The following is a 56,626-nucleotide window of genomic DNA, read 5'->3' on the forward strand; positions in this document are numbered from 1 at the left end:
GAATGACCTGCCCCCCGCTGAGTGGCCCAGAGACTATGATAGTCTGGACCACGAAAGGGACGATGAATGCCGAGCAAGAAGCACAAGCCGGAAGAGATTATCGGCAAGCTGCGTGAAGTTGAGATTGTGCTGGCGCAGGGAGCGAGCACGGCTGAAGCCTGCCGCCGGATCGCGGTCAGCGAGCAAACCTATTATCGCTGGCGGAAGGAATATGGCGGCCTGAAGACGGACCAGGCGCGGCGTATGAAGGATCTGGAGAAAGAGAACCAGCGTCTTCGCCGGGCGATTTCGGACCTGACGCTGGACAAGCTGATCCTGCAGGAGGCTGCCAAGGGAAACTTCTGAGCCCTGCGCGGCGGCGGCGCTGCATCGATCATGTACGACGAGAGCTTCCGGTGTCCGAGCGACGGATATGCCGGGTGCTGGGTCAGCATCGATCGACACAACGCAAGGTGCCGCGCGGGGCGGATGACGAACAGGCGCTGACAGAGGATATCATCGCTTTGGCGAAGCAATATGGCCGTTATGGCTATCGCCGGGTGACGGCATTGCTGTGCCATGCGGGATGGACGGTGAACCATAAACGGGTTGAGCGGATCTGGCGGCGTGAGGGGCTGAAGGTTCCGCTGCGTCAGCCAAAGCGGGGACGCCTGTGGCTCAATGACGGTTCATGCATCCGCCTGCGGCCCGAATATCCGGGACATGTCTGGGCCTACGATTTCGTCGAGGGGCGGACGCATGATGGCCGCAAGTTCCGCATCCTCACGATCATCGACGAGGCCAGCAGGGAATGCCTGGCGCTCATCGTTGCACGGCAGCTCAAGCATGAGGATGTTCTGGCGGCCCTGGCCGACCTGTTCATCTCGCGCGGTCCGCCTGCACATATACGGTCCGATAATGGCAGCGAATTTATCGCGACCGCCGTCCAGAAATGGCTGGGCCAGATCGGCGTGAAGACACTCTACATCACACCGGGATCACCATGGGAGAATGGCTATAACGAAAGCTTCAACGGGTCGCTTCGCGACGAACTGCTCAACGGCGAGATCTTCTACAGCCTCGCGGAGGCCAAGGTACTGATCGAGGCATGGCGGCGGCATTACAACACCGTTCGCCCTCACAGCAGCCTGGGCTACCGACCGCCGGCACCAGAAACGGCGACACCGCCATATCCGGCCTCCGGTTCCGCTTCGCTCCACCTCCGTCCGGATATGGCGGTGATGAGCTTAATGCACTAACAAACCAATCGGTCCACTCGGTGGGGGCAGATCAACCGTCGTCAGCATTTGTGCTGTTTCGTAAGGCTTGGGAATCATGATGCTTTTGGGAACACTATAGAGTGGCCATTCTGCGGCACTATCTCCCGACACATAGATCACAGGAATATCTGGCTGCAGTTCGCGGGCCCGCCACGATACCTCCCATCCATTGGGCCCCAACCCGAGCCTCACATCGGTAATCACCCCTGCAATTTCATGATGGCGGCCATCGAGAATGGTAATCGCCTCTGATCCAGAAAACGCGGGGAGGACGGCATATCCGCCGATTTCCAGCATCTCCTGGACTGTCCAGAGGATCAGCGGTTCGTCCTCCACCACCAGCAGTAATGAGCCGTCTGACACGACATCGCCGCTCCCTGCTAACCCCTGTTCCCACTTGCGGCAGGGAATTATGTCGTGATGCGAACGAAATTGCTGGCGATTAGTTCCCAAAGGCGTCGGCAGCGGGTTCGACGCGCTGCTGATCCTAGCTTGGGTTCTGGGCTGGGTATGACCGGGACTTGGTGCCAACATGGCGTGAACGACCGAGTTCGGCATGACGGTTCGCGCTGCGGGTTTTGAGCAGATCCTGGCGCGAGAGAATGCCGAGCACGCGCCGGGTTTCAGGCTCGATGATCGGAATGCGGCCGATCCCGGATTCGACGATGAGATCGGCGACTACCCCGGTCGGCGTGTCGGGATAGGCAACGGGCTGCGCCGCATCTGAGATTGCATCGACGAGCGGCGTTTGATCGTTGTCGCGGTCGCCCTGCCAGCGCAGGGCATCGGTGCGGGAGACGAGACCCAGCAACCTGCCTTGCGGATCGATCACCGGATAGCTGCGATGCTCGGCTTCGGTTGCGAAGAAGGATACCGCCGCCTCCACGGTCATCGTCCCCGGTAGCGTCGCCGGATCGCGCGTCATGATCTGAGACGCCTGGATGAGGTCAAGGGGATCGACCGTATATTCCTGGAGGATATGCCGGCCGCGCCGCGCGATCTTTTCGGTGAGGATCGATCGCCGCATCAGCAGCACGCTGACGGTATAGGCGCCGCCCGCAGCCGCGATCGTGCATGGGATGGCACTGAAATGTCCGGTGAGTTCGACCGCGAAGATTGCGCCAGTCATTGGCGCACGCATCGCGCCGCTCATAATCCCCGCCATGCCGATCATGGCCCAGAACCCGGGATCGCCGGGTAGAAACTGCCCAAGCAGAAAGCCGGCGGCGCCGCCCAGGATGAGGAGCGGCGCCAGCACGCCGCCTGATGTGCCCGACCCCAAGGCGACCAGCCAGACGATGGCCTTCACGACGAGGAGCGCGGCAACGACCCGGAGCGATAGCGAGGCGTTGAGGAGGGCCTCGATGCTCGCATATCCTGCACCCAGCACATGAGCATCGATGAGACCGCCCAGTCCGACGACGACCGCGCCGATTGCCGGCCACCACATCCAATGAAATGGCAGGCGATGGAAGAGATCCTCGATGCGGTAGAGGGATGTCGACAACAGCGCGGCTTCTAGACCGACGATGAGACCGATCCCACCCGAAGCGAGCAGAGCCCAGCTTGCTTGCGGGGCGATCGCCGTCATGGGGAACATCGGTCCTGATCCGAGCAGCAGGGGGCGCCAGGCAAAGGAAATGAGCGCCGCGACGAGCACGGGGACGAAGCTGCGCGGTTTCCATTCGAACAGGAGCACTTCGACGGCCAGCAATATCGCGGCGAGCGGCGTACCGAAGATCGCGGTCATGCCGGCCGCCGCGCCGGCCACGAGCAGCGTCTTGCGTTCTGCTGCGCTGAGGTGGAAGCATTGAGCGAAAAGGGAGCCAATGGCACCGCCCGTCATGATGATCGGCCCTTCCGCGCCGAATGGACCGCCGCTGCCGATCGAGATCGCCGAGGACAAGGGTTTGAGCAGCGCGACCTTGAGCGACAGTCGGCTCTCGCCGAACAGGATCGTCTCGATCGCCTCGGGAATGCCATGGCCGCGGATCTTGTCCGACCCGAACCGCGCCATCAGACCCACGACAAGGCTGCCGACGACGGGGATCACCACCACCAGCCAGCCCACCGATGCATCGGTGATCACCGAATGATCAGCAGAAAGACGACCGAACCAGAAGAGATTGGTGGCGATCGCAATGAGTTTGACCAGCACCCACGCGCCAAAGGCGCCGCCCGTTCCGACCACGATGGCCATGATCGCCAGCATGACCATGCGGCGGTCGACACTATGGTCGGCGAGTTGATGGCCTTCGACGGCGCGCGGAGGTGTCAGCGACATGAATCGACATTATCCTGTAAAAATGAGTACGCGCCCACTATATCGCATTGCGATACAGTTCAACCAGTGAGGATCATTTGAGGCAAAAGGATAAATTGTTGGGAGATGCCGACTATGCGGCGCTGGCCTCGTTTCGCCACGCCATTCGCCGCTTCCAGGCGTTCAGCGAGGAAAGGGCCATTGAAGTCGGATTGACGCCGCAGCAGCACCAGGCGCTGCTCGCGATCCGGGGCTGTCCGCCGGAAGAAGCCACCGTCGGGCATGTCGCGGAACGTCTGATATTAAAGCCGCACAGCGCCACGGGTCTGATCAATCGCCTCGAGGCGTTGGAGCTGATTACGCGTGAAGCGGCCGCCACTGATCGCAGGCGGGCGCTGCTGCGCCTCACCTCCAAGGCCTATGCCCTGCTCGACTCCCTGTCCGCCGTCCATCGTGAGGAAATCCAGCGCCTGCGGCCGGTCTTCACCGGCATCTTCGAACAGCTGGGGCGAACAAGCACGATTTAATCCAAATTTCATGTTCTAAAATATGAATAACATTCATTAGTCTTATGGTAATTTACCCGGCACAGTCCGATTTCCAGAGTGAAGACGCTTCACGACAACAGCGCCCGGAGAGGATCCCGCGAAAGCAGGCCGGAGCGCGGGAACGGAGACGGCAGCCGAGGACAAGTGTATGATGCGGAGTGAGCATCCAGGGGAGTCCCTGGCCCTGGAGCAATGGCGATCGGCTCAGGATCTGACCGCATCGCTGACGACAGCGCAGGCGTCTTGGTCTAGCGGCTACTTCACCAGGTTAGACGCCGGCGCGCGGCCCCCCTACCGCAGCCGGCGTCTTTCCGAAGTTCGGTCAGGCCGGTCACTTACTAAATTATTCGGCACGAGAACGGGCAATTTGGCCGAGCCCGCATCGTGCGCGAAGTAACCGAGGTACACCTCTTCAATGACTGAATCCAAGGATCAGGTGCCTTGCGCCCAGACGATCGCCGCCGCGCACGGCGTTGCCAGCGATGCTGCCTTTGGAGCGGTCGCCCCACCGCTTTATCTTTCGAGCACCTATGAGTTTGCTGGCTACGATCAACCGCGTTCCTACGATTACGGCCGGGCAGGCAATCCGACCCGCGACCTTCTTGCCGAGGCGCTTGCAAGGTTGGAGGGCGGGGCCGGGGCGATCATGACATCGAGCGGTATGGCAGCTCTCGACCTTCTTGTCGGACGATTGGGGCCAGGCGATCTCATCCTCGCGCCGCATGATTGCTACGGCGGTACGATGCGTCTGTTGAAGGCGCGCGCGAACCGGGGGCATTGCGTTGTCCGGTTCGTTGATCAGGGTAACGAGAGCGCCTTTGCCGCAGCGCTGGAGGACGTTCCGGCGCTGGTTCTCATCGAGACGCCGAGCAATCCCCTGATGCGGGTTGTCGATATCGCGGAGCTCGCCGCGAAATCGCGCGCGGCAGGGGCAACAGTTGCCGTCGACAATACCTTCCTCTCGCCAGCCATCCAGCAGCCGATCGCGCTGGGCGCCGACTATGTCATCCATTCGACGACCAAATATCTCAACGGCCATTCCGATGTAATCGGCGGCGCGGTGGTCGCGGCCGATCCGGGGCAAGCTGAGGAACTGCGCTATTGGGCAAATGTCGTTGGGAGCACCGGCGCGCCGTTCGATGCCTGGCTCACCCTGCGCGGCCTTCGTACGCTGTTTGCCCGGATGGAGCATCAACAGCGCAATGCGATGATTGTTGCGCAATATCTCGAACGGCATCCGGCAGTATCTCAAGTCCACTATCCAGGTCTTGCTGCCCATCCAGGCCATCGGATCGCCTCACGCCAGCAGCGCGGTTTTGGCGCGATGCTGAGCTTTGAACTCGCGGGGGGAACGGAAGCAGTTCGGGGGTTTGTCGCTGCGGTCCGCTATTTTACGCTCGCGGAATCGCTGGGTGGGATTGAGAGCTTGGTCGCACATCCGGCGACCATGACCCATGCCGACATGGGCGAGGAGGCGCGCGCAAGAGCGGGCATCAGTGACAGCCTGCTGCGGCTTTCGGTCGGCCTCGAAGCAGAGCAGGATCTGATCGTCGGGCTCGAACAGGGATTGGCAGCATGCGCAGCATGAGTGCGGGCAAGAGTTCTGGCACCTACAGGAGGAAAACGTGCCTGGATATGTATGGACCGTAGATGCCTTTGGGCTGCTTCTTGCGCTGCTCGGCTTCAACATGGCGTTTCGACAGGTCAGTTTCAGACGCGCTATCGGACGCCCGAAACCGCCGGCGAGCTCGCTGCGAGCGGGAAATGAGGATGAGGATCCGCTCACCTATATTCTGCGGATCGCCGGGGTCATGATGATGGTTTTCGGCATCGCGATTGGCGGAATGCTGACGCTATTCAATATGGCGTAGCCGGGACCGAAGAGGAAGGCGGAGGTGCCCCACGGGCAAGGTTCAATCTCAAATCGCTCCCGACTGGCATGTCGCTCAATGGTTTGATGCCGATTAAGGGTCGGCGCTCCCCGACCTCCAAGGCCGGGTGATCTCGTTGTACGCCTTCCAGATGCTTTGTTCGGGGTTGTTCCAGCGAGCCATAGGCTCGCCATGGTCCAGTCCTACAAACCATGGTAGCCTACGCCATGCAAGGAACGCCATCGTCGGCCCTGATCGATCAATGCGGTCGCCTACGCAAACACAGCTTCGGAATTGAAGACGACATGCGTGTGGATGCCGATATGGCTCTTCTCTTGGCGGAACCGGAGCGGATTGATGACGCATGAATATGATGATCCGATCGATCCCGAGGGAGTAGCAGAAGCCGTTCGTTACATCGCCGAACGTCACCGTGCTGAAGATCGACCTCTTGAGCAGCTTGTCGAAGAGGTCATGCTCGAACGCTTCTGCGGTTGCGTAACGTCGGCGAACGAAAGTCGCAGCACTCCGATTCTGGCCGGCCTCAAGCTGGAGATCGCGCGCCAAGTGCGTGTGCTCGTCGCAAGCGGCGAGCTCATCGACGAGATCGATGAAGCTTCGATCGCATCTTTCCCGGCAAGCGATCCTCCGGCCTGGGTTGGACATAAACCTGGCAAAGACAGTTGATGGGTAAGATACAGATCAAGCGGATCTATACGCCTCTCGCACCAGGCGATGGCTGCCGCGTGCTTGTCGATCGGCTGTGGCCGAGAGGCGTCTCCCGCCAGACCGCAGCACTCGATCTGTGGCTCAAGGACATCGCACCCAGTCCAGATCTGCGAGGATGGTTCGGCCACGATCCCGCACGTTTCGACGTCTTTCGGCAAAAATACCGGGATGAGTTGTCCCATAACACCGAAGTGGTTGAGCTACTGCTCGGTCTCGCGAAAAAGCAGGATGTCACGCTGCTTTACGCAGCACGCGATCCTGTGGTGAACCATGCCGCCGTCCTCGCGGAGTTTCTGGCAGATCGTCAATGACCTAAAAATCCGCGAATTTGGACGCTTGGTATACACTTGCCCAATAGCGGTGTGATGGACGGATAGACGTTAACCGGTGCGAGCAGCCTGTCCGGAAAGGCCTGCATGCACGGGCAGAAGCCAAACTCTTGCGGGGCGCGCAGAGCGGCCGCCCGCCAGAGCCGGTGTAATGTTCATCGATCCTGAGATCGGCGCCATGACTGGTGAGGTCGTCGCGAATGATAGGCGACGGTGCGTGCTGACTAACACGGCCAGTGCCGCGCGCTAGCTGGCGTCGCAAATATAAGCGCCATCGGCCCACAGGAGTTGATCGCGCATCACGTCTTGCCTCAATGTCCCCATATCGTTGCCGTGCGATACGCTTTATCTGAGGGCATAGGTAAGCGTATGGCCTCTGGAGTGTTGCGGCGGATTGGATTCGGCGTTGATTGACCTTCGTTAAGGAGTCCCTTTCTGGACTCCAGAAGGAGGCTAAGTGAAGGATCGGGTAGCTCACCGTTACAAGATGCAGCGGAGCCGCGGATAAGCGTTCGTTCATTGTTCGCCCTGGCCTGCTGCCGGCTTGATGGACTCCGAGATAAGGTGTTTTCATCAACCGGAGAGCGAGGATGCACAAATGCCTGCACAGATTGAAATCCCTCTGCTGGATGACCAACAAGGGATGATGGTCAGGGAAATGCCGCAGGACGCCTTGGCGATAAACGCCGTTTTCGAGATCGACACCCTGATCTTTCCACCCGCATCATGTGACGACCAAGCGTCGATCAAGGACAGAAGCATGATCCTCAAGCCAATCTATCATGCACCTGACACCCAATGACAGAAGGTGCACATAATGCTGGTTGCCACGAACGGCATTGTCTCCATTTCAATGCGGAATATTCTGGTTATGATGTAAATTTATTTCATTTGTCGTGTGCTCCAGTTCGCGCGAGTGCGGTTTTCATCAAGGATGAGGAGGGCTCCGATCCTGCCCCAGTATCTTGATGATCAGGGAAACTGCATTGGAATTTGATGAGGCAAAAGTGCGACAGAAACTTCAGGTGTCCTTCGGTCCCGATTTTCGAATTGCTCCGGATCCAGCAAAGAGGTGGATAAAATTCACGCCGGAGACGAGCCATTATGTTTCCGTGCCGGCCCTACTGAACGAGCTACCGATACGGGCAGTTCTGGACACTGGGGCCACCCGAAGCGTCATCAGTCCCACAACCTTGTCAGTTCTCGGCCTTAAGTCTGTCGGTGCAATCAATGCGATGTTCTTCACGACGAGCGTGAAGATGCCCATATATCGCTTGCGGAGCCTTAGAGTAGGGGGAGTCGCTGCCCTCAACCTGGAGGTCGGCTGTCACAAGTTGGCGATGCTCGAGCATGCCTTCCCTGGTGAGCATGCCATGCTTGTAGGCCGGGACTTTCTGGCGCAAGCTGTTCTTGAATGTCAGTTCCCCCGGCATCGGGCCCGCATCACCAGCACACCTGCTATCGAGAGCGACTCATCCTATCGCAGACTGGAACTTTCTCACAGTTTGTGCGGTCTTCCGGTCGTGCCGACAATTGTAGAAGAAAGGTTTCCGGAACAGACATTGATTGACTTGGGCAGCAACGCGACCTGCACAATCTCGGCTGAATATGCGCAGCAGGCTGGCCTCCTGGATCGTACGGTATCAACTACGCTCAGCGCCGGGCTTGAAGGCGACGTTGTCGGGCGGCAGATAACACTTCGCTCCCTCGAGATCGGAGGGTACGAGCTACGCGAGGTGCCCGCATGCATCATCGGCGACTGGAAGTTCGATGCGCCGATAAATCTGGGCTGGCCTGCTTTTATCGGGTTCGATCTGGCTTTCCTGTTCGGCCGTGAACTGCGCATCCGTGGGTATGAGGATGAGCTTTCCAGACCATTGGCTCGGGATCGCTCCGGTATCGGCGCCCAGCGGTTCACCGATCATCTGCTGGTGCGGCATGTGTCGCGTAATAGTCCCGCTGAAGCGGAAGGCCTGATTGCAGGGCACCGGATCGTGGCAATCGATGGCCGCGGCATCGATCTGGACTATCCCGTAAGAGGCCAGCGTCTGGGTGGGAAGCCTGCTGGCAGTCGGATTCAACTGACGCTGGACGGTGGTCGCCTTATCAACTTGGAGCTTCGGGACTATTTTTGAAGCTGGCCACTGAACCGCACCGAGATTGCCGGAGGCCAGTTTTCTTAAATTAGGCAGCCAGTGGGACGTCGTCTGTTCTGCCCCCACCGAGTGGACCGATTGGTTTGTTAGTGGATTAAGCCCATCGCCGCCATATTCGGACGGAGGTGGAGCGAAGCGGAACCGGAGGCCGGATATGGCGGTGTCGCCGTTTCCGGTGCCGGCGGTCGGTAGCCCAAGCTGCTGTGAGGGCGAACGGTGTTGTAATGCCGCCGCCATGCCTCGATCAGCACCTTGGCCTCAGCAAGGCTGTAGAAGATCTCGCCGTTGAGCAGTTCGTCGCGAAGCGATCCATTGAAGCTTTCGTTATAGCCATTCTCCCATGGTGATCCCGGCGTGATGTAGAGCGTCGTCACGCCGATCTGCCCCAGCCATTTCTGGACGGCGGTCGCGATAAATTCGCTTCCGTTGTCGGACCGTATATGTACCGGAGGACCGCGAGAAATGAACAGGTCAGCCAGCGCCGCCAGCACATCCTCGTGTTTGAGCTGCCGGGCAACGATGAGTGCCAGGCACTCCCTGCTGGCCTCATCGATGATGGTCAGGATCCGGAACTTGCGGCCATCGTGCGTGCGCCCTTCGACGAAGTCGTAGGCCCACACATGCCCGGGATACTCAGGCCGTAGGCGGATACATGATCCGTCGTTGAGCCACAGGCGTCCCCGTTTGGGCTGGCGCAGCGGGACCTTCAGTCCTTCGCGTCGCCATATCCGCTCGACCCGTTTGTGGTTCACCGTCCACCCAGCATGGCACAGCAACGCCGTCACCCGGCGGTAGCCATAGCGACCATATTGCTTCGCCAACGCGACGATGTCCTCCGTGAGCGCCTGTTCGTCATCCGCCCCACGCGGCACCTTGCGCTGTGTCGATCGATGCTGCCCTAGCACCCGGCATATCCGTCGCTCGGACACCCGGATCGGCAAATCTTGTCGCAACTGATCGATGCAGCGCCGCCGCCGCGCGGGGCTTAGAAGTTTCCCTTGGCAGCTTCCTGCAAGATCAGCTTGTCCAACGTCAGATCCGAAATCGCCCGGCGTAGCCGCTGGTTCTCTTTCTCCAGATCCTTCATCCGCCGCGCTTGGTCGGTCTTCAGGCCGCCATATTCCTTGCGCCAGCGATAGTATGTCTGCTCGCTGACTGCGATCCGGCGGCACGCCTCTGCTGTCGAGGCTCCCTGCGCCAGCACAATCTCAGCTTCACGCAGCTTGCCGATAATCTCTTCCGGCTTGTGCTTCTTGCTCGGCATTCATCGTCCCTTTCGTGGTCCAGACTATCATAGTCTCTGGGCCACTCAGCGGGGGGCAGATCACATAACGTCAGGATGATAACACAAATTATGTAAATCGATTGAATCGAAAGTCGGAAGAGAGCAAATACGATCCGAAGGCAGGCCACGCTCAACAGTCGGCATAAACAATGGTGGGAATGCCGGATATGAAGCGTGGCAGTTGAATGCCGGAGCGCTTTGCGGGCGTTTTCAAAAAATTAATTCTGTGTCCGCCGTTTTGAGCGATATGGTATTATTGGTCGAGGCGGCGATCCAAACTCAATAACGTTGAGAGCGTTTTGCGTCCCATCAGGTGACAGTGGAAGCTGATATCAAACTCGATGGCGTCGCCGAGCGGTCTGGAATTGTCCGGGTGGCTGAGACGTATGTTCAGGTCTTGCTGTGACTAAAGGTCTTGGCCCGTGCCTCAAGGCATCGGTAACCCTCACGCCCGGCATTTTTCTTCAATTCTGCCGCTTGCGTTGGTGCGCGCCATACTTAAGATCGCAAATGCGCCTACAGAGGGCGTGAAGGCGAACCAACTGCCTTCCAGGAAAAATTGCTCGGTGCATGCATCCGGGCCGCTGGCGTGAATGTCCAGGCCTCAGGCTAAAGACGCCGGTAATCGATTCCAAGTGTTGGCCCCGCTCGGCGTTCGTCGTGCGGTCTCCCGTTGGAGATATGCCCGTGGTTTTGGGCAAGAGCAACGCGCCTTTCGTGCGCGTATTCGAAACCTGCTTCATTGCAGGCGGGGCGGTCTCATGCGCCTGAACATCGATGAAGATTGTCCGGCAAGGCTCGGTGAGGGCGACCCTCTACCACCTGAAGATCGGGTCCAAGCCCCCAAAGGGAACTGGATCGACCGGCTCTACCGCTCGCATCGCGCCAAGCTTATTCGCTTTGCTATGCGGCATACGCAGCCGGACCGTGCACCCGATGTCGTTCAACAGCTGTTCGTCCGGCTCGCGGCCAGGGGACAGGCAGATCCATTGGAAGTGGAAGCGCCGGATGCATATTTACGCCAGGCAACGATCAATCTGATCCGAAGCGAAGCGCGGTACGACCGCCGCCGCTGCGCCAGCCTCCACGTCTGTTCGGACGATGTCCCCATTGCCGATGTTGATGGTGTCGCGTCATCCGAGGCCCGCGATATGCTTGCCCGGCTTGAGGCGATCATGGCCGAACTGGCGCCGCGCACGCGCGAGATCTTCCTCGCACACCGATTCGATGGCTTTACCTACGGAGAGATTGCTGCGCGGACGGGGCTGAGCGTAAAGACCGTCGAGAAGCACATGAGCCGGGCGATCGGGCATGTCACTCAGCGGCTTGAGCCATGAAAGCGGCGAGAAAAGTAGGCGATAGAGCGATGAAAATGGAATGAGCCTCGAGCAGGATGCCGATGACTGGTTCATTAGGATGCGGCGGTCGGACGCAGAGAGCATCCGCGCCGAGTTCAATGAATGGCGTGCCGACCCTGAGCACGCAGAAGCGTATGAGCGCAGGGTGCGGTCATTCGACACGATGATGTTTCTCGCCAGCACAGGCACTGTCCGAAACAGGGATCTCGGTGCCGCAAAACCCTGGCTGTTGCGACCTTCGTTCCGGAAGTACGCGGCTACCGCGGCCGGCCTCATACTGCTTGGGGTTTTCGTTCCCATTCTCATCCACCGTGGTTGGGACGTGCCGGAAGTGGTCTCACGGATGGAAGTGGCTTCACTTGAGGAAGCGCCGCGCCGGATATCGCTACCGGACGGCTCGACGGTCATCCTCGATAGGGGATCGCGGATGCAGATTTCCTTTGATGGGCGGCAGCGGCGGCTGCGGTTGCTCGCCGGGCGCGCGCGTTTTGCCGTGGCACATGAGAAGACAAGGCCCTTCATCGTCGAGGCAGGGGCGGGCAGGGTGATCGCGCACGGCACGATCTTTGACGTGGAACTGGCGCAGGCGATTGTGAGGGTTGCTCTGCTGCAAGGCGCCGTCGAAGTGCGCGATGCCAGCGGCGGGCATGGTCGCAAGCGACAGGAGCTCGCAGCAGGCCAGAGGGTGGGGATCGAAAGAGGCTCCGTCGGCAAGCCCACGCCGATCGTCGCTGCCGATAGCCAGTGGCCCAATGACATGCTGGTCCTTGACGGTGTGGATATCGGGGAGGCCGTCACTGCATTCAACCGCACTGCTCCCATGCCTGTCCTTTACGAGGCATCGCCGAGCCGGTCCATGAAAGTCACTGGAGCCTTCAGACGATCGGATCCGGAAAGCTTCGCGCGGCAAGTGGCGAGGACGTTCGGTCTTGGTTTCGAAGCGCGCGAAGACGGCAGCTTTGCGATCGTGGATAGTTGAGGTCGCGCCTTCCTAAAAAATATTACGCCTTTGCGTAGGGTGTTTTTTCAAGGACGGAGATCCTCCTCTGAAGGGTTCTGCTGAGAGCAGACCTCGGGGACGGAGGTTCACAAGTGCGTTATCACCTACTGGCGTGCTGCAGCATGGCTGCGGCCGCGACAATGATCTGTGCGCCGGCTTCAGCGAAGGCCGATGTTCGGACAGAAGTCCACCTGCCGGCGCAGCCGGTTTCGGCAACGCTACAGGACATTGGACGTATCTTCGGGCGCAACGTTGGCGCCGATGATGTCGTGGTTCGGGACCGGATGGCATCGCCGGTCGATGGTAATCTGACGTTCGAAGAGGCCGTCAGCACGGCTTTGTCCGGCACCGGGCTTAAATTCAGCCCATCTGCGGGCGGCGTGATCGTCAGCAAGCGGTCCGAAAACGATGGCGATGAGGGCGGCATTGTCGTGACTGGGTCGCGCATTCGCGGCGCGCCGGTTACCTCGGTACAGTTGACCTATGGCCGGGAGGAGATGCGCAATGCCGGACAGGCAAGCGCGGCAGACGTGATCCGTGCGATCCCGCAGAACTTCTCCGGAGGTCAGAATCCTGGCGTCGGTGCCAATGTCACGGGCGGCAAGAGTGTGGACATGGGGGGCGGATCGTCCATCAATCTTCGCGGGCTGGGGAGCGATGCGACGCTGACGTTGCTCGACGGTCGCCGTCTGAGCTTCGATGCGGCCATCCAGAGCGTCGATGTTTCGGCGATACCGTTCGGCGCTATCGAACGCCTCGATGTGGTGCCGGACGGTTCCTCCGCATTGTTCGGTTCGGATGCAGTAGCGGGCGTTGCCAACATCATCCTGCGCCGCAATTTCGATGGGCTCGAGACCACGGTACGGATCGGGAGTTCGACCGATGGCGGCAATTTCCAGCAGCAGTACGGCGCGACGCTTGGTCAGGTCTGGTCCTCCGGCAGCGCGATGATTTCCGCGGAATACGGCAGCAATTCCGGAATCTGGTCGAGCCAGCGCACCTATCTTCAAAGCCGCTCCCCGGGGCTCGAGGTCTATCCGGCTCTGCGCCACCATAATGCCGCGATCACTGTGCGGCAGGAACTGGCGCCTGGGCTGACGTTCGATCTCGACGGCATCTACAACAAGCGGCGGCGAGAGCAGACGATGCCGCTCAATGCCGCAGGCAACCTGTCGGTGAGCCGGTACGACTTGCTGCAGAAGACCGAGTTCTGGGCGGTCGCTCCCTCGCTTCGGCTTGAGCTTCCCGCCGACTGGGAAATCTCGCTGGCAGGGAGCTACGGCTGGAACAAGGTCTACTACGAGGGGACTTTTACCTATGGCACCGTGGCCTCGAGCGCCGGGTACGGGTTCTATCGCAATGAGACCGGCAACATCGAACTGAGCGGCAATGGCAAGATTGTCGAGCTTCCTGCCGGTGCTGTCAAAATCGCGCTGGGCGGCGGCTTCAGGCAGGACAAGTTCCTTCGCAATACCTTTCGCGGCCTCACCGAGCATGTCGACGAGACTCGGGACAGCTATTATGCCTTCGGTGAACTGAGCGTTCCTGTCATTGCGCCGGACCAGCAATCGGCATTGGGCAAGAGCCTCGATCTGAGCCTTGCTGCGCGTTACGAGCATTATTCCAGTGTGGGTTCGGTCACGACGCCGAAGCTCGGCCTCATTTACGCGCCGCTATCCGATGTCACGCTCAAGGCGAGCTGGGGCAAGTCCTTCCGCGCGCCGACATTCTACGAGCAGTATATGCCGATGCCCGGCTACCTTTATAACGCCACCACCTACGGCGGCACATCGGGCACCGTCATCTATGTGGTCGGCGGCAATCCCGACCTCAAGCCCGAGCGCTCGACCAACTGGTCGGCGACCTTGGCCTTGCATCCGGCGGCTCTGGACGGTGCGGAACTCGAGGTCAGCTATTTCAACATTCGCTATCGGAACCGCATCGTTACGCCGATGGCCTATCCCCGGCAGGCACTGACCAATCCGGCCTACGCGGACTACGTCACGCTCAATCCCGATGAGGCGACGCAAAGTTCAGTCATCGATCGGATGGTGACGTTCACCAATTATTCGAGCGGGGCCTACGATCCGGCCAATGTGGTCGCGATCATCGACAATTCCAACATCAATGCGGGGCGTCAGAACATCTACGGGATCGATGTCCTTGGGCGCTACGCCTTCGATCTCGCCGATGGCCGCGTGAGCGCAGCGATCAACGGCAGCTATCTTCACAGCGAACAACAGAATCAGGCAGGACAGGCGTTTACCCAGCTTGCGGGTACGCTGTTCAATCCGCCGCATTTCCGAGGGCGAGGGGAGCTCGGCTGGGCGAAGGGCGGCGTCACGCTCACCGCCGCTGTCAACTACATCGGCTCGGTCGAGGACAGGCGTACGGCAACACCGGCGAAAGTCGCGAGCATGGTGCCGGTCGATTTCACTATTCGGTATCGGATCGGGGAGGAACGGGGCCTGCTTGCGGGCATCGATGTGATCTTCTCGCTGCAGAACGCCTTTAACGACAAGCCCGATACGATCGCCACGAGCGCCTACACCGATACGCCCTACGACAGCACGAACTATTCGCCCTTCGGCCGGGTCGTCAGCCTTTCGGTGACCAAGAAATGGTAAGGGCGATAACCAGTCTGCTCGCGATTGCGATCGCGAGCCTTTCCGCCGGCTCAGCTCAAGCCGCGTGCGATGACATATTGCCGGGCCGTGCCGTCACGGGGGAGCGACGCGACATCGAGCCGGCAGACCTCGTTCGGCTGCGGGATGTCGGGTACAGCGATGTGATACCCGGGCCGGGCAGTCCTTTCGCACTGTCTCCCGACGGACGGCTCCTTGCCTTTGTCGTCAAGCGTGCAGATCCGGCCGCAAACACGACCTGCAGCGCACTCGTGGTGGTGCCGGTCGGCGAGGCTGCGGGCGGCCGAACGGCCAAAGGCGGGACGGACAATGCTCGGATCCTGGATAGGGGCGGCGCCCTGCCTCTGGTGGCGGGTGTCTACCGGGGGCTGTTTATCACTTCCGGCTTTTCTCAGCAGATCACGCCGGTATGGTCGCCCGACGGCAAGTCGCTGGCCTATCGCAAGAAGGTCGACGGCGTGGTCCAGATCTATCGGGCGCCCCTCGATGGCAGCGGAGCAAGCCCGATTACCCATTCGGATATCGATGTCGAAGATTTCTCCTGGTCGCCCGACGGGTCGCAGATAACTTACCTCGCCAGACCAGGGCAGCTCGAATCGAAGCGCCGGACGGAGGCCGCAGGCCTGACCGGATGGCTCTACGATTCGAGCGTACTTCCCCATGAATCCTGGAACCCGCGACCCTGGGTTCGAACCATCCCCCTGGTCGCCTTCACTACTGACCTTGCAACAGGCAAGACGAGGCCGGCGACCGAGGACGAGCGTAGGCGTGTTTTGCCGGAAACACCGCCGGGCACCGCTTACGACCTCATGGCGAAGTCCCCAGTCGGCGCCATGGCATGGACTGAGCGGGCCGGGCCCAATCCCGATGCCGAGCAACGGCTCTGGGGGATGCTCGCAGGTGGCAAGAAGCAAGCCTGCGCGCATGCCGAATGTGCAGGACGCATTGTACAGGCATGGTGGGACACACGAGGGACTTCGGTGCTCTTCCTGCGCCGCCAGGGGTGGAACCGGGAGGAGTGGGCGCTCTATCGCTGGACTCCCGCATCGCAGAGATTGGTCTCGATCACCCGCACCCTGGATGCACTGACGGGGTGCCTCCCGGCGGGTACAGATCTGATTTGCGGCCGAGAGAATGCGGTCATGCCCCGGCGCGTAGTTGCGATCGATACGAGATCGGGCAAGAGCCGCACAATCTTCGATCCCAATCCGGAATTCGGGCAATTCAGGCTGGGCAAGGTACAGCGGCTGCGTTGGACGAACAACCTCGGTCTTCGTGCTTGGGGGGATCTCGCTTTGCCTCCCGGCTACGATGGCAAGACGCGGCTGCCGTTGGTGATCGTCCAGTACCATAGCTTCGGGTTTTTGCGTGGCGGAACCGGTGACGACTATCCGATCCTGCCTCTCGCAGCCAAAGGCTTCGCCGTGCTGAGCTTCGACCGGCCACCGACTGTGTCATCAATCGATCCCGGCGTGAAAAATTGGGACGACGCCCTTGCCGTGCAGTTCAAAGGCTGGGCAGACCGGCGGAGCATTTTCTCGTCGCTGGACCGCGGCATCGACAAGGCTATCGCGACAGGCGTTGTCGATCCCGGGCGGATCGGCATCACCGGACTTAGCGACGGGGCATCGACTATCGAGTTTGCCCTCGTCAATTCGCACCGCTTCGCTGCCGCAGCCATGAGTACGTGCTGCGATGACATGCTCAGTTCGCTGGTGCTGGGCGGGTTTGCCTGGGGCGAGAACAACATCAAGCTTGGGCTTCCGCCCTCGGTGGACAACGATCGGGAGTACTGGCGCCCGGTTTCTCTCTCGGTCAACGCGCGCAAGATCGACACGCCGCTCCTCATGCAATTGGCGGATCGGGAAAGTTTACTTGCACTGCCTGCGCTGGGTGCGCTTCGGGAGGCCGGCAAGCCCGTCGAAATGTTTGTCTACCCCGATGAGTATCACAACAAGTGGCAGTCGGCGCACCGGCTCGCCACTTACGAGCGTGCGATCAACTGGTTCGCCTATTGGCTGAGAGGCGAGCGCGATCCCGACCCGGCAAAGCAGGAGCAATATGCCCGGTGGGACAGGCTTCGCACGCTGCGGGACGAGGCAGTGAACGGTTCTGTGGGGCAGGGCAGTGCCCGCTAGTTCGCTATGATCCCGCGCGCCCAGGATTCCGCGTCCACCAATTGCAGGATTCGGCCATAAGTTGTCCCCTTGAGGCGCTCCGTGTCCCTGAGTGCCTTGGCGAGCGCGGCTGTGTCGATCACGCCCGCGCTCGCCAGAACGCCGTCGAGAAGGTGGGAGGTCATCGCGTCCCTGTTGCGCTCCAGCAGTGCAAACAGGAAGCTCTCCGGCGTCCCTTTGCCATTCCTCCAGGCGATCCCAGGCGGCAGAAGGTCCTCGTAGCCCTTGCGAGCGGCGGCGCGATTGTTGCCGCGTGCAAACCAGCGCCAGCTGGGAATCGCGAGGCAGTGTTCGATCAGCGGCTGGGTGACCAGCGGAGATATGCAGTTCTGCTTGGTGCCGTAAGGTCCGTCCTCCACATAGCCTTGGGCTGCAATAAGGATCGCGATATGGGCCCCTCGGCCTGGCAGTTCGGCTTCGCCCGGAGCCAGCCATGGGTGCGAGGCAGCGGTGCTTGCCAATGCCTGGATATCCCGCGTCAGCAAGCGGCGATCGACCGGCCATGGATAGGGGCGTGCTCTCGACCACGACCGCCGAATGGCTTTCCAGCGCACCTTCCACTGGGAGGTCTGGGCCAGATGTCCAATGTCTTCGCAGACCCGGCGGAAATGGCGGATGCCTCCCGGATCGAGCAGGCAATCTGCGGCGGGGGATACCGATCGCAGTGAGCAGAACACGTTGTCCCCGCCCCCGCCGTCGACGATGCCATCGCAACCAAGCTCATCCGCCACGCTTGCGGCGGCAGCGTAAATCAGTTGCTCGTACCCCCTCGTGACCGGACGCGGCAGTCGGACGGCGCCGGTTCTTGCAAAGTCGTATTCGCCGATCGTCATGGATCTCATTTCAAGATGGCAACCCAGGTGCCGGGCAACGAGACCGGCATATTCGCGCTCGTCTCCGGCCCGGTCCCGGGTGGCGAGGTTGAGGCAGGCAAAGTTCCTGCCCTGCGCGCTGAGGCTGGCTGCGACAATGGAGGAATCGAGGCCGCCGGAAAGCAGGAGCAGCGGGTTTTCGAGCTCCGCCGTTCGGCTTGCGATCGAGACCATGCACTGGTGCCGAAGGCGGCGCGATGCGTCCTCGAGATCATCGATGCAGCGGTCGGGGCCGACGAAACGCCAGGGGGACCAAATTCCTTCTGGTGGCCTCCAAGACGTGCCGATGGAAAGCCGGGATCCACCCTGTACTTCCTCAATTCCGCAAAGCGATGTGGTAGGATGGCGCATGTCGCCTGCCAGCAACTGCCGTCCGATCGCTTCGGGATCGAGGGCCAGTGGCTCACCGCTGGCTGCCCGCAGGAGATCGATATCCGAAGCGGCTATAACCCCGCTTCCCTTTCGCCGGTATAGGCATGGCAGTCGCCCGAAGGGTGCGCGAAGGAGTACAGCGCCTTCTGCAGTCCTTATGACCGAAACCCATGCTCCCCAGAATGCCTCGAACAACCTGACGCCGCCCGATTTCAGGACGGTGGCGCGCGCTTCAGCGGTAAGTTCCTCGAGCGCTGCGCGGGAGCCGGATTGATGGAGCGGGCCGATGAGTATGCCGGCGTCTCCGAGATGGATGATCCTGGCTGAGGGGCTGCAAGCCACGACGATCTCGCAGGTGTCCAGCACCACTTCGAGCCCCGCCGCTGTCGCGGCGACGAGCAGCCTGCTGCGATCGGTATCGCTGATCGCGATGCCGGCAAGGTAGGAGGCCTGCATCATACGACGAGGATCGGCGTGAACATGCGGGTCGTCTCCAGCCGCTCGACCACGACGGTTCTGTCGACCTGAACCCAGGCATGCGCCTTGAATGGCGTGAGGCGAACGCCGAGAAACAGAAGCGGGCTCACCCCGACCGACACCAGTCGGTGCGCGATTGCGAGCGACCAGGGCAGGCACCGTCCGTGAGCGCTCATCCACCGAGCGCATGCCGCAAACGAGCTCGCGACACCACATGTGTAGATGGCTTCAGCGTCAATCGCCGCGCGGGCTGGGAGTGCCGACTTACGTGTGGCGAGGTGCTGGATGGCTGACGCAAGGTTCCCGGTTTTCAGCGCCAGATGAGATCTCGCCAGCCAGCCCGCTGCTGCGAGTGTGTCGGATGCAGTGGTGGAGCGCTGGCTGTCTCCAGTTAGCGCCTCGATGGCCTCAGGTGCGGGGCAAGCGCTTATGCCTCCACTCGTGTCTGCCGGGTCGAGCAGGCACGCTGCCAGAAAGGGCGGGAGGCGGGCCGGTTCGGTTTCGCCGCCATTCGCCACGTGCAGGAAGGCCGCCTCCAGCGTCGGCGACAGGCCGAAATACCGGTCCGCGAACAGATCGAGAAACACTGGCCTTTCTTCGACCATACAGAACGATATTCCGCTGCGCAGCGCGTAGGGCATATGCAGGCCTCCATGTGCCGTGACGAAAATGGGCGCGCGACCGGCGGGATCGCGCGCCCTTCAGGCTCAGTCTTCAGCGAGGCCGGCGTCGATCTGGCCCAGGCCGACATCCGGATTGTTGCCGACAGGGCCCTGCGTTTCCACGCTGGCAGCGCCCAGTTCGATCACGTCGTCATTTCGTTCCATTTTAATTACTCCTCGTTTACTCGCCGCAGGAGTGCGGCAACGAGAAGTTTATGGTCTCTGCCTGAATATATGAAATATATATCGCGAATATATTCCGAATGTTATCTGAGGCTGGAGCTATTTTGAAAAATATGGCTTATTAATCTTGGAATGATCGAAATTCTCGATCGGTGATACTCTTGTATGAGGTTTTTGGTGGATTTTGAGCTCTGCAACAGGGCGGTATTGATGGCTCGGATTTCGTCTAAACTGTTAGCGACGATGTTCGATTCGATCTGGCGGATGTAGGCGAGCCGGTCATTGGCCAATGCGACTTGAGTGACGATCTCGGCGCTGCGCGATCTCGCCGCAATGAATGCGAAGAGGTCGGCGGCGTCGACCGGCTCTACCAGGGGACCGGCCTGCCGGCAGGGTTCCTGGCTCACGCGCAAAGCTGTCCGCACGAGTTCGTCGTTCCACCGGTAAAGATCGCGCAGCCCGATTTCGGTGACGGCCGGGACGTGAAACCCGTCGCTCGCTCGCGTTTCGACGAGACGTTCTCCAGCGAGCCGATGCAGTGCATCGCGGATTGGCGTCGGGCTGCTGTTGAACTCCTGGGCAAGCCGAGCAGGCTCCAGCCGCGCTCCGGGGCTGAGGGAGCCGCATGCCATCTCGCGTTTAAGCCTGTCGTAGACGCGCTCCGCCGTGGTGCCTGCGTTCATGAGGGGAGCCTCCGGCTGGAGGAATGCGCGCCGCCGGGGAAGAGGGGGATTTCGCCCAAATCGAATTGGGCGGTTCTGCGCGGATCGAGCACGACCGACGGACATTCCCCCTCGAAATTTCCGAGGTTGGCGAAGTGCCTGCGATAGCCGACCAGCGCAGCGAGGTCGGGCGAGAAGCCCCGTGCCACGTCAGGCGGGTAAGCGAGCCACTGGTTCTCGGTCGGTTTGAGCCAGCCCAGGCAATATCCGATCTGAATGGACCTGCTAACATGGTCGGAGCGATTGGCGCCGCTGTTGTATAGCGTCGAACCCAGATAAAGCAGGGCATCGCCAGGCTTCAATTCCATGGGGACGCCCGCCGAGGTTATGGCGGGCTCCAGGTCATGGCTGCCATGACTTCCCGGCCATATACGGATCGCACCGGTCTCCGCACTGCTCGGCGTTAGCGGCCACACGACGTTTACGAGATATTCGAACCTGTTGTCCGCGCCGCGCCACATGAGCTCGTCTCGAAACGGAATACCCGGCCGATCGCACGGGTGGCGGGCAATACCTTCGGCCAGATTGAGTTGTAGCGTGTCGGATCCATGGACAAGAATGTCCTCGACGGCTTTCAATACGATGCGATGGCAGATCAGTTGTTCGCTCGCAGGCGCACGCAAGAGCATCCGTCCAATCCGCTGGACCTTGTTAACTCCAAGCTCGCAGCTTTCGAAAGGTGCGGCGGCGAAGTGGGGGGCGAGTTCATGGTCGATTGCCGTGATGGCTCCAGCCGGAACCGCGCCTTGCAGCACGGCGTAGCCGTTGGCTGTCAATTCTGTCGAAATCCGGCCCGCTTCACGGCACAAGGGCTCAGTGAACATGGCGGGCCTCCTTGTGGGCGGTGTTCGCCGGCACAGGGGCGCTGATCCCTGCGCGTTCGAGCAGGGTGGGCGTGTCCTCGTCGATCTCGATGAGCATCGCGCCCAGCGTTTTGCTGTCCACGATTTTGGGCACGCCGAGCGGACGGCATCGCCAGCCGAACGTCAGGATCTGGCGCAGCCAGGGAAGGTCGGCGACCCCGGTGTAGCGCTCGATACCGTTGGCGAGGGCAAAGGCCACGAGCGCATGCACGAGTTCGTTTCTTGCCTCTCGTCTCTCGGCCGCCGGCAAACGGCGCTCGAGACAGAAACGGGTGATCTCCATCGTCGTGGGACCCTGTGGGATCGCCTCGTCACACAGGGCGGGAAACAGGCTATCGAGGATATGCGACTGCGTGGTCGGCAGTAGCCGTGCCGACGCGCGGTGCGCACCGTGCTTGTCGGACAGCACGACATACATGGCCGCCTCATTGTCGAATTGGTCGAGCTCGAACCGGCCGGCAAGGACTGGCAGGTCCCAGCGCAAGAGATCGATGAAGACGCGCTTGCGAGCCTCGAACATGTTTCGAAGGACGGCGTGTTCTCTCAGCCCAGGCGAATGGGCGGGAACGTTGGACAGGCAATGGATCATGGCGAACCTCCTTTGAAAAGGTTCGCAAATCTGCCCTCGGAAATTGGCCCGGCGTTATACCCGGTTCCGGGTATAGGAGCCGAACGGCACCTCGGGGTAACTGATCACTCCGCTCCGACACGCGAGGAAAGCCAGCAATGGTCTGCTCTGCGCTCCCAGCCGTTTCCCGGCGTCGCTGATATGGCGCCGCACGGTCTCTTCGGCGATGCCGAGGATTATCCCGGTCTCCCAATCGGTCTTGCCGGCCATCATCCAAAGCAGACACTCGCGTTGCCGCGCGGTCAGCAGCGGGGAATTGATGCATGCCATCACTTCAGTGAGGCCCACCAGTCGGCGCGCAGCAGCAAAGACTTCGGGCGCGATGAGCCTGGCAAGGATGAGCCCATCTTCATCCAGAGGGTGACCCGGTGCCGTCGCGAAAGTGCACGATCCGAGGAATTCGCCGGGGACATTCGAGGGAACCGTAAATCCGTCGTAGATGCCGTGCCGCCTGGCAAGATCGAGGAAGCGCTCGTCGTAGGTGCTGTATTCGATGAGTTCTGCCGCCTCGCGCCACAGGAAGGGGTTCTGCGTGCGGCCGGACGCTCTGTGCACGAAATCGCGGCCAACGAAACCATTGCGGTCGTAGAAGTCGATCCATGGCTCCGGATAGTTGATCAGCCGGAACGCTTGCGGCAGGCCGGATCCCCAGTCGATATGGTGGCTGACCGCGTAGTAGTCGCAGCCGACATCCTGGGTGATCCTGCAAAGAGCGCAGTCGAGACTGTCCAGGTCCTCGGCTTTCCGGACGAGCTCCTGGTATTTTCGGAATGCTGTAGTGACGCCCATGCGCTGATACGGCTCTTCGCGGCGTCTCAAGCCGCCAGGACGCGTCGAGCCGTCCTTTCCGCTTCGGGGCGAAACCGTCTTGGGCCCTCATTCCCTCGACGATCCGCGGTTCTACGTAGCAGGCAACTTAAGGTTGTGTTGCGGCGCCACGATGTGATTTGCGTCACACCGCTGTCATGTGAGGCACGGGCGGGCAGCCCGGTCTTATGAACGGGCATGGCCGGAACGAGCGGAACTGGCGTGACGCTTCGGTATACCGCGCACTTGCTGAGCTCGATCGTGCGGCGCTCATGTGGGAATGGCTGCGCCGCGATCCCGAATATATCGAGTGGTATGCCTGCGCGACCGCGGCCACGCGTGAGGGAGCCGATGGGGAGGTGACCCGAAAATGGGGACTTCACTTTCGCCGAAAACCCCGCAGTCGGTGCCTGCGGGGCAAAGCTCATCTGGAGCGCAGAGCTGGACCCCGGTACAATCCCGGTCGAGGCGAGGATTGCAATTCCCGACGATCCCGACGCCGTCGATCCGCTCTGGTTCCGTTCCTGGCTCAGCCTGATTGCGGGCCCGGGCGGGAGCGAGCACATTGTTCTGGTAGATGGAAGATGCCGGATACGGCTCGATGTACTTGCTGGAACGCTCCGGAACGGCCCTGTCGTGTTACAGTACAGGCTGGCGGGGGTGCATTCGCTGCGCCCCCGCATCCTCCCGCTCAGGCGGCTGCTGGCTTTGTGCAATCACAGGCGCTTCGTGAGTTCGCTCTTCCCACCGGACCCCCGGATGGAGCGTTTCGCGGACGTATTGCGCGTGCACGATGCGCGCGCCGATGGTGCAAGCGTCAAACAGATAGTGGACGCTTTTTACGGGCCGTGCCGTGCCGGGCAAGACGGCCGATCGGACTCTCTCACGTCGCGGATCCGCCGCCTCGTCCGCGAGGCGCGGGCGATGGCGGCGGGAGGATACCGGTCGCTGATGGACAGGGACATGCGCTGAGCGGTGCTGTCCAGTGGCTGTCTTCTCGCGGCTGGTTGTCAGCCGGCCTTGATGCCGAGCTTGCGTTTGGTCTTGGTCTTGACCTCAGTCGGTGCCTGCTCTTCGGCATTTGCCTCGCTTGTCCTGGGCGCGTCGGCGTTCTTTTTCCGTCCACCTTTGCTGCCGAGGCCAAAGCTATGTGCCATTTGCGAGCGCTTGGCTGCGTAGTCGGGAGCAACCATGGGGTAATCGGAGGCAAGCTTCCAACGCGCCCGGTATTCCTCCGGCGATAGGCCGTGCTGCGTCAAGAGATGCCGCTTCAGCGTCTTCTGTTTGGCCCCGCATTCCAGGCAGGTAATGGTATCGGCCTTTACCGACGACCGGATCGTGACTGCTGGCGTGCGTTCTTCCTCGATCGGCGCGGTAGGTTGGCCGAGTTTGTCGAGCGAACCGTAAACCGCGGCGACGAGCTGCGGCAGCTGATCGGCGGAAATCACATTGTTCGTGACATGCGCAGCGACGATGTCGCTGGTGAGTTCGAGTAGAGCCTCTTTCATCATTTTAATTTGCCACCCGCGTTAAGATATGAACCGCACCGGTGCGGTGGCAACCATCATCCAGATACAAGTGCAAGCTCGAATTGCATTTTCGGGTCATTTTTCAGCGCCTCAGGGGCCGCGCCGTTGATGTATTCAACGTTTGTCATTTTCTTTTTCCGGGCTGACAGCCCCCGCCTTCGCCATGATGACGCGCAATCGGGATTTGGGTGTAATTATCGCTGTGATGGAACCGGACCGGTCAGTCTGGGAACGCGATGTCGGGGACGGCAGTCCCGCTCTGCTCGGTCCAGATCAGTTTGGACAAGTCGAAACCCATGGCGGTAGCTGTCTTGAGCATCCCCTGAACGGTTTCGGGGTTGGGGAGGGGCGTTCGCGACAGGATCCAGAGGTGATGGCGGTCGGGCGTGCCGACGAGCGCCGTCTCGTAATCGGGCGTGATCGCAAGCACCCAGTAATCACCCTTGGTGAAGGGTATCCATCGCAGATACCCGGGCAGGAAGCTGACCTTGAGTTTTGCCTTGCTCGAGTCGACGGCCTGGGCCTGGCCGATGGCCCTGTCGGGTTTTCCATTCTCGTCGAGGAGCCGGTTCTCTACCCGGATCGTGCCATCCTCGTTCAGCGAATAATGGGCCGTGATATCACTTGCCGCGGCATCCTCGTATTTGAGGGGAAGGCGGCAGATTTCGAACCAGGTGCCGAGATATCGGTCGAGGTCGAGTTCAGCGACGGCGCGGACTTCGGTATTTTGCTCGGACATGGAAAACACCTCCCGCTCACCAACCGGTCAATGGGGGGAAGGTTCCAAGCGTGGCTTGGTGCCGAGGCCGGGACGGATGTGATCGGCTGCCATTCAGTAAGGGACGGCGGCGGCTCGGGGGTCGGATGAGCGGCCGCCGTTGCTGGGTTCGGGTCGCACCTTCTAGCCCCCTTCTCCCGGTGTGGGAGAAGGCAACTATGGACGAGCGGTGCCGACGCGCAACCACCAAAAAGGGTACCTGGTCTTTGATTTGTGGGCAGTTCCTGCCGATCGGCGCGAATTGGATGCGGGGGCGGTTTTGGGTGCCGTCGTGAGCCAGGGAAGGTGCATTATTGGGTCGGAGACGAGGCAGGGGTCAATAGACGCAGATCTTCCGATCGCTGCCCTGGACCCAGCAGGCGGGATCGCGCTTGCTGCGCGTGAAAGAGCCTTGCGGAACCATCCTGGCTCCATTGTCGTAATCGACGATGATCTCGCTCGGCGAGACCTTGTCGGCATAATAGGCCATTCCCTCCACATCGATGGCAAAGCTGCCGTCTCCATTGCGCGGGTAGAACGTGCAGACTTGCGGTGCATCGCTGTCCAGTACGCATTTGGCCGGGCGGCCGGCGCTGATCGTACCGCCATCGTAGTCCGGGGCCGGTTTGGCGGGCAGGCCGACACGCAGGGCATTGCCGTGGCTGTCCTTCACCTGCGCCGAGGCGGGCGAAATCGCGAGGCCAAACGAGGCGAGGGCGGCAATATGAATGAGGCGCATGGGACGATTTCTCGCAGGTCTGGAGGTTTTTGGGAGTGGGGGGTAAGTGGGCAGGCGTGCGAGATCCTATGTGGGCACACTGTCGGGTGTCAGATCACCGGCCAGCCAGCGGCTGATTTCCTGGGCGCGCGCCAGCGATGCCTCGAATTGGCTGAATTTTTCCAGCGCGTCCTCGTCGAGGATGGCACCCAGATTGCGGATGACGACGGCCGTTCCCTGCATGTTGACCGTGGCCGCATTGTTGGCGGTCGTGCCGTAATCGACATCGACGCCGATGATGCAGTTGGCGCCCATCGCCACTGCCTTGGTGACCAGGATCGAGCGGGCAGTGGCTTCGCCGCTGTTGACCTTCAGCGCCATGCCCGAGTTCACATTGGTCGCGCCGAACATGTCGGAAAAGCCCTGGCTGAGCTCGCTGAACATGCCCGTCCCGACGGTCACGTTCGCGGTCACCATGGATTTGATCCTGCAATCGGCGCCGGGCGGGATCTGCGAGATCGTCATCATCGGAAAATTGACGACATTCGCTGTCATGTAGTCCTGGCACTTCTGGCGTTCGCCCTTCAGGCTCAGGATTGCCGTCTCGTATTCACCCTTGCCGCACTTCTCGCAGATTTCCGTGTACCGGGTGCCGGAGACAAAGTTCAGGATCTGGGTCTGCTGGTCGCTGTACCGGCGGTTGGGACCCTTGATGATTCCGCCGCTGGTGATTTCCGCGCCGCAATTCCCGCATGTGTCGCTCATGTAACCCCCTGATTTTACCAGAAGTGCTCATGTCGCCTGGGGTGATGGCGCGCAAGGGGACTTGTGCTTCGTTCTTTATTTGTTCTAACCTCGTGTCATGGAGAGACTCGACCCACAGCAGCTATCGGAGGCTATCCTCACCGCGCCGGCCTGGGCGCGGGTCGGGATCACCATGCGCGATGAGCGCATGCGGCTTAAAGCCGCGGCGGAACTGGCACAGTCGATCGTCGAGCGTCTTTCCGACTATCCTGCCATTCCGGATCCCGATCAGCTCAAGCTGTTCCCTTGATGAATGATGGGGCTGGGCGTGCGTGCGGTCGTGGGCCTGACGCATGACTGGCTTTTAGCCGGGCACCCGGTGCCTGGGCTGTGCGGAAAGTACCGAGAGCGCAAGGTCTGCCTGGGCGATCTGGGTCAGCAGCGACCACGACAATACGGGTGGCTCCAGCAGAAACTGCACATCGCGGTAAAGCTGCCTGGTCGATGCCATCGAAAGGCGGCGGAATTTGCCGGGCGCATGCGGTGCGGCGACGATCCTTGCTCTTGCGATGAGTTCCATCAGATAGTCACGAACGCGCGGTTCGATCCCGGCCATGGCGACGGCCCCCGCAATTGCCTCGATTGTTTTGCACTGGCGATCCAGTGCCTCGCGCCTGTTAATCATGAGGTCCCCGCCTGTCCTGGGGGATTTATAGAAGGGAGGCGGCCAGGACTGACCGACTATAAGGGCGATCAGACTCTTGGATGAGACACTGGCTATTGGTTGCCGGCTTGGGTTTGGTGGATATGCCGACGTCTGGGGCGGTTTGGGCCTTTGATGGGTGGAAACTGCCAATGTGGGGCTGTTTTGTCCGTGCGATTGGGCTGCTGCGTGCAGATGGCGGCGTCCTAATCGTTGTGGGCGATCATGATCGGCCGCCAGTCGCCCGCCTCTTCATAAGCCTCGCCGGCCCATCCTTCCGTGAGAAAGCCGTCGCTGAAATGGGGCAGATCGTGATCGGCGCGTTCGTCGACCTCGTGAAGCGCCACCGTGCCTCCGAAAATGAAGCCGCCCGCCGGCAGAGGCTTGAACTCGCAGGCGCCCGGGTCGCAGGCTTCATCCACCAGGAGTGGCAATTCGTAGAGCGAACATGCGAAGATGCCGACCGAAACCTTGTTGTGCTTCACGCGAACCATCCATGTTCCGTTAGCCAATCGCCTGCTCCATCTGCATCCGGTTATCTCGGCGTGAATGTCAGATGCCTCCATGGAAGGCGATTGCAAAGTTGCAGCCTGGCCATGTGGCGCGGGTTCCGAAGCAAGCGAACCGTAATGGCTAAGCAATCGGTAACGATGGGCGGCTTACAGCATCGCTTCGTTTCCCGTGACCTGCCCCCCGCTGAGTGGCCCAGAGACTATGATAGTCTGGACCACGAAAGGGACGATGAATGCCGAGCAAGAAGCACAAGCCGGAAGAGATTATCGGCAAGCTGCGTGAAGTTGAGATTGTGCTGGCGCAGGGAGCGAGCACGGCTGAAGCCTGCCGCCGGATCGCGGTCAGCGAGCAAACCTATTATCGCTGGCGGAAGGAATATGGCGGCCTGAAGACGGACCAGGCGCGGCGTATGAAGGATCTGGAGAAAGAGAACCAGCGTCTTCGCCGGGCGATTTCGGACCTGACGCTGGACAAGCTGATCCTGCAGGAGGCTGCCAAGGGAAACTTCTGAGCCCTGCGCGGCGGCGGCGCTGCATCGATCATGTACGACGAGAGCTTCCGGTGTCCGAGCGACGGATATGCCGGGTGCTGGGTCAGCATCGATCGACACAACGCAAGGTGCCGCGCGGGGCGGATGACGAACAGGCGCTGACAGAGGATATCATCGCTTTGGCGAAGCAATATGGCCGTTATGGCTATCGCCGGGTGACGGCATTGCTGTGCCATGCGGGATGGACGGTGAACCATAAACGGGTTGAGCGGATCTGGCGGCGTGAGGGGCTGAAGGTTCCGCTGCGTCAGCCAAAGCGGGGACGCCTGTGGCTCAATGACGGTTCATGCATCCGCCTGCGGCCCGAATATCCGGGACATGTCTGGGCCTACGATTTCGTCGAGGGGCGGACGCATGATGGCCGCAAGTTCCGCATCCTCACGATCATCGACGAGGCCAGCAGGGAATGCCTGGCGCTCATCGTTGCACGGCAGCTCAAGCATGAGGATGTTCTGGCGGCCCTGGCCGACCTGTTCATCTCGCGCGGTCCGCCTGCACATATACGGTCCGATAATGGCAGCGAATTTATCGCGACCGCCGTCCAGAAATGGCTGGGCCAGATCGGCGTGAAGACACTCTACATCACACCGGGATCACCATGGGAGAATGGCTATAACGAAAGCTTCAACGGGTCGCTTCGCGACGAACTGCTCAACGGCGAGATCTTCTACAGCCTCGCGGAGGCCAAGGTACTGATCGAGGCATGGCGGCGGCATTACAACACCGTTCGCCCTCACAGCAGCCTGGGCTACCGACCGCCGGCACCAGAAACGGCGACACCGCCATATCCGGCCTCCGGTTCCGCTTCGCTCCACCTCCGTCCGGATATGGCGGTGATGAGCTTAATGCACTAACAAACCAATCGGTCCACTCGGTGGGGGCAGATCAAGGGCGCGAAGGCGTCACTTCCTACAACGTGAGTGGCCTGCTCAGCGCAAAACTGAATCAGGTCAACCGCATCGATCTGGAAGGCGCCTGGAGCCGGCAGGGCAATAGTTTTGTTGGCGGCCAGCCCAGCGGCGTAGTCAATCCTGATGGCACGTCCGTCATCGACCAGCTTGCCCAGTCGAACGCGGAAACCAGCAGGCTGACCCGGACTACCGTGTCTCTCACTCACAAGGGTGATTACGCGTTCGGTACGGCAAACAGCTACGTACAATGGGAGCACACGCTCAATCGGCGTCTGACCGAAAGCAATAGCGGCGGCGGTGAAGCAATTTTCAACAGCGCGACGGCGTACAGTGATACGACCCTCGACAACGTGTCGGCGAAGTCGGAATGGAGCATTCCGTTCAATTTCGTGCTCGCTCAAAACATGACGCTTGGTGCTGATTTTCGCGGCGAGCACCTTGAGGCTCCGATCAGCCTGACGGCGGGTACGACGCAGAAGGACAGCGCTTATCTGTTCGGCCTCTACGCCGAGGACAATATCTCGGTGACGGACAGTCTGACGCTGACGCCTGGGCTCCGCTTCGATCACCACAACAAGTTTGGCGGCAATCTCAGCCCCAGCCTTAATGGCTTCCTTGCGGTCACGTCGACCGTGACCATCAAGGCCGGCATTGCTCGCGCTTTCAAGGCGCCGAACCTCTACCAGCTCAGTCCCGATTACTTCTACTCGAGCCGGGGCAACGGCTGCCCCGCCTGGTACTCGGGCCAGTGCTACATCAAGGGAAATCCGGATCTGAAGCCGGAAATCTCCATCAACAAGGAAATCGGCGTCGCTTACGCCGACAAGAAGGGGATCGCTGCGAGCGTCACGTACTACCACAACGCCTACAAGAACAAGATCACGACGGGAGAAGAGTTGAGCACGACCCTTTCGGGGATCAACTACTTCAACTGGGAGAACAGTGGTCCGGCGACGATCTCGGGCATCGAAGGCAATTTCACGATCCCGTTCGGGAAGCTGGTCAGTTGGAACACCAACTTCACCAAGGTGCTCAAGTCTGAACGCGAGACCTACGGTCAATTGGCCGACGGAACCACCGGCGCGCTCAAGACGGCCGTCTCGCTCGTTCCCAAGTACACGATCAACAATACGCTGCGCATTTCTCCGACCGACAACTTCGGCATCAATCTGCGGTCAACCCACTACGGCCGCATCGATCCGGCGGACGTGAATGTTAAGGGTGTCGAAATTCCCAAGGCGAACCAGATTCCCCGCAAGCCGTACATGCTGGTGAACTTCGGTGTCGACTACAAGACCGGCGGTATCAAGCTTGCTGCCGGTATCGACAACGTTCTCAAGAAGAAGATCAATGCCACGTATAACACCACCGGGACGGCGACCGCCGGGACGGTGGCTGCAACGGCCAAGACGTTCAATGAGCCGGGTCGTACGTTCTGGCTTTCGCTGACCAACTCGTTCTAATCTGTTTCCTGGGTGGCAAGATATCGTCTTTTGCTACCCAGGATATCTTCGGTCTTGCCCTAGGCATTAACGGACGAACCCGTCAGATTGTTGAGGTCCATTGCATTATGCTGAGCGCTCGCGGGCGCGGGGTGGGCCTTATGGCGGCCTCGCATTTCCCGCGGATTGACCTCGCGCACTGCCGCCACCATCCCGGCGCGCGCACATGATTCCTCATCTACCCCCGCGGAGAGAGGCCTTCGAACAGGAGATCGACCCTGTCGAGGACATGCTCACGAATTTCGCTGTCTGACGACAGCCTGGCAATTCCGAACAACTTGCGCGCAACCGCGCTGATGATGATCTCATCCATGACCATCGTCGACACGAGTTCCGGCGCGGACGCGGCGATCAAGCCGCTGTGCGACCAGCGCTCCACGTTCCGAGCAATGACCTCTTGAATCGGCGTCATGGCGAGTGACGGGAAAATATGCCTGAGATCCGGAAAGCTTCCGCCCTCTGCGATTGCCGTGCGTCCGATGAACATCGGTTCGTCTGAGAGCAGCCATCCCAGCACCCTTGCACAATACTCCGCTAGCCACTCTCGAGGTGTGGTGACCGCGATGTGTTCAAAATCGACTGTCTGTTCCCAGCGCCGTGCAATGCGCTCAATCACGGCGGCAAAAAGCTCGCGCTTGCTGGGGAAATGGCGAAAAACCGTCGCTTTTGAACCGCCAAAATCCTTCAACATCCGGTCGATGTTCGCGCGTTCGAACCCAGAGGCCATGAATTCGACCTGAGCTGCGTCAAGGATTCGCGGGACGACAACGTCTGCCTTGCGAGAACGCACTTCCTTCTGACCTGCTTGCATGTTATCCGAACTCATGAGTTTCGTTAATCGGCTGCCCAATGAGGTTTGCCGTATGGGAGAGCGAGATGTTCGACAAGTACCTCATCGATACACATGGGTTTCGCACATACCGGGAAGGCGGCGTTGCCCGCGGCTTTGAATTCGGCATGCGCATCGCCTATTACCGCGGGGTCGCGCTCACGATCATCGCAGGACTGAAGATCCGCATCGATGGCGATGATGTGGACGGCGCATCGATTCGCCTGGTCGTTGCCGGGCGGGTATTCACGCTCGAAGAGGCCGCCCGTGAAGAAGATGTCCGCTGGGAGTTCGACACGGCCATTATCGTGCGTGTTCTGCGCGAGGGTGGTCTGCCGGCCGGGGCGCACGACATCGCCGTCGAGCAGCGGATCAAGCCTGCATACATGCCGCCTGCCGTGAACTTTGTCGGTAATGCTGCGAAACGCATTACGCTGGTGGACTCAGCGGACGGCGGCAGCGGGCAGATCATGCTCGGGGTAAGTCTCTACAGCTATCAGGAAGAGTTCTACACGCGCTCGCTTTCCCTGGAGGATTGCCTGGGCGAGGTCGCATCGATCGGAGCGCAAGGCGTCCAGCTGATCGGCGAGCAGATGATGCGGGGCTACCCCGCGCTCAGCACGAACTGGGTCGAGGCATGGCACAAGGGAGTTGAACGCTTCGGCCTGACGCCGACGGTTCTCGATACCTTTGTCGATGTCGATTGCGGCGGACACCGCCGATTGTCGCTTGAGGAAGGCGTGGCGAAGCTCGTCGAACAGATGCAGCTCGCCAAGTTGCTCGGTTTTCCTTTCATCCGGCCGACGACAGGTCCGGTCGAAGATGCCGCTCCCGAGCTCATTGAAAGGGCGCTCGAGCACGCCGAGCGACTGGGCGTCGCCATCGCGCCCGAGATTCATGCTCCGATCGAGCTTACCGGCAAATATATCGAATCCTATCTGGACCTCATATCGCGGACGGGCACTACGAAGCTCGGGTTCACGCTCGATCTCGGCATCTTCTGCCGCGAAATTCCACTCGCAGCGCGTGAACAAGCCCTCCGGCACGGGGCTCAGGCGGATCTTGTTGCCTATATTCACGGCGCGTTCCGCAATGGGGTGCCGCAGGGCGAGGTTGTCGAAACCGTCCGATCGCGAGGAGGCAGCGACGCTGCCGTTCGTCTCGCCATGCACTACAAGGCCTTCGGACCCGCCAGCAACCGCGTCGAGGATTTGGCTCGCATCGTCCCTCATATCTGCAACGTTCACGGCAAGTTTTACGTCATGACCCCCGATGCGGACGAACCGACCATCCCCTATCGCGAGGTTATCGCGGCACTGGCCTCGGGTGGGTATCGAGGTTCGATCGATAGCGAGTACGAAGGTCAGCGCCTCACTCAGGATGCTTTCCAGACCGACAGCTGCGAACAGGTACGCCGCCATCATCTCATGGTGCGCCGGATGATCGCAGAAGCCGGCGCCGCCGCCGAAATCGCTACCGAACAAAGCGTAGCGGGCTGAGGAGGGTTAGCGATGCTGATGGAGAAAGCGCCCGTATTCGACGGGGATATTTTCGACGACCTTATGCTGGTCGACACCGTGCCGCTCTACCGCCGGTTGCAGGAACTCGGGCCGGTCGTCTGGCTGGACAAGCACAATGTCTACGCGGTCACAAGGTATGATGAGTGCCGCAAGGTTCTGCGCTCCCCGGAGGTCTTCATCTCCGGGCAAGGGGTGGGGCTTAACGATGGATGCAACGCCCTGACCCAAGGCAGCGTCCTTGGCAGCGACAAGCCGCTCCATCCAAAGCTCAAACAGGTTCTGCTCAAGCGTTTTGCACCCAATACACTCAAGCCGCTCGAAGCAAAGATGCGCGGGCAGGCGGGAGATCTCATCAAAAGCGTCATGGACATAGGCGCATTCGATGCGGTGCCGAGCCTGACGCAGGCCTATCCGCTCTCGATCGTCTGCGACATCATCGGCATTCCACATGAAGACAGGGACAAGCTGCTGACCTGGGCGGCAGCGACTTTCGACTTCTTCGGACCGGAAAACGAACGCTGCCAGGTTGCCGGACCGATCAGCAAGCAGGCTTTCGGCTACGCCTTTAGACCGGACCTTCCGCAGCGCCTGTTGAAAGACAGCGCCGGCGCGGAGATATTCGCGGCCGTGGAGCGTGGGGATCTTACGCCGCAGCAGGGGCCGATCCTGATGATGGCCTATCTCTCTGCAGCGCTCGACACCACCATCACTTCGCTCCAGCACGCACTGAAGCTGTTCGCCGAAAATCCTGCCCAGTGGGATCTGCTCAAGCACGATCCTTCGCTGATTGGCGGCGCCTACGAGGAAATACTGCGCCTTTGTTCACCGGTCCGGGGCTTTGCCCGGGTCGCGGCACGAGACACTGAACTCGGTGGGATCGAACTGTCCGCGGGACAAAGAGTGTTCGTACTCTATGCCGCAGCCAATCGCGATCCGTGCCGCTGGGAGAGTCCCGATAGGTTCGACATCACGCGCGATTCCTCGGGCCATTTCGCTTTCGGGCACGGCGTGCACCTTTGTGCAGGCGCAGCCCTTGCGAGGTTGGAAGTTACGACCTTCCTGCGCGAACTGGCCGCTCGCGTCGATCGTATCGAGCTCCTCGGTTTCGAAGCGGAGCCCAACAACCTGATCCAGGGACTCCGGCATTTGGAACTTGCGTTCTCGAGCAAGTAGCAGCGTTAGATCCGGCTTGGCTAAATGCGTCGAGCCGGAAAGGAAAAACAACGCAGCGGCAAGGGGTTAGTTCGCCCTTTGTCGCTGCGTTTGGTATATGGAGGGACCGCAAGGAAGTGAAGCGATACGTGAAGCTCGCCTCATGGATCCATGTACTTTCGACCCGCATGGTAGCCCGCGTCATTTCTGTAAGTGATGACGGTAATATAGCCCGCGATGTTGGATCGGGCCGGGCAGCGGATTAGCAGATTATCAGAACGGGAGGCCGGAAGAGCAAAAAGCGCTCCCGTGGCCAACTCAATAATTCGGGTTCGATAGCGAACCACGAGGGGAGAGATACTGAAAATGCAACGTCGTATTGGTTCGGCTTGGATCGCTCTGTGCGCGGCACAGATTTGGGCATGTGGTCCGGCTTTCGCGCAGGATGCAACTCCGCCGGCGAACGAGCCCGATCAGGGATCGTCTGCTCCCGGCGAAATCATCGTCATGGCGCAGCGCCGCGCCGAGAACATCCAGAACGTTCCACTCAGTGTGACCGCAGTCAGCGCCGATACGCTCAAAGCACGCGGCGTCAACGACCTCGCCCAGCTCGCAGTAGCCGCGCCGAGCCTTCAGGTCGGCAAGGACGCAAACTACTCCGTCCGCGGTATCGGTACGCTCGCCTTTTCGACGACGCTCGACACCAGCGTTGCAACAGCCATTGACGACGTAAACCTGGGCAAGCCGCTTCTGAGCGTCGTGCCGTTCTACGACGTCGCGCAGGTCGAAGTCCTGAACGGTCCGCAAGGCCTCCTCTTCGGCAAGAACGCTTCGGCCGGCCTGCTTAACATCACGACGGTTCGCCCCAAGATCGGCGAATTCGGAGCCAGCTTCGACGCTGAGGGAACCTCGCGCGAGCGTCCGGGCAGCAACGCTCAGGGCCTGATTGCCCGTGCAAACATCAATATCCCGGTCACGAGCAATTCGGCGCTGCGCCTGAACGCGCTCTACAATTACCAGCAGCCGGTCACCCGCTTCGTCGGCCCGCGGGCTCCGGGTACCGATCTCGATCTTCGCCAATATGCCTTCCGGGCCAAGTACCTCTGGGAGCCGACCTCGTCGACCTCGATCTATCTGATCGGCGACTATGCGCGCTCGACCGGTGTCGCCGGGCAGTTCGACTACACCTATCGCAGCCTGGCCGAAGGAAGTGTCAACACCGACCCGCTGGCGTCGGTCGGCATCACGGCCGGCACACACAACTTCTATGTCGCAGGAAATGCGCCCTACTTCCGGAATCTCAGCAGCGGCGGCGTGCAGGGCACGATCAGCCATACCTTCGACAACGACATCACGATCAGCAACATCGCGGCCTGGAAGTTCTACAAGCTGAACCAGCAGCTCGACGGTGACAATACGCCGGTAAACGGCGTCGACATCAACCGCAACCGCACGAACTTCAACCAGTATTCCGATGAGCTTCGCCTCACGCTGCCCACGCAGAACAGGCTTACGGGTCAGCTCGGTCTCTTCTATTATCAGTCGAAGACCAAGACCGATGCCCAGATCGCCGGCAACAACTACTTCCCCGATTTCCTCCTGCCGACTTATCCGTTCTGCGTCGGTGCAACGGTTACCGCCGGCGGGCCGCCCAACTGTGCGGTGAGCAATGACGCCTTCCTCGGGCTCGACAAGAATTATGTGCTCGATTCAAAGAGCTATGCCGCATTCGGTCAGCTCTCCTATGAGATCGTTGATGGCCTGAAGCTCATCGCTGGCGGCCGCGTCACGCATGATGAGATCTCGATCGATCTCGACCAGAACGTCAATCCCTACTTTGTTGTCCTCGGCGTTCCGGCCCATTACGACCAGTCGTACAGCAACACGAACTTCAGCTGGAAGGTTGGCCCACAGTTCCAGGCGACGCGGGACATCATGCTCTATGCTAACTACGGTCAGGGCTACAAGGGACCCGGCTTCAACGACAACGGCGCGACGGCCGATGCGGATCTCACGGTGCTGCCGGAAACCACCAACAGCTTCGAGGCCGGCGTCAAGTCGCAGTTCTTCGACCGCCGCCTTACTTTCAACCTTTCGGTCTTCCACACGAAGTTCAAGAACTACCAGGCCCAGTCGTTCGATAACGACCTGCGCTCCTTCGTTATCGAGAACGCAGCCAGCCTGACCAGCAAGGGCGTCGAGGTGACGGTCAATGCTTCGCCGTTCGAGGGCTTCTCGATCGGCGGCTCGATGACCTTCCTCGATACCAAGTTCGACGATTTCGCCGGCGCGGAATGCTATCCGGGCCAAGCCGATGCCAGCTGCGCTGTCGACGGTACCTTCAATGCGGGCGGGCTGCGCGCTCCTCTGGCGCCCAAGTTCACCGCCTCTGCCCAGGCTTCCTACGAGCACAAGCTCAACGACAGCCTCTCGCTGGTCCTCGATGCCAACCTCTACCACCGTTCTTCGGTCTACTTCCTCAGCAATCATGCTCCGGGCTCCTACGGCCAGGGCATCGACATTCTGGGCGGAAGCGTGGGCATCAAGGGCGATCACTGGCGGGCATCGATCTTCTGCAAGAACTGCACGAACAAGGTCTATCCGGTCAGCGTCAGCCTTGAAGCGACTGACCAGCACAACGCTCTTGCGACCTACACGCAGCTGTTCAGCTTCGACTCCGTCCGCACGATCGGCCTGAGGTTCGGTTACGACTTCTGACGCGAATCCACCTGAATTCTAGGTGTGTTGGGGGCGACAGGTGTATCGAGTTCTGCTCGGTCACCTGTCGTTTCGTCGTACTGGTAAGAGTGTATCGAGGCTGGAGCAGGAGACGAAATATAACGAGTGCTGTGTCTCGACGTTAGCTGGCAATAGACGGAAGCCCCAGCATCTGACGCGCGCAATCGACGAAAACCTCGCGCAGTTCGGGCGGTAACGGCTCCAGCACGCGGCGGCGGACTTCGAGCAGTTCGGGCACCATGTCTTCCAGCATTGCAAGGCCGGCCGGCGTCAGGTGGATGCGGTAGAGGCGCGCATCGCGTTCGTCGCGGCGGCGTTCGATGAGGCTCTGTTCCTGCAGGCGGGCCAGCATTCCCGCCATCGTGTTGCGATCCCATCCGGTGACTTCGGACAGGCGCTGCTGGCTGGCTTCCGGGTTGTCGCGGATGGCCCAGAGAACGACGAACTGCTGGCGCGTCACCGTAATCTTCTCGGCGAGCACTTCGTGGAAGATGTCATGGGCGCGCTGGGTGCAACGGCGCAGCAGATGGCCGGGGGACTGCCAGTAGTCGAAATCGCTGAGGACGGGTGGGCTCACGGTCTCGGTGGATACCGCGCGTGCCGCTTCCTCGTCGCCCGAAGTGCAGAACTGCCAGATCCGGCCGACCGCGCGTTCGTCAGGTTCCTCCACATCGGCGGGGGCGATTTGCGTGCCAGGCAGGGCAAGGCGCGCAGCCTCTTCCCATTGCCACAGCCGTGCGAGAGCGGCGTCTATACTGCGTCCGGCCGCAAGCACACCGTGCTTGCCGAGGAGCGCGAGCATGCCCGCGTCCAAATGCTCCAGCACCGCGGCGGGCTCATCGAGCGACGGGGAGGGCGCGGCGGGCGTACTGGCATGGGGCGGCATGGCGCGCAGGATCGCGCCAGTTTCGGGCCGGGCAAGATAGATCGCGCGGTGCAGTTCCGCGTGGACCGGGGCCTCTGCGGGGATCGGCCCGGCGAACGGCACGGCCACCAGCTGCGTGCGCGTGGTTAGCAGGCCCAGCGGCATGTCTGGGGTCATCAGGAAAGTGCCGGCATCCAGCCGCGCGCTGCATTCGCCTTCGGCGCGGACCATGCCGTGCCGTGCCAGTGCGCGGGCGGCGATCCGCAGGCGGCGGGCCAGCCCTTCAGTTCCCGAAGGGGCATCGATCGGTAGTCCTGCATCGATGTCGGCCATCGGCAGACTGGCCACGTGTTCCGCCATCGTCATCCTGCTTCCCCAACTTTTCCGCTGCGCATCCATTGCCCTGCGGTGGCTGCCAGCGCAATCGCCGCGCAGGCCGTGATGTAATAGGCGGGCATCATGCGGTCATCGAACATGCGTGTCGTCCAGGCCAGCGTGAAAGGCGCGAGGCCGCCGAACAGCAATACGCCCAGATTGTAGCAGAGCGAGATGCCCGTCGAACGCATCCGCATCGGGTAGAGCGCCGCCAGCAGCCCCGGCGTCGGCCCCCAGACAAGACTGATCGCCAGCGTACCGATGGCCTGCGCGGCCAGCAGACGCTCCAGTTCTGGCCGGGCAATGACCCAGGCGAGCAGGGGCCATGCCAGCAGGCCGAAGGCCATGGCGCCTGCCACGAACAGCCGCCAGGGCCCCCAGCGGTCCGCCAGCATTCCGGTGAGCAGCGTCAGCAGGACCAGCAGCAGCCCGCACAGAGCACTGCCCGTCATCGCGGCCGAGACGTTCAGTCCGAGTTGCCCGGTCACGAAAACCGGCAGGTAGACGAACCAGACGTACTGGGAGGTCGTGCCGATAACCACGATGCCCAGCCCCGCCACAACCCGGCGTCGGTGCAGGGTGATGAGTTCCGAAAGCGGCTGGGCGCCAGTCATCCCTTGCGGAGCGGGCGGGCGGAACGCAGGCGATTCGCTTACCGAACGGCGCAGATAGAAACCCACCGGGCCGACCAGCGCGCCGAGCAGGAAGGGCACGCGCCAGCCCCAGCGCGCCATGTCCTCCGGCGCCAGTGATGACGAGAGCGCGGCCACGGTCCCGGCGGCCATCGCCATGGCCAGAGACTGCGTGCACATCTGCAAGCTGCCATAGCGCATGCGCTGGCGAGGCGGCGCCCATTCGGTGAGCATGGCGGTGGCCGTCGCGAATTCCGCGCCGACCGATAGGCCCTGCACCAGCCGAGCGCCGATCAGCAGCATGGGCGCGGCGATGCCGATGGCGGCATAGGGTGGGATCAGTCCGATCATCAACGTAGATCCGGCCATGAGCGCCAGCATCAGTGTCAATGCCGGTTTCCGGCCGAAGCGGTCCGCGTAGATCGCGAAAAGCAGGCCGCCCGCCGGGCGCACCACGAAGGACACCGCGAAACCGGCACTGGCCATCAGGATCGCAAGCCCGGCATCGCTGGACGGAAACAGCACCGGCGCGACCATCCCGGCAAGCAGACCGTAGATGAGGAAGTCGTACCATTCGAATCCATTGCCCAGCACGGAGGCGATCACCGCGCGCCGTCTTGCCCGGACGATCTGGTGCGAATCCGCCTGCATCATCGGCCGAAGCGGCCGCTCTGCCCGATTCCATGCATCTCGATTTCACCCCGATTCCGCGACCTTTGTGCGGCGTGGGCATATCAAATCGAGGCGGGAATAAAAACATACTTGACGTATACGTCCTAAATCCATCACAGTCTATGCATAACACAATGCAGGAGGAGCCAGACATCACGGTCAAGGGGCTCCGTTCATGAGGGTTAATCGCTTTATCCGCCTTGCGGCGGGCACGTCTTTCATCGCTTGCGTCATGGCGCAGGCTTCCGTCCGGGCACAGGATGCCGATGGCGGGCCGGAGGCTTCCGGGGTGAACGAGATCATCGTCACCGGCACCAATATCCGGGGCACCGAACCGATCGGCAATGCGGTGCTCTCGATCGGGTCGGACGACCTGTCGCGCAGCGGCCGCGCGACGGTCGGCGATTTCCTGCGCGAATTGCCCTCCAACTTCGCGGGCGGCGTGGGCATGAGCGACAATACGCAGGGCGGGCAGGATGCCAGCGTTGCGGGTTCCAACCTTACCGGCGGACAGGGCGTCAACTTGCGCGGCCTCGGCTCGCTTTCCACGCTGGTGCTGGTGAACGGGCGCCGCGTCGCGGCTGCCGGGCAGTACGGCGATTTCGTCGATATCTCGACAATCCCGACAGCCGCGATTGCCCGCATGGAAGTGCTTCAGGATGGGGCCTCGGCGGTCTATGGTTCGGACGCGGTCGGCGGCGTGGTGAACATCATCCTCAAGGACCGGGACGAGGGGCTGCGCACGTCGGCACGGCTGGGCACGACCACCGAGGGCGGCGGCGCGGAAGCGATGCTGAGCGCCAGCTACGGCACCAGCTGGGCGACCGGGCACATGTTCGCCGCCTATGAATTCCAGACGCGCGAACGTGTCCGCGCGGATCAGCGCAGCATCTACAACGGCGGCGATTTCAGCGACCGGGGCGGCATCAACTGGCCAAAGTACACCGCGCGCGCCGGAACGGCGGCGAACATTTTTAGCGGCACGGCATCGGCCACCGGCAACGTCATCGCCTCGGTTCCGGGCGGTGACGGCACGGGTCTGACTTCCGGCGATCTGGTTTCGGTGAGTGACGGCGTCGGCAATACCTACAACCCGTGGGACAATATCGACATCCTGCCCAAGACGCGCCGCCACAGCTTCTACCTCAGCGCAGGCCAGGAACTGGGCGATGCGCTCGAACTGTTCGGGGACGTGCGCTACACCTACCGTTCGGCGAACTACAATCAGGGCTACGCCACGCTTTACGGCACGGTCCCGTCGACCAGCCCTTACTACATCGCCGGATCGACCAACAATTTCGGCGTCCGGATCGACGATCAGGGGCTGGTCCGCGATTCCGCGGTCAAGAGCTTCGCCGGTCGCCTTGGCCTCAAGGCGGACCTTGGCGGCGGCTGGAACGCGGAAGTGCAGGGCTCCTACAGCCGCGAAGTGCAGACCCGCTACGCCACGACCCTGCGCGATACCAATATCTACGACCGTGTCGCCAGCGGATCGACCACCGCGCAGGCCCCGGCCTCGACCATCTGCGCGCTTTCGGGGCTCACCAGCAGCAATATCTCGTCGGTGGCGGGCGGCGGCACGGCCGCGCAGCAATACTGCGCTGGGCAGAATTACGAGACCTTCAACCCCTATTCCACGCAGGCGCTGTCGCAGACGGTGCTGAACGAACTGATCGGTTACGAAAGCCTGCGCTATGTCTCATGGCTGGCCCAGGCGAGCGCCAAGATCGACGGCACCCTGTTCAGCCTCCCGGCAGGCGACGTGAAGGTCGCGTTTGGCGCCGACTATCGCAAGGAGCACATCGGCGGCAGCCTCGATTTCAACTACCGCAGCATCGATCCGGTCAGCGTCACGTACGGCACGACCGAGCGCGAGGTGAGCGCGCTTTACGGCGAAATCGCGGTGCCGCTGGTGTCCGATGCCAATGCCATGCCCTTGCTGCGCACGCTGAGCCTCTCGGGCGCGGTGCGGTACGAACATGGCAAGGGGCTGGGCGGGTTCGATACCGTCAATCCCAAGTTCGGTGCCGACTGGTCGCCGGTGCGTGGGCTCAAGCTGCGGGGTAGCTGGGGCACCTCGTTCCACGCGCCGCCGATGCGTTATGCCTATGACGGCGTGCAGCCGACACAGGGCGGCAACGGCGCCTTCGTCAACGCCGGCCTCTACACCGCGCCGTGCGACACCACGCTGGTCCGCCTCAACGGCGTGACGGGCACGCCCGGCGGGACAGGCAACTGCACGTTCACCGCGATCGTCGTTTCGGGAGGCGCGGGACCGACGCTCAAGCCCGAAAAGGCCACGACCTGGACGCTCGGCGCCGATTTCAAGCCGGAATTCCTGCCGGGGCTGAAGCTGAGCGCCAGCTACTTCAACATCAAGATCGACGACCGCATCGTGCGCATCCAGGCGGGTACGCTGGGCGGCATCCTGTCGAGCTACTTCGCCACCGGCAGTTCGCCTTACGCCTCCGTGCTCGACTTCAATCCCTCGCTGGCGACGGTCGAAGCGCTGATGGCGGACCCGCGCTATATCGGCCAGAGCGGCATCGGCCCGACGCAGAGCGCGTCCGACGTGGCGGCAATCATCTACGCCACGCAGACCAACCTTTCGCAGCTCAAGATGGACGGGTTCGACCTGACGGCGAACTACAAGGTCGATACCGCAAAGGCGGGCACGTTCGGCCTGTTCTTCAGCGGCACCCGGTTGCTCAGCTACAAGATCCAGGCCTCGCCCGGCGCGGCTTTCGTGGACCAGCTCGGCAAGTACAGCGCGGTGGGCAACCCGGTGAAGTTCCGCTCGCGTCAGGGCGTGACCTGGGACATCGGCCGCTTCTCGCTGATGGGCACGATGAACTACGTGAGCTCCTACGAATGCGAATCCGGCTGCTACGTGCCCAATCCGACGACCGGCGCGCCGATGCTCAACACCTCGCCGATCCCGATCAAGTCCTGGACCACGTTCGACTTTCAGGCCGCCGTCGGTCTGAAAGGGCTGAACCCGCTGCTGAAGGATGCTGCCTTGAGTTTCTCCGTCGTCAATCTCACCAACAAGCGTCCGCCGTTCATCGATGCCGGCACCGCGACCAACGATCCGATCCCCGACCCCTACGATGCCGCCAACGCGACCGTCATTGGCCGCACCGTGGCGGTCACTTTCACGACGCTGTTCTGATGCGCGCGCCAGCCCTATTCGCAGCCTGTCTGCTCGCTGTCGTGGCAGCGCCCGGTCTTGCGGCTCCGGGTTCCGCCAACATCGGGCCGCAGGGCCCTGCCGTCACGGTGCCGGGTTCGACGCAATGGGACATGACCTCGGCCGACGGCCAGCGCCATTACCGGGTCATGATGGCGGTGCCGCCGGGGCCTGCTCCGGCGGAGGGTTGGCCGGTCATCTATGTGCTGGACGGCAACGCCTTCTTCGCAACGACCGTGGAAGCGGTGCGACTGGAGGCGTTCCTTGCGCGCTATCAGCCCGCCGTGGTGGTGGGTATCGGCTACGACACCGACCAGCCGATCGACATCGTCTCGCGCAATTTCGACTATACCCCGCCGACCGGCCCGGCGCCCGAGTACGATGAGAGTAATCCGCAGCGGCTGGCAGGTGGCGCGGAAAGCTTCGTTGCCTTTATCGAGCAGCAATTGAAGCCCGCCGTTGCGGCCCGCGCGGCGATCGATCCGCGCCGTCAGGCGCTGTTCGGCCATTCCTACGGCGGTCTTTTTGCCGCCTACGTCTATCTGCGCCATCCCGGCCTTTTCGACCATGTCGCGGCGGCCAGCGCCTCGCTGTGGTATCGCCATTTCCACTTGCCCGCGCTGGCTGCGGCCGGTCCGCCCGCAGGCGGCCACAAGGGCTCGCTCCTGCTGATGGCGGGCGAGAACGAGCAGGTGCCGAGCGCCGAGGAAGTGGCCATGCTCGGCCCGGATCGCATCAAGGCGCTGGCCGCGCTCAAGCAGGTCGACAATGCCCGCGCATTGGCCGCGACGTTGAAAGCGCAGGGCGCCGATGCCCGCTTCCACATGTTCGAGGGCGAGACTCACGCCTCCGTGGTTCCCGCCGCGATCAGCCGCGCCGTCCGTTTCGTTCTGCGGCCGCCCGAGGGCGCGCCGGTTCCTCCCGCTTCCGCTTCCGCTTCCAAGGAAAAGTGATCGTGATCCTGAAAATTCTCGCCCCTGCCGTCCTCGGCCTCGCCGCATCGGGCATGGCCGTACCCGTGCTGGCCGATGCGCCCGCCGCTGCCACGCAGACCGCCCCGGTCGACGTTCCGCCCGTGCCCAGCGGCAAGGACTATGCCGCGATGACGCCCGAGCAGCGTTACGAACTGCGCCTGCGCATCCGCACTCTGCCGGACGATGTGCGCAAGCCCTGGCTGGCGAAGCTCAAGGCCAATGTCGACTCCCTGCCGGACGACATTCACAACGCCCTTCATGACGAGCGCAACGCGATGGACGCGAAGCACGGGACGAAGCCGGTCGAATGAAAAAGCTTCTTGTCCCCATCAGCCTTGCATTCGCACCGGTTATCGCGGCAGCTCCGGCGGTTGCCCATACCGCGGCCCCGGCGCCTGTCGCAAAGCCGGTCGAGGTGCTGGAACTGAAAGGACCGCAAGGGCGGACCTATCGGATCAGCATCGCGATCCCCGACGGCCCCGCACCCGCTGCGGGCTATCCGGTGATCTATGTGATGGACGCCAATGCCCTGTTTCCCACCGTGCGCGATACCGCCCGGATGCAGAGCTTTCGGCCGAGCTGGACCGGCATCGAACCGGCGGTCGTGGTCGGCGTGGGCTATCCCACCGAAGCGCTGTTCGATGGGCCCGCGCGCACCTTCGACCTGACGACACCGCTGCCCGCGGGATCGCCGCCGGGGCCGAAAACGGGCGGGGCCGATGCCTTCCTCGATTTCATCCAGACCGCGGTGAAGCCGCTCGTCGCGGGCAAGGTCGCGGTGGATGCGAAGCAGCAGACGCTGCTGGGCCATTCGCTGGGGGGGCTCTTCGTGCTGCATACGCTGTTTTCGCGCCCCGATGCCTTCACCAGCTATGTGGCGATCAGCCCCTCTGTCTGGTGGGGCGGCGGCAGTCTTTTCACCGAGGCTCAGGCTTTCAGGGACAAGCCGCTGGCCGGGCATCCGCGCCTGCTGATGACCATCGGCGAGTACGAACAGGCGCTCAGTCCCGCAGCGCTGGCGGCTTCCGGCGCGGCGGAGCAGAAAGCCGCGCTCGACAAGTTCGCGATGGTCGACGGCGTGGGCCGGATGGCCGCGCTGCTGGAGGGCAAGCAAGGCCTGACAATGCGCCACAAGGTACTTGCCGGAGAGGACCACGGTTCCGGCGCGGCGGTGGGCGCCAGTCTGGGCGTGCGGTTCGCGCTGCTGCCCGATAGCCAGTTCGAGCCTGCGCGATGAGCCCGGAACGCTATTCGCGCACCGCGATGGCGCTGCACTGGACCGGCGCGGTGCTGGTCGCGGCGAACCTTGCGGCGGGATACTGGATGGAAGGCCGCCCACGCGGGCCGCAGAAAATGGAGGCGTTCCAGCTTCATATGTCGCTGGGCGTGATGATCCTTGTGCTCAGTCTGGCGCGCCTCGGCTGGCGGCTGGTCACACCGCCTCCGCCGCTGCCGCCGGGGCTCGGTACCGGGCAGCGGGCGCTGGTCGGGGCTACACACCTTGGCTTCTATGCGCTGCTGATCGCGCTTCCGGTTTCGGGCTGGGTCATCGCATCCGCTTCGCCGCTCGACTTGCCCAAGCACTGGTTCGGCCTGTTTCCCTGGCCCGACCTGCCGCTGGAAACCTCGCGTCCCACCGCGCGGGCCGCCGCCGGAGCCCACGGCCTGCTGGTCAAGGCTCTCTGGGCCCTTCTGGCGCTGCATCTGGCCGGCGCCGTGCGGCACCTTGTCGCCCGTGACGGTCTGGCGGCGCGCATGATCCCCTTCCTCTCTCGACAGGCTCGCTGATCCTAATGGAATTTCCCGTATCTCTGCGCCGGATTCCGGCGGCGATTGCCCTTTTGGCTCTTGCCCCTGTGCCGGGGCATGCCGAAGAGGCGCCTTCAGCCGTCCCGCCCGCCATCGAGGCTGCCGTTCAGGCCGTGAATCCGCGCGTGATCGGCTGGCGGCGCGATATCCACCAGCACCCCGAACTCGGCAATCGGGAGACGCGTACTGCCGCGCTGGTCGCCGCACACTTGCGCGCGCTCAAGTTCGACGAAGTGCGGACGGGGATCGCCCATACCGGCGTGATCGGCGTGCTGCGGGGCAAGTACCCCGGCAAGGTCGTGGCCTTGCGGGCGGACATGGACGCACTGCCGATCAAGGAAGCCACCGGCCTGCCGTTCGCCTCGACCACGGTGGTCGACGTCGATGGCACGCCGACCCCGGTGATGCATGCCTGCGGGCACGATGCGCATACGGCGATGCTGATGGGCGCCGCGCAAGTGCTTGCCGGCATGCGCGACCGTATCCACGGCACCGTGGTCTTCGTGTTCCAGCCCGCCGAGGAAGGCGTGAAGGATCAGGAAGCCGGTGCGGCGCTGATGATGAAGGAAGGTGCCCTTGACGCGCTGAAGCCCGAAGCGATCTTCGGCCTTCATGTGGAACCGGGCCCGGTCGGGCGGATCGACGTGCGGCCCGGCCCGTTCCTCTCGGGCTCGGCCTCGATCTACATCAAGCTGACCGGGCGGCAGACCCATGCCGGCAGGCCGTGGGAAGGGACCGACCTCGTCAACCTGAGCGCGGATATCGTCAAGGGGCTGACGACGATCTCCGCCCGCCGGTTCAACGTGTTCGAATTTCCCAATGTGATCTCGATAGGCGCGATGCAGGCGGGCAACCGCGTGAACGTCCTGCCGGGGCAGGCCAGCCTGGAAGGAACGATCCGCACCTTCAGCGAGGAACGCCGCGATGCGATCAAGCAGCAGATCGGGGTTCTCGTGAATGGCCTTTCTGCCAGTTACGGAGCCGAAGCCGACGTGCGTTTCCACGACGAGAATCTGGTGACCGCGAACGATCCGGCACTGCTGGCAAAAGTCCTGCCCGCGCTCAGGCAGGCGGCGGGCCGTGCGGGGGTCGACACCGAAGCGCTGTATCGCGGCGCGGCCGAGGATTTCTCGGCGTTCGAGATGAAGATTCCGGGCGTCTACTACATTCTTGGCTCCACCCCACATTTCACCGGCAAGGCGAATGCACCCACCAATCACAGCGACCGTTTCGACATAGACGAGGCCGTCCTACCGATCGGCGTTACCGCCCATGTTCTGACGGTAATGCGGTACTTGGATCCAGCGCTTTGATTACAGATTGGGGCAATGGTTATGAAGTGTTGATAACAATTTAGATCGTTAAGTGATTGGATGGAAAGTCGCGGCGATATTTAGGATGACGTGGATCCTGACGGCAGGGATAGGAAGTGGAGCTTTCGATCCGATTAAGTTATTCACACTTGATGATTATAGGAGGTAGTCGTTCGATCGGCGAGACCTAGACTGCTAGAGCTCGACAAGTTCCTCGCTCACGGCCTGACCGATTGCAACCAACGTGACGGGCACTGCGATTGCAATGGCCCATGCGATCTTGAGGCCATAGACGCCTGCCAGGTTCCATGGCTCGGCGCCTATAGTCCAGACGAGCAGCGCTCCGGCGCCGCCAAAGACCGCCGCGGAGGTGACCGCTGCGGAGACGGCGCGAGCGATCGCGTTCTTGAAAGGGAGGCGCAGGGGCATCGGCGCAGCTTCGATCCGAATGCCGCGCCGACGCCGGCGCCGCGTCAGAATGGTCGCAGCAAGCACGATCATCAGAGCGACCATGAAGGACTGCACGACCATATCGAAGCAGAGCCCGTCCATGCCCTTGATCGCAATGCTCTGGCTTCCCCCGAAAATCGCCAGGGCCGCAAGCAGAGACATCGCTATGCTCATGATCAAGGCGATCGCGGTCTCGGCCGCGAGGTATCTCCGGAACGTCACGTCCACTGCGGCATTACCGCCTGCCTCGGCCTTATGCGCGCCCGCTTCTGTTTCCGGGGTTGCCAGCTGCGTCATCGGTTGCCTCTCCTCCAAGAGGCTGGGCCTCTGGCAAATCCCGGCTTTCGGTTGCCGGTTCTATGACCGCGAAACTATGAAACCGTTCGAGGGGCAGCAACTGCGGTAGCAAGATAACCGCGATCATTGCCAGTGATAGTGGGCTGTCCCCGACGCGGCGATCCAGGAACGGTCGCGCCGGGGAGGTAGGGTTGGTCGGCAGGGGAGGAGTCTTATTGGCCGGCGCGGCGTCCGGCTAGAGGAACGGTGAACTGCAGCCAGAAGCGGTCCCCGGCTGGCCGATTGCGGACCGCGAATTCGTGCTGGTACTTGAAGACGATTCCAGAGGTACGCGAGAAATCGTACCGCACTTGCGGGCCGATCGCGAGGGCCTGACCGCGATTGCCGATCTTCTGGCCCTCGAGTTCGTCGTCGGCGAGCTGCTTGTAGACGTAGCCGTTGAGGCCCACCTGGAGCGCGGGCAGCTTTTCCATGAAGGGCCGGAAGTTGGCGCTGTAGTCGAAATCAACGTCGGTACCGGAGCGATAGGCCGTCGCCTTGTTCTTCGTGTTGATCTCGAGGTAGACCGACGCATTGAATTCGAGGCGGGGCGTGGGCATGTACGATGCCGAAGCCATGGGCGCGAAAGTGTAGTAGTTCGCCCCCACATTGGTCGCCTTGGTGGGATCGTATGGACCTGTCGGCAGGAAAGTATCCATGCCGAAGTACCAGGCCAACTTGTAGTCCTTGCTCACGTGACCGAGATAATTCTCGACGATGATGTTGCCGACGCCCGTGTCGCTCGATTTGTGGCCGAACGCCTTGGCGCGCGCATGGACGACGGGGATGACAACGCCGGTGGTGTAGCGAAAATAGCCGAGGTCAACCGGCACCGTATAGAGAAAACGGGCAACGTTTGCCTGTACCGACAGGTCGAAATCAGGAATGACGTTCTCGCCATTCGCGCCCTTGTATTCGCCCGCGCTGTTGGCGAGCGAATAATTGAAGAGCTGCAACGTGCCTTCGGCGGGCAGGAAGCCTGCGGCCACCGTGTTGACGCCCAAGGGGTATTGCGGGTTCCCGTTTTCGGTCGCCTGCGCCGTGCCCCCTGCAAGCAAAGCGGACACGACAACGGATGCAGCGGTAAGGCCTTTCATGAACTTCTCCCATGATGTTCTGGCGCCGGAGCGCTTCTTTTGGATTTCGTTGAAAGGGTCGCCGGTAGCCGCGCGAAGCTGACGGCCAGCGACCCTCGCCGGCGTTATTCGTGCCGGTAGTCTTCAGGTTTCAGCATCGGAAACCTGCTGGCTTCGATGATCTCGAAGAAGTCTGAGAGGCCGCCGCCGCGAAGCACGGGCCGTGCTCGAACGGTGTCGAAGATGCCGTCGACCAAGAGATCCTTGTGAATGTGGGCATGGACGACTTCGCCGTAGACGAACCAGGTATCGCCTTCCTTGCCTTGCGCGTCCTTCAATCGCACGATTTCCGAAAGGCGGCATTCAAGGCTGACGGGAGCCTCGGCCACACGCGGCGCAGCGATCGAGTGGCTGGTGGCTTTCGTCAGTCCGACCATCGCGAACTCGTCGATATCGGCGGGCGCCGATATGCTCGACTGGTTCATCTGCGCGGCGAGATCACGCGAGACGAGGTTCCAGGTGAATTCCCCCGTCTCCTCGATGTTGCGGACCGTATCCTTGTAGCCGATGCTGGCAAAGCCCAGGAGCGCAGGCTGATGGTTGAGCGCATTGAAGAAGCTGTAGGGCGACAGGTTGGCAACACCCGACTTCGAAAGCGTGCCCATCCAGCCGATCGGTCGGGGGCCGACAATCGCAGCGTATGGGTCGAATGGCAGCGTCTCGAGCACCGACTTCTGTTCGTAGGAAATGAAGTCGCCGGAGGTTTGAAGGTCGTGGCTCATGGATATCTCGTGCATTTGCGGATCAGGATTGAACGGCGATGTCGCCAGGGAAAAGCTTGTCGAAGACATCGAACGCTTGCCGTGCCTCGGCGGGGCCGATGGTGGGGCCAATGGCGGGGCCAGCGCGAAGTCGCATGAGATGGTTCTCTGCGGCAGCATCGAAGGCATCCCAGACCGGCATGCCGCCGGTGTTCGGGTCGCCATGGGTCACAAACGTCGCCCAGATGTCCGCCATCAGGCCCGCCAAATTGCGATCCTCGCTGGTCCAGCGCCATGCTCTCGCATCGAGGTTGTCCCAGACGTAAGGCAGTTCTGCCGTGTGGAAGGTTCCATACTCGCCGCCGCCGTCGGGTGGCGGAGGCAAGCCCTCTGGAAGCGGTAGCGGCTGGCTGAACTCATAGAGCCAGGAAGGCGCATCGCTCGTTTGTGTATGGGTGCGGACCCAGCCCCACACCGGATAGGCAAACCGGCGGTCTCCCACCAGGCGTCGCCGATCGTCGTGCCAGGCAGCTGTAGACGCGTTCGGGTAAAGCTCCGCCACTTGCGCTCGGATATCCGACGGATAGCCCGCGATCTGCAGGCTGCTGAGCCCCTGGGAGGTCGCGTAGAGGCTGCCTTCCGCGCTATTCCAGCCCGCGAGAAGGGGGACGGCCGACTGGCGACCATTCATGAATGCTTCGGTCGTGTCCTCAACGAGAAGGCGACCATCCACGATCACGGTTTGCTGGTTGACACCGAGGAAAGCCGTTGCCGGCAAATCGCGGAGCTGCTCGAGCGTAGCGCCCAGCGAACTCGTCGCCGATTGTCCCGCCTCAGCGGCTTGCCGCAGCGTCATCATGCTGCCCTCGGCCCGGAAGGCACCGGCCATGCTTTGGCCGATGGCGCCATGGAAGAGGCCCCGTGCCGCAGGCGCAGCCATCAGATGCGTGACGGTGGCCGCCCCCGCCGAGTTACCGGCCACCGTCACGCGCCCGCAGTCTCCCCCAAAGGCCGCGATATTCTCGCGAACCCACTGCAGGGCATGCAGGACATCCTGAACTCCATAATTTCCGGCTGCACCCAGGGGATCCTCGCGGATGAGGTCCGGGTGGGCCAGAAAGCCAAGTGCGCCGAGGCGCATGTTGACAGTCACGACGACGATGCCGCGCGCGGCAAAGTTCGCGCCGTCGAACAGATCCTGTCCGCCGTGACCGACGCGGTTGCCGCCGCCATGGACCCATACCAGCACCGGCAGCCTTGCCGCGGCGGATGCCACAGGCGTCCAGACGTTGAGGTAGAGGCAGTCCTCGCTCATCGCGAGTTCGCGCGGTTCGTCGTGACCGAGGCGGTAGATGAGCGACGTACGTAGAGGCAGATCCTGGACAGGAGCCGGCCCGAACTCGAGTGCGAGGCGGCTACCTTCCCATGCACCGACCGTCTGGGGTGGGCGCCAGCGGAGCGCCCCGACCGGAGGAGCGGCGTAAGGCACGCCCTTGAATGCGAAGACTTCGCCTACGCGCCGCCCCAGCAAATGGCCGGAGGTAACGGAGACACCGATCAGGTCTTCCATGTCGAGGCGGGGCTGCCCGATCATGCTTCCCGGCCTGCTCCGCCTGCACGCGTCGGCGCGAGCTTGTGGAGGCGCCCGTCCTGCATGATCATCGAGAGACGAGCCTTGTCCTGCAGGATCGCAATGTTTCGCGTGGGATCGCCCTCGACGAGAAGCAGATCCGCAAGGTAACCCTCACGCACGAGGCCGAGCTCGCTTCCCATTCCCATCAGCTGCCCGCCAAGCGCGCAGGCTGAGCGCAGGGCCTCGGCAGCGCTCATGCCGAACCAGTTGACGAAGAGCTCGAGGTCCTTGGCATTTCGGCCGATCGGATTGAAGCCGAAGCCATAGTCGCTGCCGGGAACGATGTTGAGGCCCGCCTTCAGCATCTGGGGCACGACTTCGCAAAGGCTCGCCTTTCCGACATCGACCTCCATTCCGGCCGAGGGCGGCGTGTCGGCGTTCTCGAACATCCAGAAGCTGCCGGGGGAGGGGGCAAAGAAGATTGGCTCCGGCGCCTTCAGCGCCATTTCGATGCTGGCCTCGTCGATATAGGTCACATGATAGAGTGCCCGGAAACCATGGCGGATGGCCATCTGGATGCCCTCAGGCGAGTGGGCATGGGCGGTCAGCCAGACATTGCGCTCGCGCGCAGCGATCCCGGCGGCCTCGACCTCTTCCTCGCGAAACTCGAGTGTGCGCGAGGTGTATTCGACGAGCGCGCTCTCGCCGTTGATCGGGACCTTGACGATGTCCACCCCGATGTCGGCCATGTCATGGACGAATTGGTGCATCTTCTCGACCATCGGCGGCCGATCGTAGGCACCCAGGTGCCCTTCGTTGGAGGTGGCCGTAAGCGTGGCCGAGGGTGAGCCCATCGTACCCGCGCTGACTTCCCATGACGTTGCCCGCATGCGCGGCCCCGGCATCCAACCTTCGCTGATAGCCTTGCGCAGCGCCACTTCGACGCGCGGACGCCGGTTGCCGCCCGAATAGATGCTCGTGAAGCCGTGATCGAGCATGACCCGGGCATTGTGGGCAATGATCAGGGCCTGTTCTTCTTCCGGCTCGTTGCGCGCCGAACGATGCTCGAGAGTTGACCCGAGGCCGAGGTGGGTGTGGCCGTCGACCATGCCGGGCATCAGAGTTGCGCCGGCAGCATCGATAATCGTCAGGTCGCTGAGCTCGGCCCGCTCGATATGTTCAGCGATGCGAGCAATACGGCTCCCTTCTACCAGAACATCGGCTTTCCGGAGCGGCGATCCCGTGCCGTCGAAGACCTGTGCGTTCGCAATCAGCGTTGCCATGGGAGCTCTCCTTCAGAGGGGCGGCGCGACGAAGAGACCTTCGTCGGGCGAGTTGAAGTGGGCGCGCATGACGTTCTCGCCCCAAGCGTTCGATGTGCCCCACATGTCGAGGACGGCAGGATCGGAAAGGTCGCCCTCGACCACGCTCCAGCCCTCCTGGAGCTCGCTCATCCCGGCAGTATATTCGACAGTGTTTCCGGCAGCGTCGGGGAAGTACCCATAGGCATTGTCTCCGCTTTGATGGCGGCCGGGGCCCCAAATCAGTTCGTTGCCGTCGCGAACCATCCGGCCGACGCCTCGCAGGAATTCATCGATACCGCGCATTTCGAACGAGACGTGATGCATGGCGACGTGCGGGGCATTGCCGACCGCGAAAACGTGGTGCTGCGGGCTTGCCGAACGCATGAACCAGAGAAGGGTGCGACCATGGATCTGCAGTGTCTCGACGACCTGGAAACCCAGGTTCTTCGTGTACCAATCGACTGTCGAAAGCGGATCGGGCGAATTGATGACGCAGTGTGAGAGCTTGACCGGGACGGACTCGCCTTCGGCAAGCTCGCGGTGCTGGCGCGGCTTTAGGTCTGCGGAGACTTCGATGACACGGCCCTCGGGATCGAAGAAGCGCAGGCCATAACCGCCGCCGGGCGTGGTCAGCTCCGCCGGACCGAAGATGACCTGGACGCCTTCAGTCTCGAGGCGAGCCGCAAGGTGATCGACATTGGCGCGCGAAGCGGTCCCGAAGCTGATGACGTCGGCGCGTTTACGCTCATCCTTGCGCAGACGGATGACATAGGGCTCGGATGAACCCTGGGCGGCGTAAAAGTGAACGCCGTCCTGTTCGCCGACTTCGACCAGGCCCCACTGCTCGGTGTAGAAGCTGCGCTGCTCCTCGAGCTGCGGCATTGCGAAGCCGACGTGGCGCAGGTGGGTGATGAGATGGGTGTTGTCCATAATAGGTCCTGCCTCCAATGCGGTTATTCGGCCGGCGACCAGCCGAGGATGCGCTGCATCGCTTCGCCCAGGGCTGCGGCCGGGCTTGCGGGCAGAGCGTCACTGCGCCATCCGACGATGAGGTCGGGACGCACGAGCACGCAGCCCTGGTCGGACACGCCTCGGACGCGGGACCAGTCGAGATAGGGGTCTTCGAACTCGAGGCCGACGCCGATCAGCGTCACGCCGATCTCGACGCCCGTTTCTTCCGACACCTTGCGTGCCGCTTCCTGCCAGGCTTCGCCGCCATGCGAGGCGAACAGGTGGAACTTGCCCTTGCCGGCAAGGTCGAGCGTGGAGACCAGCGGGCTCGGTTTACGCTGTACCAGCCAACCGTGAGGTAGGGCGGAGCCGGGGCGGGTGTTAGGCCGATAAATCAGCTCGACGTCGTCGTCCGTTTCCGGCTTCGAGGACCCATCTGCAACGATGGCGCCCGAGACGTAATTGCGGGCAAGCTCGACGCCCATTCCCTCACCGTTGTAGCGTGTGTCGAGCAGCTGGCGTTCGAAGTCGCTGCGACCTTCAGCCGTTGCCAGCTTGCCGTCGACATCCTGCGTACTTTGAACGTTGAAGAGGCAGGCGCCGAGGTAGTCGGCAAGGCCATTGGCCTGCCACATGCTGAGGTTGGCGCGAGCGACGATTTGCCTGGCCACCGGCTGGCGTTCGGCATTGAAGCTGTCGAGCAGGCGGGGATGGGCTTTACCCTGGAGGACGAGCGCCAGTTTCCAGGCCAAGTTGAAACCATCCTGGACACAGGTGTTGGAGCCGAGGCCCGCCGCGGGCGGATGGCGATGGATCGCATCGCCCATGCAGTGGACGCGCCCCGAGGAAATCGTCTCGGCATGGATGTCGTTGATCGACCATTTGGAGGTGTTGAGGACCTTGATTGCGAGGTCCTGAGCCGAAGGGTCGCCGATCGCTTCGCGAATGCGCCAGATGAGCTGATCGGTGGTTGCTTCCGGCCCTTCGTAGAACGGCGGGATGTAGATCGAGACCAGCCACTTGTCCCAGGCATCGACCATGCGGAAGACGACGACGCCGGCCCAGTCGGCGACACCGGCCTGGAGGATGAGGTAGAGCGACCCCTTGCGGTGTTCGACATACCGGGTGAGATCCATCTCGCACAGGACGTTGTACGCAGAGCCGAGGCCGCCCTGGCCGACGAGCGGCAAGTCGAGCTGCTTGACGACGCGGCTGTTCGCGCCGTCGGCGCCGACCATGTACTTGGCGCACACGAGGAACTCGCGGTCGCTGATACGGTCGAGAAGGGTGGCAGTGACGCCTTCCTCATCCTGCTCGAAGGAGACCAGTTCCGTCTCGAAGCGCACGTTGACGCCGAGGCGCGTGGCCTCACAGATGAGAATGGGTTCCATCTTGGTCTGCGGCAGGTCGAGGTAGGAGCACGGGCTCGCCGTCTTCACATCGCCCATGCGGCCGGGCGTATTGCCCCAGGCCCATTGGCGGGCCATTTCCTCGCCGGCGAGGCCGCGCAGGAAGAAGGTGTTGGCGATATCCGATGATGGCGAGCCAACTGCAAGGCAATCGGCCTCAAGGCCTGCATCGCGCATGACTTCCATAGTGCGCTGATTGACGATGTGCGCGCGCGGGGTGTCGGCGGTCCCGCGATTACGGGAGATCATCAGCGTACTGATCCCCTGCTTGCCGAGAAAGATTGCGGTCGATGCGCCGGCAGGGCCGGCTCCAACGATCAGGACATCCACGTTTACGAGTGCGGTCATGGTTGTTGTTTTCTTCCGGAGTTCGAAAAATGAGCCGTCTGGACGGCGCAGGCGCGGGGCTGCGACGGGCATATGCCCGCGCATTGAACGTGAGATCCGTATTGGATGGGCGCGGGGCTAGGGCGCGAAGTCCGGCTGGTTTTCCGGCGCAGCGGCAATGAAGGCAGGGTGCTCGATCGCCGCCTCATAGATGGCGGTTGCCCTCGTGTAGGCAGAAAGGTCGCAGCCCATGCGCCGCGCGTTGGCCAGCTGCGGGATCAGGCAGCAATCCGCCATGGTCGGCTCGTCGCCGACCGACCATGCTCCCGGAAACTCGCTACCGGCCCGCAGGAGCAGGCGTTCGACTGCGGCCATTCCTTCTGCGATCCAGTGCCCGTACCACTCGGCCTTTCCGGCAGCAGGGACCTGCATGTTCTTCGTCAGATAGTTCAGGACGCGCAGGTTGTTGACCGGATGAATGTCGCAGGCGATCGCGTAGGATAGCTCCAGCACGCGCGCGCGGTGGTCGCTTTCAGGCGGGATAAGGCGAGGCTCGGGAAAGCGTGCATCGAGCCAATCGATGATCGCCAACGATTGTCCGAGGCGAAATCCGCCTTCCTCGATGGCAGGCACGCTGGCGGAAGGATTGTGCTCCGCCACGAACGCGGCTTCGCGGTGCTCGCCAGTCCTGATGTTGATCCCGTGGTAGTCAAAACCTACGCCCTTGAGGGCGAGAGCTATGCGCACCCGGTACGATGTAGAACTGTTGAAGAAGCTGAAGAGGTCCATGGCGCGCACCCTCACACGACGTTGACGGTAAGTTCCCCAAGGCGTTCGACACCGACTTTCATCGTCTCGCCTGCCTTGACGGGACCGACGCCTTCCGGTGTTCCGGTATAGATGAGATCGCCAGGTTCAAGCTGGAAATAACGTGAAAGATAGGAAACAGTCTCGGCAACCGACCAGATGAGATGGCTGACATTGCTGCGCTGCTTGTCCGCGCCATCGATCTGGAGCCAGATTTCCGCAGCTTCGATATCGGCGACGTCCGCAGCCGGATGGATCGGGCCGATCGGAGCCGAGAAGTCGAAGGATTTGCCGATTTCCCAGGGGCGCCCCATTTCGCGCATTTTCATCTGGAGATCGCGGCGGGTCATGTCGAGGCCGACGGCATATCCCCAGACATGCTCGAGAGCCTGTTCGGTCGCGATATCCGAGCCGGTCTTGCCGATGACG

General features: G+C 61.9%; 54 protein-coding genes and 1 pseudogene (1 of these 55 only partly in view). 27 read left to right on the top strand and 28 right to left on the bottom strand.

The window, feature by feature from the left end; translation table 11 throughout:
• Positions 1 to 66 precede the first annotated feature (66 nt).
• A protein-coding gene (locus CA833_RS19305; RefSeq protein WP_207079409.1) for an IS3 family transposase occupies positions 67 to 1,238 on the top strand; the annotation gives its coding sequence in 2 pieces (ribosomal slippage) (positions 67 to 331 and positions 331 to 1,238; 1,173 coding nt in all).
• Here the strand turns inward: CA833_RS19305 and CA833_RS19310 are convergent.
• A complete protein-coding gene (locus CA833_RS19310) occupies positions 1,227 to 1,622 on the bottom strand; it encodes a response regulator (protein WP_207080814.1) in 396 nt (131 codons plus the stop codon). The genes CA833_RS19305 and CA833_RS19310 overlap by 12 nt on opposite strands.
• Positions 1,623 to 1,746: 124 nt before the next feature.
• Positions 1,747 to 3,543 (bottom strand): chloride channel protein, encoded by a 1,797-nt coding sequence (locus CA833_RS19315; RefSeq protein WP_207080815.1) that lies wholly within the window; start codon positions 3,541 to 3,543, stop codon positions 1,747 to 1,749.
• Positions 3,544 to 3,638: 95 nt separating this feature from the next.
• Between CA833_RS19315 and CA833_RS19320 the strand changes: the two genes are divergently transcribed.
• From CA833_RS19320 to CA833_RS19355, 8 genes are all read left to right on the top strand, one after another.
• A complete protein-coding gene (locus CA833_RS19320; protein WP_054435072.1) occupies positions 3,639 to 4,049 on the top strand; it encodes a MarR family winged helix-turn-helix transcriptional regulator in 411 nt (136 codons plus the stop codon).
• Positions 4,050 to 4,485: 436 nt separating this feature from the next.
• On the top strand, positions 4,486 to 5,658 hold the full coding sequence (gene metB / locus CA833_RS19325; RefSeq protein ID WP_207080816.1) for a cystathionine gamma-synthase: 1,173 nt from the start codon (positions 4,486 to 4,488) through the stop codon (positions 5,656 to 5,658).
• A 37-nt stretch (positions 5,659 to 5,695) separates the two neighbouring features.
• On the top strand, positions 5,696 to 5,941 hold the full coding sequence (locus CA833_RS19330) for a hypothetical protein (RefSeq protein WP_054435065.1): 246 nt from the start codon (positions 5,696 to 5,698) through the stop codon (positions 5,939 to 5,941).
• A gap of 212 nt (positions 5,942 to 6,153) precedes the next feature.
• Positions 6,154 to 6,309, top strand: coding sequence for a hypothetical protein (locus CA833_RS27015; RefSeq protein ID WP_242526542.1), 156 nt, complete (start codon positions 6,154 to 6,156; stop codon positions 6,307 to 6,309).
• Positions 6,299 to 6,628, top strand: a complete 330-nt coding sequence (locus CA833_RS19340) for a hypothetical protein (RefSeq protein WP_207080817.1) — start codon at positions 6,299 to 6,301, stop codon at positions 6,626 to 6,628. Before CA833_RS27015 ends, CA833_RS19340 begins: the two co-directional genes overlap by 11 nt.
• Complete coding sequence (locus tag CA833_RS19345) at positions 6,628 to 6,981, top strand: DUF488 domain-containing protein (RefSeq protein WP_054435059.1); 354 nt, start codon at positions 6,628 to 6,630, stop codon at positions 6,979 to 6,981. The genes CA833_RS19340 and CA833_RS19345 overlap by 1 nt, the downstream gene beginning before the upstream one ends.
• Positions 6,982 to 7,597: 616 nt before the next feature.
• Positions 7,598 to 7,801 (top strand): hypothetical protein, encoded by a 204-nt coding sequence (locus CA833_RS19350; protein ID WP_207080818.1) that lies wholly within the window; start codon positions 7,598 to 7,600, stop codon positions 7,799 to 7,801.
• 184 nt (positions 7,802 to 7,985) lie between these two features.
• The gene (locus tag CA833_RS19355) at positions 7,986 to 9,134 is read left to right on the top strand and encodes an aspartyl protease family protein (protein WP_207080819.1); all 1,149 of its coding nucleotides are present in this window, start codon (positions 7,986 to 7,988) and stop codon (positions 9,132 to 9,134) included.
• Between the two features lie 107 nt (positions 9,135 to 9,241).
• On the opposite strand, the gene CA833_RS19360 is transcribed toward CA833_RS19355, so the two are convergent.
• Positions 9,242 to 10,419, bottom strand: a protein-coding gene (locus tag CA833_RS19360; protein WP_207080820.1) for an IS3 family transposase whose coding sequence is annotated in 2 segments (ribosomal slippage) — positions 9,242 to 10,155 and positions 10,155 to 10,419 — 1,179 coding nt in all. Because the reading frame shifts where the segments join, the coding sequence is not laid out codon by codon here.
• Positions 10,420 to 11,201: 782 nt separating this feature from the next.
• On the opposite strand from CA833_RS19360, the gene CA833_RS19365 reads away from it, so the two are divergent.
• The 4 genes from CA833_RS19365 to CA833_RS19380 all read left to right on the top strand — a co-directional run bounded on the left by CA833_RS19365 (position 11,202) and on the right by CA833_RS19380 (position 17,581).
• On the top strand, positions 11,202 to 11,777 hold the full coding sequence (locus CA833_RS19365) for an RNA polymerase sigma factor (RefSeq protein ID WP_207080821.1): 576 nt from the start codon (positions 11,202 to 11,204) through the stop codon (positions 11,775 to 11,777).
• Between the two features lie 40 nt (positions 11,778 to 11,817).
• Entirely contained in the window at positions 11,818 to 12,777 is a 960-nt protein-coding gene (locus tag CA833_RS19370) for a FecR domain-containing protein (RefSeq protein WP_207080822.1), read from the top strand.
• A 305-nt stretch (positions 12,778 to 13,082) separates the two neighbouring features.
• Positions 13,083 to 15,425 carry a TonB-dependent siderophore receptor gene (locus CA833_RS19375; protein ID WP_207080823.1) on the top strand — a complete coding sequence of 781 codons (2,343 nt, stop codon included), beginning with the start codon at positions 13,083 to 13,085 and terminating at the stop codon, positions 15,423 to 15,425.
• The gene (locus CA833_RS19380) at positions 15,419 to 17,581 is read left to right on the top strand and encodes an Atxe2 family lasso peptide isopeptidase (RefSeq protein ID WP_207080824.1); all 2,163 of its coding nucleotides are present in this window, start codon (positions 15,419 to 15,421) and stop codon (positions 17,579 to 17,581) included. The genes CA833_RS19375 and CA833_RS19380 overlap by 7 nt, the downstream gene beginning before the upstream one ends.
• Here the strand turns inward: CA833_RS19380 and CA833_RS19385 are convergent.
• The 7 genes from CA833_RS19385 to CA833_RS19415 form a co-directional block, all read right to left on the bottom strand.
• Positions 17,578 to 19,323, bottom strand: coding sequence for an asparagine synthase-related protein (locus CA833_RS19385; RefSeq protein WP_207080825.1), 1,746 nt, complete (start codon positions 19,321 to 19,323; stop codon positions 17,578 to 17,580). The genes CA833_RS19380 and CA833_RS19385 overlap by 4 nt on opposite strands.
• Entirely contained in the window at positions 19,320 to 19,982 is a 663-nt protein-coding gene (locus CA833_RS19390; protein WP_207080826.1) for a lasso peptide biosynthesis B2 protein, read from the bottom strand. The genes CA833_RS19385 and CA833_RS19390 overlap by 4 nt, the downstream gene beginning before the upstream one ends.
• Positions 19,983 to 20,048: 66 nt before the next feature.
• Complete coding sequence (locus tag CA833_RS19395; RefSeq protein ID WP_207080827.1) at positions 20,049 to 20,168, bottom strand: benenodin family lasso peptide; 120 nt, start codon at positions 20,166 to 20,168, stop codon at positions 20,049 to 20,051.
• A gap of 101 nt (positions 20,169 to 20,269) precedes the next feature.
• Complete coding sequence (locus CA833_RS19400) at positions 20,270 to 20,869, bottom strand: GntR family transcriptional regulator (protein ID WP_207080828.1); 600 nt, start codon at positions 20,867 to 20,869, stop codon at positions 20,270 to 20,272.
• Positions 20,866 to 21,732: a phytanoyl-CoA dioxygenase family protein gene (locus CA833_RS19405; RefSeq protein WP_207080829.1), complete on the bottom strand. Its 867-nt coding sequence runs from the start codon at positions 21,730 to 21,732 to the stop codon at positions 20,866 to 20,868. The genes CA833_RS19400 and CA833_RS19405 overlap by 4 nt, the downstream gene beginning before the upstream one ends.
• On the bottom strand, positions 21,722 to 22,360 hold the full coding sequence (locus CA833_RS19410; protein WP_207080830.1) for an acyl-homoserine-lactone synthase: 639 nt from the start codon (positions 22,358 to 22,360) through the stop codon (positions 21,722 to 21,724). The genes CA833_RS19405 and CA833_RS19410 overlap by 11 nt, the downstream gene beginning before the upstream one ends.
• A gap of 54 nt (positions 22,361 to 22,414) precedes the next feature.
• Positions 22,415 to 23,188, bottom strand: coding sequence for a LuxR family transcriptional regulator (locus CA833_RS19415; RefSeq protein ID WP_207080831.1), 774 nt, complete (start codon positions 23,186 to 23,188; stop codon positions 22,415 to 22,417).
• Between the two features lie 206 nt (positions 23,189 to 23,394).
• On the opposite strand from CA833_RS19415, the pseudogene CA833_RS27305 reads away from it, so the two are divergent.
• Positions 23,395 to 23,592: pseudogene (locus tag CA833_RS27305) on the top strand (transcriptional regulator domain-containing protein); the annotation flags it as partial.
• Positions 23,593 to 23,866: 274 nt separating this feature from the next.
• Positions 23,867 to 24,178 carry a DNA -binding domain-containing protein gene (locus CA833_RS27310; RefSeq protein WP_207080832.1) on the top strand — a complete coding sequence of 104 codons (312 nt, stop codon included), beginning with the start codon at positions 23,867 to 23,869 and terminating at the stop codon, positions 24,176 to 24,178.
• Between the two features lie 38 nt (positions 24,179 to 24,216).
• Here the strand turns inward: CA833_RS27310 and CA833_RS19425 are convergent, their stop codons facing one another.
• From CA833_RS19425 to CA833_RS19440, 4 genes are all read right to left on the bottom strand, one after another.
• Positions 24,217 to 24,717, bottom strand: a complete 501-nt coding sequence (locus tag CA833_RS19425) for a MucR family transcriptional regulator (protein WP_207080833.1) — start codon at positions 24,715 to 24,717, stop codon at positions 24,217 to 24,219.
• A 238-nt stretch (positions 24,718 to 24,955) separates the two neighbouring features.
• Positions 24,956 to 25,474, bottom strand: a complete 519-nt coding sequence (locus tag CA833_RS19430; protein WP_207080834.1) for a lipocalin family protein — start codon at positions 25,472 to 25,474, stop codon at positions 24,956 to 24,958.
• 355 nt (positions 25,475 to 25,829) lie between these two features.
• Positions 25,830 to 26,231: a hypothetical protein gene (locus tag CA833_RS19435; protein ID WP_207080835.1), complete on the bottom strand. Its 402-nt coding sequence runs from the start codon at positions 26,229 to 26,231 to the stop codon at positions 25,830 to 25,832.
• Between the two features lie 66 nt (positions 26,232 to 26,297).
• Positions 26,298 to 26,975, bottom strand: coding sequence for a heavy metal-binding domain-containing protein (locus tag CA833_RS19440; RefSeq protein ID WP_207080836.1), 678 nt, complete (start codon positions 26,973 to 26,975; stop codon positions 26,298 to 26,300).
• 97 nt (positions 26,976 to 27,072) lie between these two features.
• On the opposite strand from CA833_RS19440, the gene CA833_RS19445 reads away from it, so the two are divergent.
• Complete coding sequence (locus tag CA833_RS19445; protein WP_207080837.1) at positions 27,073 to 27,264, top strand: DUF6771 family protein; 192 nt, start codon at positions 27,073 to 27,075, stop codon at positions 27,262 to 27,264.
• A 54-nt stretch (positions 27,265 to 27,318) separates the two neighbouring features.
• Here CA833_RS19445 and CA833_RS19450 read toward each other — a convergent pair whose 3' ends face one another.
• Together CA833_RS19450 and CA833_RS19455 are read right to left on the bottom strand one after the other, a co-directional pair.
• Positions 27,319 to 27,570, bottom strand: coding sequence for a hypothetical protein (locus CA833_RS19450; protein ID WP_207080838.1), 252 nt, complete (start codon positions 27,568 to 27,570; stop codon positions 27,319 to 27,321).
• A 293-nt stretch (positions 27,571 to 27,863) separates the two neighbouring features.
• On the bottom strand, positions 27,864 to 28,223 hold the full coding sequence (locus tag CA833_RS19455) for a hypothetical protein (RefSeq protein WP_207080839.1): 360 nt from the start codon (positions 28,221 to 28,223) through the stop codon (positions 27,864 to 27,866).
• A 179-nt stretch (positions 28,224 to 28,402) separates the two neighbouring features.
• Between CA833_RS19455 and CA833_RS19460 the strand changes: the two genes are divergently transcribed.
• Both CA833_RS19460 and CA833_RS19465 read left to right on the top strand, forming a co-directional pair.
• A protein-coding gene (locus CA833_RS19460) for an IS3 family transposase (protein ID WP_207079409.1) occupies positions 28,403 to 29,574 on the top strand; the annotation gives its coding sequence in 2 pieces (ribosomal slippage) (positions 28,403 to 28,667 and positions 28,667 to 29,574; 1,173 coding nt in all).
• Between the two features lie 62 nt (positions 29,575 to 29,636).
• On the top strand, positions 29,637 to 31,094 hold the full coding sequence (locus CA833_RS19465) for a TonB-dependent receptor domain-containing protein (RefSeq protein WP_207080840.1): 1,458 nt from the start codon (positions 29,637 to 29,639) through the stop codon (positions 31,092 to 31,094).
• 217 nt (positions 31,095 to 31,311) lie between these two features.
• Here the strand turns inward: CA833_RS19465 and CA833_RS19470 are convergent, their stop codons facing one another.
• Entirely contained in the window at positions 31,312 to 31,959 is a 648-nt protein-coding gene (locus tag CA833_RS19470) for a TetR/AcrR family transcriptional regulator (RefSeq protein ID WP_207080841.1), read from the bottom strand.
• A 50-nt stretch (positions 31,960 to 32,009) separates the two neighbouring features.
• Here CA833_RS19470 and CA833_RS19475 point away from each other — a divergent pair, with 50 nt between their 5' ends.
• The 3 genes from CA833_RS19475 (at position 32,010) to CA833_RS19485 (ending at position 37,352) form a co-directional block, all read left to right on the top strand.
• Complete coding sequence (locus CA833_RS19475) at positions 32,010 to 33,461, top strand: DUF6379 domain-containing protein (RefSeq protein WP_207080842.1); 1,452 nt, start codon at positions 32,010 to 32,012, stop codon at positions 33,459 to 33,461.
• Between the two features lie 12 nt (positions 33,462 to 33,473).
• Positions 33,474 to 34,655, top strand: a complete 1,182-nt coding sequence (locus tag CA833_RS19480; protein ID WP_207080843.1) for a cytochrome P450 — start codon at positions 33,474 to 33,476, stop codon at positions 34,653 to 34,655.
• Positions 34,656 to 35,141: 486 nt separating this feature from the next.
• Positions 35,142 to 37,352 (top strand): TonB-dependent receptor, encoded by a 2,211-nt coding sequence (locus CA833_RS19485; protein WP_242526543.1) that lies wholly within the window; start codon positions 35,142 to 35,144, stop codon positions 37,350 to 37,352.
• A 142-nt stretch (positions 37,353 to 37,494) separates the two neighbouring features.
• Here the strand turns inward: CA833_RS19485 and CA833_RS19490 are convergent, their stop codons facing one another.
• The gene (locus tag CA833_RS19490; protein WP_207080845.1) at positions 37,495 to 38,604 is read right to left on the bottom strand and encodes a class II aldolase/adducin family protein; all 1,110 of its coding nucleotides are present in this window, start codon (positions 38,602 to 38,604) and stop codon (positions 37,495 to 37,497) included.
• Complete coding sequence (locus CA833_RS19495; protein WP_207080846.1) at positions 38,601 to 39,899, bottom strand: MFS transporter; 1,299 nt, start codon at positions 39,897 to 39,899, stop codon at positions 38,601 to 38,603. Before CA833_RS19495 ends, CA833_RS19490 begins: the two co-directional genes overlap by 4 nt.
• Before the next feature lie 193 nt (positions 39,900 to 40,092).
• Here CA833_RS19495 and CA833_RS19500 point away from each other — a divergent pair, with 193 nt between their 5' ends.
• From CA833_RS19500 to CA833_RS19525, 6 genes are read left to right on the top strand one after another with little or no spacing between them, the layout of a single operon-like run.
• On the top strand, positions 40,093 to 43,089 hold the full coding sequence (locus CA833_RS19500; RefSeq protein ID WP_207080847.1) for a TonB-dependent siderophore receptor: 2,997 nt from the start codon (positions 40,093 to 40,095) through the stop codon (positions 43,087 to 43,089).
• A 41-nt stretch (positions 43,090 to 43,130) separates the two neighbouring features.
• Positions 43,131 to 44,060 (top strand): alpha/beta hydrolase, encoded by a 930-nt coding sequence (locus CA833_RS19505; RefSeq protein WP_207080848.1) that lies wholly within the window; start codon positions 43,131 to 43,133, stop codon positions 44,058 to 44,060.
• Between the two features lie 2 nt (positions 44,061 to 44,062).
• Entirely contained in the window at positions 44,063 to 44,392 is a 330-nt protein-coding gene (locus CA833_RS19510; protein ID WP_207080849.1) for a hypothetical protein, read from the top strand.
• Positions 44,389 to 45,318 carry an alpha/beta hydrolase gene (locus CA833_RS19515; RefSeq protein ID WP_207080850.1) on the top strand — a complete coding sequence of 310 codons (930 nt, stop codon included), beginning with the start codon at positions 44,389 to 44,391 and terminating at the stop codon, positions 45,316 to 45,318. The genes CA833_RS19510 and CA833_RS19515 overlap by 4 nt, the downstream gene beginning before the upstream one ends.
• Complete coding sequence (locus CA833_RS19520) at positions 45,315 to 45,869, top strand: cytochrome b (RefSeq protein ID WP_207080851.1); 555 nt, start codon at positions 45,315 to 45,317, stop codon at positions 45,867 to 45,869. The genes CA833_RS19515 and CA833_RS19520 overlap by 4 nt, the downstream gene beginning before the upstream one ends.
• A gap of 53 nt (positions 45,870 to 45,922) precedes the next feature.
• A complete protein-coding gene (locus CA833_RS19525; RefSeq protein WP_242526544.1) occupies positions 45,923 to 47,203 on the top strand; it encodes an amidohydrolase in 1,281 nt (426 codons plus the stop codon).
• 195 nt (positions 47,204 to 47,398) lie between these two features.
• Here CA833_RS19525 and CA833_RS19530 read toward each other — a convergent pair whose 3' ends face one another.
• From CA833_RS19530 to CA833_RS19570, 9 genes are all read right to left on the bottom strand, one after another.
• The gene (locus CA833_RS19530) at positions 47,399 to 47,950 is read right to left on the bottom strand and encodes a hypothetical protein (RefSeq protein WP_207080853.1); all 552 of its coding nucleotides are present in this window, start codon (positions 47,948 to 47,950) and stop codon (positions 47,399 to 47,401) included.
• Positions 47,951 to 48,162: 212 nt separating this feature from the next.
• Positions 48,163 to 49,086: a transporter gene (locus CA833_RS19535; protein WP_207080854.1), complete on the bottom strand. Its 924-nt coding sequence runs from the start codon at positions 49,084 to 49,086 to the stop codon at positions 48,163 to 48,165.
• A 104-nt stretch (positions 49,087 to 49,190) separates the two neighbouring features.
• Positions 49,191 to 49,847, bottom strand: coding sequence for a flavin reductase family protein (locus CA833_RS19540; RefSeq protein ID WP_207080855.1), 657 nt, complete (start codon positions 49,845 to 49,847; stop codon positions 49,191 to 49,193).
• Positions 49,848 to 49,869: 22 nt separating this feature from the next.
• Entirely contained in the window at positions 49,870 to 51,420 is a 1,551-nt protein-coding gene (locus tag CA833_RS19545) for a carboxylesterase/lipase family protein (protein WP_207080856.1), read from the bottom strand.
• Complete coding sequence (locus CA833_RS19550) at positions 51,417 to 52,682, bottom strand: amidohydrolase family protein (RefSeq protein WP_207080857.1); 1,266 nt, start codon at positions 52,680 to 52,682, stop codon at positions 51,417 to 51,419. Before CA833_RS19550 ends, CA833_RS19545 begins: the two co-directional genes overlap by 4 nt.
• Positions 52,683 to 52,694: 12 nt before the next feature.
• Positions 52,695 to 53,633 carry a VOC family protein gene (locus CA833_RS19555; protein WP_207080858.1) on the bottom strand — a complete coding sequence of 313 codons (939 nt, stop codon included), beginning with the start codon at positions 53,631 to 53,633 and terminating at the stop codon, positions 52,695 to 52,697.
• A 23-nt stretch (positions 53,634 to 53,656) separates the two neighbouring features.
• The gene (locus tag CA833_RS19560) at positions 53,657 to 55,411 is read right to left on the bottom strand and encodes an FAD-dependent monooxygenase (protein WP_207080859.1); all 1,755 of its coding nucleotides are present in this window, start codon (positions 55,409 to 55,411) and stop codon (positions 53,657 to 53,659) included.
• Between the two features lie 117 nt (positions 55,412 to 55,528).
• Positions 55,529 to 56,179: a maleylacetoacetate isomerase gene (maiA, locus tag CA833_RS19565; RefSeq protein WP_207080860.1), complete on the bottom strand. Its 651-nt coding sequence runs from the start codon at positions 56,177 to 56,179 to the stop codon at positions 55,529 to 55,531.
• An 11-nt stretch (positions 56,180 to 56,190) separates the two neighbouring features.
• Positions 56,191 to 56,626, bottom strand: the 3' portion of a protein-coding gene (locus CA833_RS19570) for a fumarylacetoacetate hydrolase family protein (protein ID WP_207080861.1). It continues 263 nt past the right edge of the window; only the last 436 of its 699 coding nucleotides appear in the window; its start codon lies beyond the right edge, outside the window — the gene reads right to left on this strand; the stop codon is at positions 56,191 to 56,193.

This window comes from Novosphingobium sp. KA1 (assembly GCF_017309955.1).
Classification (GTDB): Bacteria; Pseudomonadota; Alphaproteobacteria; order Sphingomonadales; family Sphingomonadaceae; genus Novosphingobium.

What these genes read in the sequence shown, in the direction of transcription:
- CA833_RS19315 (WP_207080815.1), bottom strand. Translation starts at nt 3,543, where the DNA reads ATGTCGCTGACACCTCCGCGCGCCGTCGAAGGCCATCAACTCGCCGAC.
- metB (WP_207080816.1), top strand. Translation starts at nt 4,486, where the DNA reads ATGACTGAATCCAAGGATCAGGTGCCTTGCGCCCAGACGATCGCCGCC.
- CA833_RS27015 (WP_242526542.1), top strand. Translation starts at nt 6,154, where the DNA reads ATGGTAGCCTACGCCATGCAAGGAACGCCATCGTCGGCCCTGATCGAT.
- CA833_RS19340 (WP_207080817.1), top strand. Translation starts at nt 6,299, where the DNA reads ATGACGCATGAATATGATGATCCGATCGATCCCGAGGGAGTAGCAGAA.
- CA833_RS19345 (WP_054435059.1), top strand. Translation starts at nt 6,628, where the DNA reads ATGGGTAAGATACAGATCAAGCGGATCTATACGCCTCTCGCACCAGGC.
- CA833_RS19350 (WP_207080818.1), top strand. Translation starts at nt 7,598, where the DNA reads ATGCCTGCACAGATTGAAATCCCTCTGCTGGATGACCAACAAGGGATG.
- CA833_RS19365 (WP_207080821.1), top strand. Translation starts at nt 11,202, where the DNA reads ATGCGCCTGAACATCGATGAAGATTGTCCGGCAAGGCTCGGTGAGGGC.
- CA833_RS19370 (WP_207080822.1), top strand. Translation starts at nt 11,818, where the DNA reads ATGAGCCTCGAGCAGGATGCCGATGACTGGTTCATTAGGATGCGGCGG.
- CA833_RS19375 (WP_207080823.1), top strand. Translation starts at nt 13,083, where the DNA reads ATGGCATCGCCGGTCGATGGTAATCTGACGTTCGAAGAGGCCGTCAGC.
- CA833_RS19380 (WP_207080824.1), top strand. Translation starts at nt 15,419, where the DNA reads ATGGTAAGGGCGATAACCAGTCTGCTCGCGATTGCGATCGCGAGCCTT.
- CA833_RS19385 (WP_207080825.1), bottom strand. Translation starts at nt 19,323, where the DNA reads ATGATGCAGGCCTCCTACCTTGCCGGCATCGCGATCAGCGATACCGAT.
- CA833_RS19390 (WP_207080826.1), bottom strand. Translation starts at nt 19,982, where the DNA reads ATGCCCTACGCGCTGCGCAGCGGAATATCGTTCTGTATGGTCGAAGAA.
- CA833_RS19395 (WP_207080827.1), bottom strand. Translation starts at nt 20,168, where the DNA reads ATGGAACGAAATGACGACGTGATCGAACTGGGCGCTGCCAGCGTGGAA.
- CA833_RS19400 (WP_207080828.1), bottom strand. Translation starts at nt 20,869, where the DNA reads ATGAACGCAGGCACCACGGCGGAGCGCGTCTACGACAGGCTTAAACGC.
- CA833_RS19405 (WP_207080829.1), bottom strand. Translation starts at nt 21,732, where the DNA reads ATGTTCACTGAGCCCTTGTGCCGTGAAGCGGGCCGGATTTCGACAGAA.
- CA833_RS19410 (WP_207080830.1), bottom strand. Translation starts at nt 22,360, where the DNA reads ATGATCCATTGCCTGTCCAACGTTCCCGCCCATTCGCCTGGGCTGAGA.
- CA833_RS19415 (WP_207080831.1), bottom strand. Translation starts at nt 23,188, where the DNA reads ATGGGCGTCACTACAGCATTCCGAAAATACCAGGAGCTCGTCCGGAAA.
- CA833_RS19425 (WP_207080833.1), bottom strand. Translation starts at nt 24,717, where the DNA reads ATGATGAAAGAGGCTCTACTCGAACTCACCAGCGACATCGTCGCTGCG.
- CA833_RS19430 (WP_207080834.1), bottom strand. Translation starts at nt 25,474, where the DNA reads ATGTCCGAGCAAAATACCGAAGTCCGCGCCGTCGCTGAACTCGACCTC.
- CA833_RS19435 (WP_207080835.1), bottom strand. Translation starts at nt 26,231, where the DNA reads ATGCGCCTCATTCATATTGCCGCCCTCGCCTCGTTTGGCCTCGCGATT.
- CA833_RS19440 (WP_207080836.1), bottom strand. Translation starts at nt 26,975, where the DNA reads ATGAGCGACACATGCGGGAATTGCGGCGCGGAAATCACCAGCGGCGGA.
- CA833_RS19445 (WP_207080837.1), top strand. Translation starts at nt 27,073, where the DNA reads ATGGAGAGACTCGACCCACAGCAGCTATCGGAGGCTATCCTCACCGCG.
- CA833_RS19450 (WP_207080838.1), bottom strand. Translation starts at nt 27,570, where the DNA reads ATGGCCGGGATCGAACCGCGCGTTCGTGACTATCTGATGGAACTCATC.
- CA833_RS19455 (WP_207080839.1), bottom strand. Translation starts at nt 28,223, where the DNA reads ATGGAGGCATCTGACATTCACGCCGAGATAACCGGATGCAGATGGAGC.
- CA833_RS19470 (WP_207080841.1), bottom strand. Translation starts at nt 31,959, where the DNA reads ATGAGTTCGGATAACATGCAAGCAGGTCAGAAGGAAGTGCGTTCTCGC.
- CA833_RS19475 (WP_207080842.1), top strand. Translation starts at nt 32,010, where the DNA reads ATGTTCGACAAGTACCTCATCGATACACATGGGTTTCGCACATACCGG.
- CA833_RS19480 (WP_207080843.1), top strand. Translation starts at nt 33,474, where the DNA reads ATGCTGATGGAGAAAGCGCCCGTATTCGACGGGGATATTTTCGACGAC.
- CA833_RS19485 (WP_242526543.1), top strand. Translation starts at nt 35,142, where the DNA reads ATGGCGCAGCGCCGCGCCGAGAACATCCAGAACGTTCCACTCAGTGTG.
- CA833_RS19490 (WP_207080845.1), bottom strand. Translation starts at nt 38,604, where the DNA reads ATGACGATGGCGGAACACGTGGCCAGTCTGCCGATGGCCGACATCGAT.
- CA833_RS19495 (WP_207080846.1), bottom strand. Translation starts at nt 39,899, where the DNA reads ATGATGCAGGCGGATTCGCACCAGATCGTCCGGGCAAGACGGCGCGCG.
- CA833_RS19500 (WP_207080847.1), top strand. Translation starts at nt 40,093, where the DNA reads ATGAGGGTTAATCGCTTTATCCGCCTTGCGGCGGGCACGTCTTTCATC.
- CA833_RS19515 (WP_207080850.1), top strand. Translation starts at nt 44,389, where the DNA reads ATGAAAAAGCTTCTTGTCCCCATCAGCCTTGCATTCGCACCGGTTATC.
- CA833_RS19520 (WP_207080851.1), top strand. Translation starts at nt 45,315, where the DNA reads ATGAGCCCGGAACGCTATTCGCGCACCGCGATGGCGCTGCACTGGACC.
- CA833_RS19530 (WP_207080853.1), bottom strand. Translation starts at nt 47,950, where the DNA reads ATGACGCAGCTGGCAACCCCGGAAACAGAAGCGGGCGCGCATAAGGCC.
- CA833_RS19535 (WP_207080854.1), bottom strand. Translation starts at nt 49,086, where the DNA reads ATGAAAGGCCTTACCGCTGCATCCGTTGTCGTGTCCGCTTTGCTTGCA.
- CA833_RS19540 (WP_207080855.1), bottom strand. Translation starts at nt 49,847, where the DNA reads ATGAGCCACGACCTTCAAACCTCCGGCGACTTCATTTCCTACGAACAG.
- CA833_RS19545 (WP_207080856.1), bottom strand. Translation starts at nt 51,420, where the DNA reads ATGATCGGGCAGCCCCGCCTCGACATGGAAGACCTGATCGGTGTCTCC.
- CA833_RS19550 (WP_207080857.1), bottom strand. Translation starts at nt 52,682, where the DNA reads ATGGCAACGCTGATTGCGAACGCACAGGTCTTCGACGGCACGGGATCG.
- CA833_RS19555 (WP_207080858.1), bottom strand. Translation starts at nt 53,633, where the DNA reads ATGGACAACACCCATCTCATCACCCACCTGCGCCACGTCGGCTTCGCA.
- CA833_RS19560 (WP_207080859.1), bottom strand. Translation starts at nt 55,411, where the DNA reads ATGACCGCACTCGTAAACGTGGATGTCCTGATCGTTGGAGCCGGCCCT.
- maiA (WP_207080860.1), bottom strand. Translation starts at nt 56,179, where the DNA reads ATGGACCTCTTCAGCTTCTTCAACAGTTCTACATCGTACCGGGTGCGC.